This is a genomic window from Flavobacterium sp. PL02 (genome assembly GCF_035013205.1).
GTDB lineage: Bacteria > Bacteroidota > Bacteroidia > Flavobacteriales > Flavobacteriaceae > Flavobacterium.
This window is the reverse complement of record NZ_JAYGJP010000002.1, coordinates 346,030-403,700: the sequence shown is the minus strand read 5'-3', so window position 1 is coordinate 403,700 and position 57,671 is coordinate 346,030. Positions and strand designations below refer to the sequence as shown.

At 33.3% G+C, this 57,671-nt stretch carries 60 protein-coding genes (1 of these 60 running past the window's edge); 45 read left to right on the top strand and 15 right to left on the bottom strand.

Annotated elements, in window-relative coordinates; genetic code table 11:
• Positions 1–1,471 carry the 5' portion of a M3 family metallopeptidase gene (locus tag SHI72_RS09760; protein ID WP_323489841.1) on the bottom strand. Its footprint begins 557 nt before the window's first position, so 1,471 of the gene's 2,028 nt are visible here — the first part of the coding sequence; its start codon is at positions 1,469–1,471; its stop codon lies beyond the left edge, outside the window.
• A 226-nt stretch (positions 1,472–1,697) separates the two neighbouring features.
• Between SHI72_RS09760 and SHI72_RS09755 the strand changes: the two genes are divergently transcribed.
• Positions 1,698–2,366, top strand: coding sequence for a hypothetical protein (locus SHI72_RS09755; protein WP_323489840.1), 669 nt, complete (start codon positions 1,698–1,700; stop codon positions 2,364–2,366).
• Between the two features lie 142 nt (positions 2,367–2,508).
• Here the strand turns inward: SHI72_RS09755 and purE are convergent, their stop codons facing one another.
• The 4 genes from purE to SHI72_RS09735 form a co-directional block, all read right to left on the bottom strand.
• Positions 2,509–2,994 carry a 5-(carboxyamino)imidazole ribonucleotide mutase gene (gene purE, locus SHI72_RS09750; RefSeq protein WP_323489839.1) on the bottom strand — a complete coding sequence of 162 codons (486 nt, stop codon included), beginning with the start codon at positions 2,992–2,994 and terminating at the stop codon, positions 2,509–2,511.
• A gap of 88 nt (positions 2,995–3,082) precedes the next feature.
• Positions 3,083–4,228, bottom strand: a complete 1,146-nt coding sequence (locus tag SHI72_RS09745; RefSeq protein ID WP_086893614.1) for a 5-(carboxyamino)imidazole ribonucleotide synthase — start codon at positions 4,226–4,228, stop codon at positions 3,083–3,085.
• A 54-nt stretch (positions 4,229–4,282) separates the two neighbouring features.
• On the bottom strand, positions 4,283–4,828 hold the full coding sequence (locus tag SHI72_RS09740; protein WP_323489838.1) for a hypothetical protein: 546 nt from the start codon (positions 4,826–4,828) through the stop codon (positions 4,283–4,285).
• A 79-nt stretch (positions 4,829–4,907) separates the two neighbouring features.
• Complete coding sequence (locus SHI72_RS09735; RefSeq protein WP_416348469.1) at positions 4,908–6,143, bottom strand: PQQ-dependent sugar dehydrogenase; 1,236 nt, start codon at positions 6,141–6,143, stop codon at positions 4,908–4,910.
• A 214-nt stretch (positions 6,144–6,357) separates the two neighbouring features.
• Between SHI72_RS09735 and hpt the strand changes: the two genes are divergently transcribed.
• The 4 genes from hpt (at position 6,358) to obgE (ending at position 10,006) form a co-directional block, all read left to right on the top strand.
• Positions 6,358–6,888 (top strand): hypoxanthine phosphoribosyltransferase, encoded by a 531-nt coding sequence (hpt, locus tag SHI72_RS09730; RefSeq protein ID WP_039111759.1) that lies wholly within the window; start codon positions 6,358–6,360, stop codon positions 6,886–6,888.
• A gap of 91 nt (positions 6,889–6,979) precedes the next feature.
• Positions 6,980–7,552, top strand: a complete 573-nt coding sequence (locus tag SHI72_RS09725; RefSeq protein ID WP_039111758.1) for an adenylate kinase — start codon at positions 6,980–6,982, stop codon at positions 7,550–7,552.
• A gap of 99 nt (positions 7,553–7,651) precedes the next feature.
• Entirely contained in the window at positions 7,652–8,926 is a 1,275-nt protein-coding gene (locus SHI72_RS09720; protein WP_082001760.1) for a hemolysin family protein, read from the top strand.
• A 78-nt stretch (positions 8,927–9,004) separates the two neighbouring features.
• Positions 9,005–10,006, top strand: coding sequence for a GTPase ObgE (gene obgE / locus SHI72_RS09715; RefSeq protein ID WP_039111756.1), 1,002 nt, complete (start codon positions 9,005–9,007; stop codon positions 10,004–10,006).
• A gap of 74 nt (positions 10,007–10,080) precedes the next feature.
• Here the strand turns inward: obgE and SHI72_RS09710 are convergent, their stop codons facing one another.
• Complete coding sequence (locus SHI72_RS09710) at positions 10,081–10,611, bottom strand: outer membrane beta-barrel protein (protein ID WP_039111755.1); 531 nt, start codon at positions 10,609–10,611, stop codon at positions 10,081–10,083.
• Positions 10,612–10,871: 260 nt separating this feature from the next.
• Here SHI72_RS09710 and SHI72_RS09705 point away from each other — a divergent pair, with 260 nt between their 5' ends.
• Positions 10,872–13,016 (top strand): S46 family peptidase, encoded by a 2,145-nt coding sequence (locus SHI72_RS09705; protein ID WP_323489837.1) that lies wholly within the window; start codon positions 10,872–10,874, stop codon positions 13,014–13,016.
• A 156-nt stretch (positions 13,017–13,172) separates the two neighbouring features.
• On the opposite strand, the gene SHI72_RS09700 is transcribed toward SHI72_RS09705, so the two are convergent.
• A complete protein-coding gene (locus SHI72_RS09700) occupies positions 13,173–19,472 on the bottom strand; it encodes an alpha-2-macroglobulin family protein (protein ID WP_323489836.1) in 6,300 nt (2,099 codons plus the stop codon).
• Between the two features lie 120 nt (positions 19,473–19,592).
• Between SHI72_RS09700 and SHI72_RS09695 the strand changes: the two genes are divergently transcribed.
• The 5 genes from SHI72_RS09695 to SHI72_RS09675 are packed head-to-tail and all read left to right on the top strand — an operon-like array spanning position 19,593 to position 23,846.
• Positions 19,593–20,291 carry a tetratricopeptide repeat protein gene (locus tag SHI72_RS09695; protein ID WP_323489835.1) on the top strand — a complete coding sequence of 233 codons (699 nt, stop codon included), beginning with the start codon at positions 19,593–19,595 and terminating at the stop codon, positions 20,289–20,291.
• A gap of 40 nt (positions 20,292–20,331) precedes the next feature.
• On the top strand, positions 20,332–21,693 hold the full coding sequence (locus SHI72_RS09690; RefSeq protein WP_323489834.1) for a UDP-N-acetylmuramate--L-alanine ligase: 1,362 nt from the start codon (positions 20,332–20,334) through the stop codon (positions 21,691–21,693).
• 5 nt (positions 21,694–21,698) lie between these two features.
• Positions 21,699–22,394, top strand: a complete 696-nt coding sequence (gene radC, locus SHI72_RS09685; protein WP_039117352.1) for a RadC family protein — start codon at positions 21,699–21,701, stop codon at positions 22,392–22,394.
• A 2-nt stretch (positions 22,395–22,396) separates the two neighbouring features.
• Positions 22,397–23,089 carry a YjjG family noncanonical pyrimidine nucleotidase gene (locus SHI72_RS09680; RefSeq protein ID WP_323489833.1) on the top strand — a complete coding sequence of 231 codons (693 nt, stop codon included), beginning with the start codon at positions 22,397–22,399 and terminating at the stop codon, positions 23,087–23,089.
• Positions 23,090–23,093: 4 nt separating this feature from the next.
• Entirely contained in the window at positions 23,094–23,846 is a 753-nt protein-coding gene (locus tag SHI72_RS09675) for a hypothetical protein (protein WP_323489832.1), read from the top strand.
• 17 nt (positions 23,847–23,863) lie between these two features.
• Here the strand turns inward: SHI72_RS09675 and SHI72_RS09670 are convergent, their stop codons facing one another.
• Positions 23,864–25,141: a replication-associated recombination protein A gene (locus tag SHI72_RS09670; protein WP_323489831.1), complete on the bottom strand. Its 1,278-nt coding sequence runs from the start codon at positions 25,139–25,141 to the stop codon at positions 23,864–23,866.
• 234 nt (positions 25,142–25,375) lie between these two features.
• Between SHI72_RS09670 and SHI72_RS09665 the strand changes: the two genes are divergently transcribed.
• Both SHI72_RS09665 and SHI72_RS09660 read left to right on the top strand, forming a co-directional pair.
• On the top strand, positions 25,376–26,128 hold the full coding sequence (locus SHI72_RS09665) for a rhomboid family intramembrane serine protease (protein WP_323489981.1): 753 nt from the start codon (positions 25,376–25,378) through the stop codon (positions 26,126–26,128).
• A 79-nt stretch (positions 26,129–26,207) separates the two neighbouring features.
• Positions 26,208–26,708 carry a hypothetical protein gene (locus tag SHI72_RS09660; RefSeq protein ID WP_323489830.1) on the top strand — a complete coding sequence of 167 codons (501 nt, stop codon included), beginning with the start codon at positions 26,208–26,210 and terminating at the stop codon, positions 26,706–26,708.
• Positions 26,709–26,802: 94 nt separating this feature from the next.
• On the opposite strand, the gene SHI72_RS09655 is transcribed toward SHI72_RS09660, so the two are convergent.
• The 7 genes from SHI72_RS09655 to SHI72_RS09625 form a co-directional block, all read right to left on the bottom strand.
• Positions 26,803–28,248, bottom strand: coding sequence for a RagB/SusD family nutrient uptake outer membrane protein (locus SHI72_RS09655; protein WP_323489829.1), 1,446 nt, complete (start codon positions 28,246–28,248; stop codon positions 26,803–26,805).
• Between the two features lie 4 nt (positions 28,249–28,252).
• The gene (locus SHI72_RS09650; RefSeq protein ID WP_323489828.1) at positions 28,253–31,441 is read right to left on the bottom strand and encodes a SusC/RagA family TonB-linked outer membrane protein; all 3,189 of its coding nucleotides are present in this window, start codon (positions 31,439–31,441) and stop codon (positions 28,253–28,255) included.
• A gap of 451 nt (positions 31,442–31,892) precedes the next feature.
• On the bottom strand, positions 31,893–32,678 hold the full coding sequence (locus tag SHI72_RS09645) for a DUF2490 domain-containing protein (protein WP_323489827.1): 786 nt from the start codon (positions 32,676–32,678) through the stop codon (positions 31,893–31,895).
• Positions 32,679–32,728: 50 nt separating this feature from the next.
• Positions 32,729–33,463, bottom strand: a complete 735-nt coding sequence (gene rlmB, locus SHI72_RS09640) for a 23S rRNA (guanosine(2251)-2'-O)-methyltransferase RlmB (protein WP_039111744.1) — start codon at positions 33,461–33,463, stop codon at positions 32,729–32,731.
• Positions 33,464–33,549: 86 nt separating this feature from the next.
• Entirely contained in the window at positions 33,550–35,019 is a 1,470-nt protein-coding gene (locus SHI72_RS09635) for a SusD/RagB family nutrient-binding outer membrane lipoprotein (RefSeq protein ID WP_323489826.1), read from the bottom strand.
• An 11-nt stretch (positions 35,020–35,030) separates the two neighbouring features.
• Positions 35,031–38,270 carry a SusC/RagA family TonB-linked outer membrane protein gene (locus tag SHI72_RS09630; protein ID WP_323489825.1) on the bottom strand — a complete coding sequence of 1,080 codons (3,240 nt, stop codon included), beginning with the start codon at positions 38,268–38,270 and terminating at the stop codon, positions 35,031–35,033.
• 202 nt (positions 38,271–38,472) lie between these two features.
• Complete coding sequence (locus SHI72_RS09625) at positions 38,473–40,185, bottom strand: ShlB/FhaC/HecB family hemolysin secretion/activation protein (protein ID WP_323489824.1); 1,713 nt, start codon at positions 40,183–40,185, stop codon at positions 38,473–38,475.
• A 181-nt stretch (positions 40,186–40,366) separates the two neighbouring features.
• On the opposite strand from SHI72_RS09625, the gene rpsL reads away from it, so the two are divergent.
• The 32 genes from rpsL to rplQ all read left to right on the top strand — a co-directional run bounded on the left by rpsL (position 40,367) and on the right by rplQ (position 57,512).
• A complete protein-coding gene (gene rpsL / locus SHI72_RS09620) occupies positions 40,367–40,750 on the top strand; it encodes a 30S ribosomal protein S12 (protein WP_007136570.1) in 384 nt (127 codons plus the stop codon).
• A gap of 22 nt (positions 40,751–40,772) precedes the next feature.
• Positions 40,773–41,249, top strand: coding sequence for a 30S ribosomal protein S7 (rpsG, locus tag SHI72_RS09615; protein ID WP_007803600.1), 477 nt, complete (start codon positions 40,773–40,775; stop codon positions 41,247–41,249).
• A 10-nt stretch (positions 41,250–41,259) separates the two neighbouring features.
• Positions 41,260–43,416: an elongation factor G gene (fusA, locus tag SHI72_RS09610; protein WP_039111741.1), complete on the top strand. Its 2,157-nt coding sequence runs from the start codon at positions 41,260–41,262 to the stop codon at positions 43,414–43,416.
• 11 nt (positions 43,417–43,427) lie between these two features.
• Complete coding sequence (gene rpsJ, locus SHI72_RS09605; RefSeq protein WP_011963470.1) at positions 43,428–43,733, top strand: 30S ribosomal protein S10; 306 nt, start codon at positions 43,428–43,430, stop codon at positions 43,731–43,733.
• A 155-nt stretch (positions 43,734–43,888) separates the two neighbouring features.
• Positions 43,889–44,506 carry a 50S ribosomal protein L3 gene (gene rplC, locus SHI72_RS09600; protein WP_035619642.1) on the top strand — a complete coding sequence of 206 codons (618 nt, stop codon included), beginning with the start codon at positions 43,889–43,891 and terminating at the stop codon, positions 44,504–44,506.
• Positions 44,506–45,135 (top strand): 50S ribosomal protein L4, encoded by a 630-nt coding sequence (rplD, locus tag SHI72_RS09595; protein WP_039111740.1) that lies wholly within the window; start codon positions 44,506–44,508, stop codon positions 45,133–45,135. Before rplC ends, rplD begins: the two co-directional genes overlap by 1 nt.
• Positions 45,136–45,142: 7 nt before the next feature.
• Positions 45,143–45,433, top strand: a complete 291-nt coding sequence (gene rplW, locus SHI72_RS09590) for a 50S ribosomal protein L23 (protein WP_039111739.1) — start codon at positions 45,143–45,145, stop codon at positions 45,431–45,433.
• Between the two features lie 9 nt (positions 45,434–45,442).
• Positions 45,443–46,267 (top strand): 50S ribosomal protein L2, encoded by an 825-nt coding sequence (gene rplB / locus SHI72_RS09585; RefSeq protein WP_035619640.1) that lies wholly within the window; start codon positions 45,443–45,445, stop codon positions 46,265–46,267.
• A gap of 6 nt (positions 46,268–46,273) precedes the next feature.
• Positions 46,274–46,552 carry a 30S ribosomal protein S19 gene (gene rpsS / locus SHI72_RS09580; RefSeq protein WP_008464288.1) on the top strand — a complete coding sequence of 93 codons (279 nt, stop codon included), beginning with the start codon at positions 46,274–46,276 and terminating at the stop codon, positions 46,550–46,552.
• 6 nt (positions 46,553–46,558) lie between these two features.
• Positions 46,559–46,972 (top strand): 50S ribosomal protein L22, encoded by a 414-nt coding sequence (rplV, locus tag SHI72_RS09575; RefSeq protein WP_007803631.1) that lies wholly within the window; start codon positions 46,559–46,561, stop codon positions 46,970–46,972.
• Positions 46,973–46,977: 5 nt separating this feature from the next.
• Entirely contained in the window at positions 46,978–47,730 is a 753-nt protein-coding gene (rpsC, locus tag SHI72_RS09570) for a 30S ribosomal protein S3 (RefSeq protein WP_035619639.1), read from the top strand.
• A 19-nt stretch (positions 47,731–47,749) separates the two neighbouring features.
• Positions 47,750–48,175 carry a 50S ribosomal protein L16 gene (rplP, locus tag SHI72_RS09565; protein ID WP_039111738.1) on the top strand — a complete coding sequence of 142 codons (426 nt, stop codon included), beginning with the start codon at positions 47,750–47,752 and terminating at the stop codon, positions 48,173–48,175.
• Positions 48,176–48,188: 13 nt separating this feature from the next.
• Positions 48,189–48,380, top strand: coding sequence for a 50S ribosomal protein L29 (rpmC, locus tag SHI72_RS09560; protein WP_007803639.1), 192 nt, complete (start codon positions 48,189–48,191; stop codon positions 48,378–48,380).
• 17 nt (positions 48,381–48,397) lie between these two features.
• Positions 48,398–48,658, top strand: a complete 261-nt coding sequence (gene rpsQ, locus SHI72_RS09555) for a 30S ribosomal protein S17 (RefSeq protein WP_035619637.1) — start codon at positions 48,398–48,400, stop codon at positions 48,656–48,658.
• Between the two features lie 2 nt (positions 48,659–48,660).
• Entirely contained in the window at positions 48,661–49,029 is a 369-nt protein-coding gene (rplN, locus tag SHI72_RS09550) for a 50S ribosomal protein L14 (RefSeq protein WP_007803649.1), read from the top strand.
• Between the two features lie 11 nt (positions 49,030–49,040).
• Positions 49,041–49,355 carry a 50S ribosomal protein L24 gene (gene rplX, locus SHI72_RS09545; protein ID WP_035619636.1) on the top strand — a complete coding sequence of 105 codons (315 nt, stop codon included), beginning with the start codon at positions 49,041–49,043 and terminating at the stop codon, positions 49,353–49,355.
• A gap of 2 nt (positions 49,356–49,357) precedes the next feature.
• On the top strand, positions 49,358–49,909 hold the full coding sequence (gene rplE, locus SHI72_RS09540; RefSeq protein WP_035619635.1) for a 50S ribosomal protein L5: 552 nt from the start codon (positions 49,358–49,360) through the stop codon (positions 49,907–49,909).
• 3 nt (positions 49,910–49,912) lie between these two features.
• A complete protein-coding gene (gene rpsN / locus SHI72_RS09535) occupies positions 49,913–50,182 on the top strand; it encodes a 30S ribosomal protein S14 (protein ID WP_007803655.1) in 270 nt (89 codons plus the stop codon).
• Between the two features lie 104 nt (positions 50,183–50,286).
• The gene (gene rpsH / locus SHI72_RS09530; protein ID WP_035619634.1) at positions 50,287–50,685 is read left to right on the top strand and encodes a 30S ribosomal protein S8; all 399 of its coding nucleotides are present in this window, start codon (positions 50,287–50,289) and stop codon (positions 50,683–50,685) included.
• An 18-nt stretch (positions 50,686–50,703) separates the two neighbouring features.
• Positions 50,704–51,246, top strand: coding sequence for a 50S ribosomal protein L6 (gene rplF / locus SHI72_RS09525; RefSeq protein ID WP_039111737.1), 543 nt, complete (start codon positions 50,704–50,706; stop codon positions 51,244–51,246).
• An 11-nt stretch (positions 51,247–51,257) separates the two neighbouring features.
• Positions 51,258–51,608 carry a 50S ribosomal protein L18 gene (rplR, locus tag SHI72_RS09520; protein ID WP_039111736.1) on the top strand — a complete coding sequence of 117 codons (351 nt, stop codon included), beginning with the start codon at positions 51,258–51,260 and terminating at the stop codon, positions 51,606–51,608.
• A 3-nt stretch (positions 51,609–51,611) separates the two neighbouring features.
• Positions 51,612–52,136 (top strand): 30S ribosomal protein S5, encoded by a 525-nt coding sequence (rpsE, locus tag SHI72_RS09515; RefSeq protein ID WP_085950271.1) that lies wholly within the window; start codon positions 51,612–51,614, stop codon positions 52,134–52,136.
• 12 nt (positions 52,137–52,148) lie between these two features.
• Positions 52,149–52,331, top strand: a complete 183-nt coding sequence (gene rpmD / locus SHI72_RS09510; protein WP_017495010.1) for a 50S ribosomal protein L30 — start codon at positions 52,149–52,151, stop codon at positions 52,329–52,331.
• Between the two features lie 11 nt (positions 52,332–52,342).
• Complete coding sequence (gene rplO, locus SHI72_RS09505; protein ID WP_039111735.1) at positions 52,343–52,795, top strand: 50S ribosomal protein L15; 453 nt, start codon at positions 52,343–52,345, stop codon at positions 52,793–52,795.
• Positions 52,796–52,807: 12 nt separating this feature from the next.
• Positions 52,808–54,154, top strand: coding sequence for a preprotein translocase subunit SecY (secY, locus tag SHI72_RS09500; protein WP_035619626.1), 1,347 nt, complete (start codon positions 52,808–52,810; stop codon positions 54,152–54,154).
• 7 nt (positions 54,155–54,161) lie between these two features.
• Complete coding sequence (gene infA / locus SHI72_RS09495) at positions 54,162–54,377, top strand: translation initiation factor IF-1 (protein ID WP_007136545.1); 216 nt, start codon at positions 54,162–54,164, stop codon at positions 54,375–54,377.
• 12 nt (positions 54,378–54,389) lie between these two features.
• Positions 54,390–54,506 (top strand): type B 50S ribosomal protein L36, encoded by a 117-nt coding sequence (gene ykgO, locus SHI72_RS09490; RefSeq protein WP_072945378.1) that lies wholly within the window; start codon positions 54,390–54,392, stop codon positions 54,504–54,506.
• Between the two features lie 2 nt (positions 54,507–54,508).
• Entirely contained in the window at positions 54,509–54,883 is a 375-nt protein-coding gene (gene rpsM / locus SHI72_RS09485) for a 30S ribosomal protein S13 (protein WP_039111734.1), read from the top strand.
• Between the two features lie 8 nt (positions 54,884–54,891).
• Positions 54,892–55,275 carry a 30S ribosomal protein S11 gene (rpsK, locus tag SHI72_RS09480; RefSeq protein ID WP_007803677.1) on the top strand — a complete coding sequence of 128 codons (384 nt, stop codon included), beginning with the start codon at positions 54,892–54,894 and terminating at the stop codon, positions 55,273–55,275.
• A gap of 92 nt (positions 55,276–55,367) precedes the next feature.
• Positions 55,368–55,973: a 30S ribosomal protein S4 gene (gene rpsD, locus SHI72_RS09475; protein ID WP_035619621.1), complete on the top strand. Its 606-nt coding sequence runs from the start codon at positions 55,368–55,370 to the stop codon at positions 55,971–55,973.
• 21 nt (positions 55,974–55,994) lie between these two features.
• Positions 55,995–56,987, top strand: a complete 993-nt coding sequence (locus SHI72_RS09470) for a DNA-directed RNA polymerase subunit alpha (RefSeq protein WP_026109818.1) — start codon at positions 55,995–55,997, stop codon at positions 56,985–56,987.
• A gap of 36 nt (positions 56,988–57,023) precedes the next feature.
• Entirely contained in the window at positions 57,024–57,512 is a 489-nt protein-coding gene (rplQ, locus tag SHI72_RS09465) for a 50S ribosomal protein L17 (protein ID WP_035619618.1), read from the top strand.
• Positions 57,513–57,671: the final 159 nt, after the last annotated feature.

The following is a 57,671-nucleotide window of genomic DNA, read 5'->3' as shown; positions in this document are numbered from 1 at the left end:
ATACCGATGTTCCAGATAAACTAGGGTAAGTTGTATCGGCTAACATTCCGTGTAATCCGTGACCAAATTCATGGAACAAAGTTGTTACTTCATTAAATGTAAGTAGTGAAGGTTTCGTTTCGGTTGGTTTTGTAAAGTTACATACGTTTGAGATATGTGGTCTTTCGTTTATTCCGTCTTTTCTGTATTGCGATTTAAACGAAGTCATCCAGGCACCATTTCGTTTTCCTTTTCTTGGAAAAAAGTCGGCGTAGAAAACAGAAACCAATTCGTTTTTATCATTCGTAACTTCATAAGTCATTACTTCTTCGTGGTATTTATCGATATCAAATACTTCGGTAAAAGTAAGTCCGTATAGTTTTCCTGCAATTGTAAAAGCACCGTTTAGTACTTTCTCTAATTGAAAATAAGGTTTTAGTTTTTCATCATCCAGATTAAAAAGCTGTTGTTTTAATTTCTCTGAATAATAAGCACTATCCCATTTTTCTAATTGCTCGATTCCGTCCAACTCTTTTGCAAAAGCAGTAAGTTGATCAAACTCTTTTTTAGCTGCAGGTTTAGCTTTAGCCAATAAATCATTTGAGAAAGAAAAAACTTTTTCAGGGTTTTCGGCCATACGTTCCTCCAGAACAAAATGAGCGTGGGTTTTATATCCTAATAAATTGGCTCTTTCAAAACGTAGTTTTACGATTTTAAGCACAATTTCCTGATTGTCGAATTCGTTATTTTGGAAAGATCTTGCTCCAAAAGCGATAGCAAGCTTCTTACGCAATTCACGGTTATCAGCATACGTCATGAATGGAATATAACTCGGATGATCTAATGTAAAAATCCAACCTTCTTTTTCTTGGCTTTTAGCCAATGAACGAGCTGCTTCGATAGTTCCTTCTGGTAATCCAGCTAAATGGTTGTAATCGGTAAGATGTAATTCGAAAGCATTCGTTTCGGCCAAAACATTTTCGCCAAATTGCAAACTTAACTTAGATAACTCTTTGTCGATTTCGCGTAATTGGTTTTTGTTTTCTTCAGGTAAATTAGCTCCGTTTCTTGAAAAGCTTTTGTATTGTTTGTCCAAAAGAGTCGTTTGTTCCGGATTAAGATTCAAACTTTCTTTCTGATCGTAAACGGCTTTTACTTTTGCAAATAAAGCAGCATTTAAGCGAACATCATTTCCAAATTCAGATAATAACGGAGAAACATCCTGAGCGATTTTTTGCATTTCGTCACTTGTCTCAGCAGAATTTAAGTTGAAAAAGATACTCGAAACACGATCCAGAATATCTCCTGTATAATCCATTGCTACGATAGTATTCTCGAATGTTGGTGCTTCATTATTATTTACAATTGCATCAATTTCGGCTTTTGCCAAAGAAATCCCTTCCTGAAAAGCAGGAACATAGTCTTCGATTTTAATTTGCGAAAAAGGGGCAGTATTGTGTTTAGTAATAAATGTTGAAAGTAAAATGCTCATTATGATATAATTATTTTATTAATTGAAGTCGATATTTTTGAATCTCAAAGATAGCAATTTATAAAAATCTAATCATCTAAACAGAATCGATTCTCGGCATAAAATCCTCTTAAATTGTGTTATAGATATGTTATTTATTTCTGTGCACGTTTTTAAAAGCGTAAATTGAAAAAAATACGATTAGAATTATAAAATACTAATTAGAAATTGTTAACATAGAAATACGATGAATTATCAAATTGCAATAAAGAGAATAGATACGGTTAATGAAGTAGAAGGATATTGGACTGATGAAGATTTTATTCAGTTATTAGAAAAATTCAACTATCCAGATGGCGCAGCGGCAGAGAAAAGTAGTTTGCCAGAATTATTAGAAATGGCTATCTCCGATTACGAGCCTAATGAAGCGGCCGAAATAGTCTTGCAATATAAATTTAGTGATCGATTAAGCGAAGGGCAAATCGAACAGATATCGCACAATATGTTAATTGACAAGGTTTGTGAGGAATACCCCGAAATAGACATGCAAGGGACTTTGTTTCATATCAATCAATTGCTTTTTAAAGCATACAACGGGAAATTTCCAAATGCAAAAGCTTCTGTTGTTCATTTCTCTATGACACCAACTGATGGTGAAGCACAAAAGTTGACAGCCGAAAACGTACTGAAATTATTGAATAACGGCTTGTCTGATAGAAATCTAATTAAGAGATTGTTTGAAAATCAAATGGCTCAAAATATTCCATTTCCAGAAGCAGCAGCTATTGTTTGGGAATTGACAACAGAAGATAATGTAAATTATAATCTCGTTACTTCAGAAAACTGGATAAATAAAGAAGATATAACTGAATATGAATTTGAAGCTGTTCTGGAGGATATTGAAGACGAAGCATAATTTCAGATTATAAATAAGTTTTTGTTTCACAAAGACTCGCTAAAGAAAAGACGCAGAGATTCACCGAGCTTTTTCACATTTTAGTGAAGAAAAACTTTGTGAATCTCTGCGTCTTTTCTTTGTGTATCTCTGCGGAATAATCTTATTTTTTCAAACCTTCAGCCGCTTTATTAACTGCTGCTTTTAGTTCTTCTTTGTAAGCAATAATTGTATCAAGCACTTTTTTATCATGGCTTCCTATGATTTGTGCTGCAAGAATTCCTGCATTTTTAGCTCCGTTTAAAGCTACAGTTGCAACAGGAACTCCGCCCGGCATTTGAAGAATCGATAATACCGAATCCCAACCATCGATAGAATTGCTTGATTTTACAGGAACTCCAATTACAGGAAGTGGTGACATCGAAGCAACCATTCCAGGTAAATGTGCTGCACCACCAGCTCCGGCAATAATTACCGAGATTCCGCGAGTATGTGCATTTTTACTAAAATCGAATAGTTTCTCTGGCGTTCTGTGTGCAGATACAATATCGACTTCAACTTCGATATCAAATCCTTTTAATATATCGATGGCATCTTGCATAACTGGCATGTCTGAGATGCTTCCCATTATTACGGCTACTTTACTCATTTTATTTTTTGTTTAAAGATTAAATGATTGAAGAATTTAAAGAGGAGTGTGATAATTTTTAAATTCTTCAATCTTTAAATTTTTTAATTTATGAAATCACTTTAATAGTATTCTTAACATCCTCGGCAATTCGTCTTGCTTCGTTCATATCTCCATTTACAATGGTAACGTGACCCATTTTTCTGAAAGGACGCGTTTGCTTTTTACCATAAATATGTGGTGTAACGCCATTCCATCCTAAAATGGTTTCGATGTTTTGATAAACTACATCTCCAGAAAACCCTTCAGCTCCAACTAAGTTTACCATAACTCCTGCTACTTTACTATCAGTATTTCCTAACGGAAGATTCAATATCGCACGTAAGTGGTTTTCAAATTGTGAAGTATAACTTGCTTCGATAGAATAATGTCCAGAATTGTGTGGGCGAGGAGCAACTTCGTTTACTAAGATTTCATCGTCTTGCGTTTGGAACATCTCAACAGCCAAAAGTCCAACGTGGTTAAATTTCTCTGAAACATTAAGCGCAATAGCTCTTGCTTTTTGAGCTACTTTTTCGTCGATTCGTGCAGGACATATTACATATTCAACCTGATTTGCTTCTGGATGAAATTCCATTTCAACAACAGGATATGTTTTTATTTCTCCCGATGGATTGCGACAAACGATAACAGCAAGTTCATTCTTGAACGGAACCATAGTCTCGGCAATACATTCTACATTTGGTAGATTATCTAAATCTGATGTTTGACGAATAACTTTTACACCATTTCCATCATATCCAAACTCAGTACATTTCCATACAAAAGGCAATTTTAAATCTTGAATTTTAGCTTTTAAACTTTCCAGATTTTCAAATCTTTCAAATGGAGCAGTAGGAATATTATTTTTAATGTAAAAATCTTTTTGGATTCCTTTATTCTGAATTCCTTTTAAGGTTTTTGGCGAAGGGTAAACTTTTACGCCTTCATTTTCTAGTTTTTCCAGTGCTTCGAGGTTTACAAGTTCGATTTCGAAAGTCAAGACATCTACTTGTTTTCCAAAATTGTAAACAGTTTCAAAATCCATTAAATCCCCTTGAAAGAATTTATTACAGGCAATTTTGCTAGGAGCTTCATCGCTTGGGTCTAAAACATAGGTTTGTATGTCAAATTTGCGAGTGTCAAAAAGTAGCATTTTGCCTAATTGTCCACCGCCTAAGATTCCTAATTTAAAATCAGAAGAAAAATAATTCATTGTTGTGTGTTTGTGATGCGCAAAGATACTTTATAATGATTGAATAGGAAAATGCTATTTTATTTTCTTAAGAACCTCTCTTGCAACTGCTTTATATGCAGCGGTATGATTTGCATAATCCTTAGTTAAGATAATTTGCAATTCGGGATGAATCCAGTCGTAATACTTTCCTAATATGTGTAAAGTTCGCATAGAGTAGGCTTTTGCTGCTACTTTGGTATCGGTAATTAACCAATCAAAATTTGTTTCGATAATATACTGAAGTTGGGTTTCAGAAAGTGTAATATCTGTTTTTTTATAATGAGAAATAATCAAAAGTTGACAGATTTTGGCAATAGGACGTATGGAACTTTCATCTTTTAATTTTTTCAGATTCGAACAAAAAAAATCAAGATGAGGTTGTAGCCATTCGAGCTTTTCATAAGATACAAATTCTAAAATCCAGCAGGCTTTGTGCGTATTTTTGTCATGAATATCGAAGCAAATCGAAATTAATTCGGGGAAATAATCAGGATTTTCCAAAATAGTTTGCGCCCCTTTAAGTCTGTTTTCTCTGTAAGCATTTACGTAATCAAGATTTTTTTGTAATTCAGAGGACATTGATTTTGTTTTTTATTTGGAATTGAGCATCTAAAAATAGGTAATTTAATTTTTAAGCAACACTGCCTACTATGAAATCTTATTTATTTGCAGTTACTTTCCATATCGTATTTCCGCTATCATCATTTACAAGAAGTGATCCGTCTTTCATGACAGTAACACCCACGGGACGTCCGTAAACTTCTGCTTTGTCTTCGTTGGCTACAAAACCAATTAAAAAATCTTCAGGTTTTCCAGAAGGCTTTCCGTTAACAAAAGGAACAAAAACAACTTTATAACCTGCTATTTTTGCTCGGTTCCAAGAGCCATGTTGACCTACGAAAATTCCGTTTTTGTATTTTGCAGGAAAACTATCTTTATTGTAAAATGCCAATCCCAAAGAAGCGGTGTGTGCACCAACAGAAACATCAGGTACAATTGCTTTTGCTGCTAAATCTTTACCTACGCCTTTCATTCTAGGATCAAGAATGTTGCCATAATAGGAATAAGGCCAGCCATAAAATCCATTTAGTTTGACGCTTGTAATATAGTCAGGAACTAAATCGTCTCCTAAGTCATCACGTTCATTAACAGCAGTCCAAAGTTCATTATTCACGGGATTCCAATCCATTCCTACTGGATTTCTTAGTCCAGCTGCATAAATTTTTTCGCCAGTTCCATCAGGATTAATTTCTAGAATATTTGCTCGGCGTATTTCTTTATCCATCCCGTTTTCTCCATTGTTGCTTCCTGAACCTACAGAAATGTAGATTTTTGTTCCATCGGCATTTGCAATTAAATTTCTTGTCCAGTGGTTGTTGTAACCACCAGCAGGGAGTTCAAGTATTTTTTCTCCTTGAGATTCTAATTTTAAAGGATTGTTTTTATAAGGATAACGGTATAATCCATCTGTATTGGCTACATAAAAAAAGTCTTTATGAGCTAACATCCCAAATGGTTTGTTGAGGTTTTTAAGAAAAACTTCGCGGGTTTCAAATTTCCCGTCTTTATCAGAATCTCTAAAAATTGTAATTTGATTTTTGCTAGTTCTCGTTCCGCTTTCTACTACAAAAATATCATTGTTAGGCGCAATATAGGTCCAACGGGGATTATCGAAACCGTCGGCAAATTTTGTTACCGTAAAACCCTGAGGTGCTATTGGAGTTTTTCCTTCAGGCCATTTGATAACTTTACTACTATTTGTTTTAGATTCGGTGGCGTAAGGAAGAGGTAATGTGATTTCTCCAACTGCCGTTTTTACAATGTTTCCAGATTGATTTGTTGTCGCTTTTTTTTCTTCTTGTTTTGCTTGTCCAATACAAGCTGTCACTAACATTAATAATGATATTGAGAGTATTTGGGAGGTAGTTTTTATTATGGTTTATGGTTAAGATGTTATGGGGTAACAATTTACCGAATTAATGCGTGTTTTTAAAGAATGATTTGTAAATATTTAACATTCAGAAAAAAAATGTATACACTGTATATTTGTTACTTACATTTTGGTTGTAATTCTGTATCTTTGCGCATTATTTTAAATGTAAAAAATAATGATACAACTTCACGATAAACAATTTGTTCCGTTTATTTCGGCTAAAGAAATTGATTTTGCAATTACTAAAATGGTAGCTCAGGTACAAGATGATTTTGGAGATGAAATTCCAATTTTTATTGGTGTGCTAAATGGCTCTTTTATGGTTGTTGCCGATTTTTTGAAAAAATATAAAAAACACTGCGAGGTTACTTTTATAAAAATGGCTTCTTATGAAGGAACAGAAACTACTCATGATGTAAAGCAATTAATAGGTTTAAATCAAGATTTAACAGGGAGAACAGTAATTATCATTGAGGATATTGTTGATACTGGGAATACCTTAGTTGAACTTAAAGAGATGTTTAAAAAACAAAATGTGAAGCATTTAAAAATTGCTACTTTGTTCTTTAAACCAGAAGCCTATAAAAAAGATATTAAGATTGATTATATCGGAATTCGAATTCCAAACAAATTTATTGTTGGTTACGGTTTAGACTACGATGGTTTGGGAAGAAATTTGGGAGAGGTATATAAATTAGCAGAATAAACTAGAACCAAAAACCAAAGAATTATAAATTAACTATTCACTTTAAACTTCTTTAAAAATAAAAAAGGAAGTACGACACAACACACAAACTATGATTAATATTGTTTTATTTGGAAAACCTGGAGCAGGAAAAGGTACTCAGGCAGAATTTTTAAAAGAAAAATATAAATTAACGCATCTTTCAACAGGAGATATTTTTCGCTTTAATTTAAAAAATGATACAGATTTAGGTAAGAAAGCAAGAGTTTTTATGGACAATGGTGAATTAGTTCCTTGCGAAGTTACTACTGCAATGTTAATAGATGAAGTGAATAAACATCCAGATACTGAAGGATTTTTGTTTGACGGTTATCCAAGAACATTAGATCAAGCAAGAGCCTTGGATAAATTTTTGCCAACAATTGGATCTAGTGTAACTGCTACAATCGCTTTAGAAGCTGATGATGAAATTCTGGTAGCGCGTTTATTAGAAAGAGGAAAAACAAGTGGTAGAGCTGATGATCAGGACGAAGAAAAAATTCGTGTAAGATATCAGGAATATAATGAGAAAACTGCTCCATTAATAGGGTATTATAAAGAACAAAATAAATTCCACGCTGTAAACGGTATCGGATCTATTGAAGAAATAACTGAGCGTTTGACAAGTGTAATTGATAATTTGTAATAAAAGAAAATAGTTTAAAGTTTAAGGTTTGAAATTTGCCTAAGTAATATTTATTTGGGCAAATTTTAGGCTTTAAACTTTAAATGTTTAAATATAAAAATGGAGATACTAATAATATTTTTTCTAATAATTTTAAATGGGGTTTTCTCAATGTCGGAGATCGCATTGATTTCGGCAAGGAAGAATAGATTAGAGACAGCTGCCAAAAAAGGAAATAAAAGTGCCAAAATTGCCCTTGATTTAGCTAATTCCCCAAATAAGTTTTTATCTACTGTACAAATCGGAATTACCTTAATAGGGATTTTGACAGGTATTTATAGTGGTGATAAAATTACGATGGATGTTGAGGCTTTTGTTAGCAAATTTGAAGTTTTTCAACCTTATGCGCATTCTGTTGCTGTAGGGATTGTAGTTGTAGTTTTAACTTTCTTTTCTCTTGTTTTGGGTGAGTTGTTGCCTAAAAGAATTGGATTGAATCATCCTGAAGCTATTGCTAAAGCGGTGGCTTTGCCAATGAAGATTATTTCGATTATTACGGCTCCGTTTATTTGGTTGTTGACCAACTCGACAGATTTTTTATTGAATGTTTTGCAAATAAAACCTACTGCCGATGGTAAAGTTACCGAAGAAGAAATAAAAGCTATTATTAAAGAAGGTACAGAGGGTGGTGAAGTACAGGAGATAGAACAAGATATTGTGGAACGTGTTTTTCATATCGGTGATAGAAAAGTTAACTCGTTAATGACGCATAGAAAATCAGTTGTTTTCTTACCATTAAATTCAGATAAACAGCGTGTAAAAGAATTAATTCTAGAAGATTTACACTCCATTTATCCTGTTTATACAGAGAACTATGATGATATTTCGGGAGTTGTTAATTTGAAAACAATTTTTGCCAATATTGAAAAAGAAGATTTCAGTTTAGCTTCTATAATGACCGAAGCTCCTTTTATAATGGAGCAGACGACGGCTTATAAAGCATTAGAGAATTTTAAGAAAACGGGAATACATTATGCTTTCGTTTCTGATGAATATGGAATTTTTCAAGGGATTATAACATTAAATGATATTCTGGAAGCTCTTGTAGGAGACGCTGCCGATTTTTATAAAGACGAATTTCAGTTAATAGAAAGAGAAGATGGAACTTGGTTGGTCGATGGACATTATTCATTGCATGATTTCCTAACTTATTTTGAGTTAGATGAATTAATTAATGATTATGAAGTTACAACAGTAAGTGGTTTAATAATGACTGAATTATCTCGTATTCCTAAAGAAGGAGAGAAATTAATTTGGCAAAAGTTTGAGTTGGAAGTCATCGATATGGATGGCGTAAAGATTGATAAAGTATTAATAAAAGCATTAAAAGGTTAACATTAAAATAGTTTTCAGTTACAGTTTTCAGTCGTAGTTTGCGCTGAAAACTGTAACTGCGACTGAATACTAAGAAATATGACAGAGGGAAATTTTGTAGATTACGTTAAAATATTTGTTTCTTCCGGTAAAGGAGGAAAAGGTTCTACGCATTTACATAGAGAAAAGTTTATTGAAAAAGGTGGTCCAGATGGTGGAGATGGTGGTCGTGGAGGTCATGTTTTTTTAGTTGGGAATAAAGGACTTTGGACTTTGTTTCATTTAAAGTTTGCTCGTCATATTAAAGCTGGACACGGCGGAGACGGTGGAGGTGACAGAAGTACTGGAGCAGATGGTGATGATAAATTTATTGAAGTGCCGTTAGGAACGGTTGTAAAAGATAAAGAAACAGGCGAAACCTTGTTTGAAATTACGGAACACGGAGAAAAACAAATCCTTTCAAGAGGAGGAAAAGGTGGTTTAGGGAACTGGCATTTTAGAAGTTCAACAAACCAAACGCCTAGATATGCACAGCCAGGTTTACCAGGTGTAGAAATGGATGTAATCCTGGAGCTTAAAGTTCTTGCTGATGTAGGATTAGTTGGTTTTCCTAATGCTGGAAAATCTACTTTATTATCAGTATTAACATCTGCAAAACCTAAAATTGCAGATTATCCGTTTACTACATTAAAGCCAAATTTAGGAATTGTAGCTTATAGAGATTTTCAATCTTTTGTAATTGCTGATATTCCTGGAATTATAGAAGGTGCTGCAGAAGGAAAAGGTTTAGGTCATTATTTCCTGCGTCATATAGAACGTAATTCGACTTTATTGTTTCTTGTTCCTGTAGATACGCCAGACATTAAAGCAGAGTACGATATTTTGGTTAATGAATTAACAAAGTATAATCCTGAAATGCTGGATAAAGAGCGTTTGTTAGTAATATCTAAATGCGATATGCTGGATGATGAGCTTAAAGCTGAGCTAAAGGTTGAGCTTGATGTTGCTTTTAAAGATATACCATATATGTTTATATCTTCTGTTGCGCAGCAGGGACTATCAGAATTGAAAGATAAATTGTGGAAAATGTTGAATGATTAATATCTGTAATGGAAATATCATAAAATAAAAAAACCACCAATTGGTGGTTTTTTATTTTATGGGGCAAGGTGTTTTTACAAACTGAAGTTTTTAGAAATACCAATGTTCATTGTTTTTCCGAAATTGAATCCAATACGTTCTTGTCTTGGGTCATTTTTTCCATCAATGTTGTCATAGTTAAGTCCTCCTATAGAGAAATTTAAACCAAAACCTCTTTTCATGTTTATGAATAAAGCTGGAGTAATGTAAGCGTACATTCCTTTTGCATCATTTATAGAGTTTTGTTGGTAACCAGATCCTATGTCAGCAAAAATTGCAAACGTTTCGTTTAATGGTCTAGAGTAACGAACAAATGCTCCAATTTTCTGATTGTCAGAATTGTCAGCAAGGTCATTATGAATACTTCCAATAGTAGCATCTACTCCTGCAGTCCAGTTTTCAGAAAACTGATAACCGAATCTTGGAGAGAATTCAAAAGATTCTTTTTTAGCTTCTCCAACTTTATCAGAAGAATATCCAACATTTCCTCCTACAAGGATTGAACCTTTTTGTGCTGTAGCCATTGCAGAAACAACTAAAGCAATACATAATAGTAATTTTTTCATCTCTAATATAAATTTAATTTATGCAAAAGTATATATTTTTTTATAAGAAATTGATTATGAGTAATTTATTTTTAATAAATTATTTATTACATATTTAATTATGAAATAAAATGAATATATGAAGATAGAATTGTTTTTGATTCTGCGGAATTCATAAATATTAGGTAGGATTTGATTGATATGTTTATTTTAGGGTTTGTGGTTAGATGTTTAATTGTGAAAATGCACTATATTCGCAGAACTAAAAATATTTAATACGTATGAAAAAAATAATTTTATTTTTGACAATGTGCCTTATGGCTTTTCCTGTGAGAGCAGATGAAGGAATGTGGTTCTTGATGTTTATCGAGAGATTAAACCATAGAGATATGCAGAAGATGGGCTTACAACTTACATCCGAAGAAATCTACAGTATCAATAACCATAGTTTGAAAGATGCTATAGTTCAGTTTAACGGAGGATGTACTGCCGAAATCGTTTCTAAAAACGGTTTAGTGTTAACAAACCACCACTGTGGATATGATGCTATTGCAGAACTTTCTACTGAAGAACAGAATTACTTAAAAAATGGTTTTTGGGCAAAAGATAAAAGTGCCGAAATGAAACCAAAATCATTATATGTTCGTTTCTTCGTTCGTATGGATGATGTTTCTAAAAGAATTTTATCTAAAGTAGATGATAAAATGACTGAAGCTGAAAGAAACAAAGTTATTCAACAAGAAATCGCTTTAATCGAGAAAGAAAATAATGAAGGAGGAAAATATACTGTTTCAGTTCGTCCATTCTTTCAAGGAAATGAATACTACTATTTTGTATACCAAGATTACAAAGATGTACGTTTAGTAGGGACACCACCAGAAAGTGTTGGAAAATTTGGAGGAGATACTGATAACTGGGAATGGCCACGTCATACGGGAGATTTCTCTATGTTTAGAGTATATGCTGATAAAGACGGAAATCCTGCAGAATATTCTAAAGACAATGTGCCTTTACAACCAAAACATTACTTACCAGTAAGTTTAAAAGGAGTTAAAGAGAATGATTTTGCTATGATTTTAGGTTATCCAGGAAGAACAAACCGTTGGATGCCAGCTGGTGGAATCGAGCAAAATATTAAGTATGCTTATCCTGCTTGGGTTGAAGGTGCAAAAACTGGAATGGACCAAATGAAAAAGTATATGGACAAAGATGCAACAGTTCGTTTGCAATATGCGTCTAAATATGCTTCGACAGCAAACTACTGGAAAAACCGTCAAGGTATGATTGATGCTTTAACTAAAGCAGGAACAGTAGCTACTAAAACAGAACAAGAAGATAAGTTCTACGAATGGGCTACTAAACCAGAAAATAAAGAAAAATACGAAAATGTAATTCCGACTATTAATGGTTATTATAGAGAAACGAATTTAAAAGCGACTCACGATAATTACTTAACTCAACTTTTGCGTACTTCTAGCTATGCAACGGGACCATCAAATTTAGGAAATGCATTGATTGCTTACTATAAAGAGAATGACGCTAAAAAGGCAGAAATGTTACCTAAGATTAATGCTTTAATCGAAAGTGTTTATGGTGAATTTTATGCGCCACTTGAAAAAGACGTGTTAGCTGCTCAATTAAATTTATACGCTTCTAAAGCAACTGAGTATGGTTTAGCTCCACAAATAGCTAAAATGAAATCTGAGAATAATGGTGATTTTACTGCCGATGTTGCAAAAGCTACTGAAATAAGTTATTTCACATCTAAAGATAAAGTATTAGCATTTATGGCAGATCCAAAACCATTGGCGATTGTACACGATCCATTGTATATCATCTCTAATGATTTGTTAACTAAATACCGTACAAAAACAGACGGACAATTAAAAGCTGATGATAGTTTTGCAATTGCTTACCGTGAATTGGTAGAAGGTTTAAGAGTGTCTAAATTAAACACAATTAAATATCCAGATGCAAACTCTACTTTAAGATTAACTTACGGAAAAGTTCGTGCTTTGCCAGAAGATAAGAGAAATGATGCTAAAGTTAATAATTATACTACAATGGCCGGAATGGTTAAAAAGTATAAAGCAGGAGATCAAGAATTTGACTTACCAGCTAGATTATTAGAATTAAACAAAGCAAAAGACTTTGGTCAATATGCAGATAAAGCTGGATATATGCCAGTAAACTTTTTAACAGATAATGATATTACAGGAGGAAATTCAGGTTCACCAGTTCTTAACGGAAAAGGAGAATTAATCGGAATTGCTTTTGATGGTAATATTGAAGCTATGGCTGGAGATGTTATTTTTGATCCTAAATTACAAAGAACTATCAATGTTGATATTCGTTATGTACTTTGGATTATCGATAAATATGCAGGAGCAAAACACATTGTTGATGAAATGACAATTGTGAAATAGTTTGATTTATTTCTAAAAGTAAACTCGACAAGTTTTTGAAGCTTGTCGGGTTTTTTTATGTTTAAAAATGGGCTTCGATTTCGCTCAGCCTGACAAAAAAACATAGTGTCTTATTTTGGAATTTGGAATTTTCATATTGGAATTTTAAAACTCTTGTTAATTAACCTTTACACGAATTCCTTTGCTATGACTTGAGTATTCTGGTGCATACATACTTTCGATTGTAGAAATTCCATTAGAGAAGTTACCGCCATTGTTTATTCTAATATCATATTCCAATACATAAGTTCCTTTATTTACCCTATCAAAGAAAAAGTGTGTTGCGGCATCTTTTGTACTCATATAATAACCCAATCTATCTTTGTATTTGTATTCTGAAAGAACATTTACAGGTTCAAAACAAGAAGCTCTCATGTCTTTTAAGTGAACGAATTCCATATCTTCTTTGGATGTAATTATTAATCTTACGGTAATTAAATCACCAATTTTTAATGAAGATTTAGTTGTGATTTTCTGTAATTGATCTCCGTCAACTGTTTTTGTTTTGATGTATAATTCTTTAGAAACAGATAAAGCTGTATTCGGGTTTGTTTTAATTTTATCTAAATCTTCAAAATACTGCCAATACACGCCTCCAAAACCAGGAACTTTTGATTTGTTTTCTATTTTTACAGAAGCCATTTCTTTTTTTACTTCATCAGCTTTCCAGTTGAGTTTGATATAGCCAGTTGCAGCTTCTTTTTCGTTTTCGGTTAATTTTTTGGTTAGGATTTTTTCGTCCCCAATTTTAATAACAGTATTATCTTTTACACTTAACCAATCGCTGCCTTGCATTAATAAGGCATAAACTGCTTCGGTAGTAGATTTTGTAGTCGGCCAGTTTTTGGTTTGTTTATTTTTTAGCAGCCAGACTTTCATTGCATCTACAGATTTGGTGTCATTATTTACTTCGGCGAAAGCCTCGATTAATAAAGCCTGGGTTTCTATAGGTGCCTGATACCAATACCATCCCGATTTATTCGCAATCCAGTACATTCCCCAATCGTCATTATTGGAAGCTGTTTCTTTCAGGCTTTCGATGATTTTTTTAGCTGTTTCACTTTCTCCGAAGCGATTTAATGTTAAAGCTGCTAATCCTTTTTCGTAAAGAGAATACTTTAACCAATCTTTTTTAGTTGTTTCTAAGTACAATTTGGTTGCTTTTTTTAACGTGTCAGAAAGCGGATAATTATCTAAATAAAAACTTCTGGTATAGAGATAATGTAAATCAGAATAAGGATTAATCCAGATTAGTTTACTGGTTGCTTTTAAGCTTTTAGTTTGAGTTTTATAGTATTCTAAAAACTTGTTATCTAAAAACGGAATTCCGGTTTTGGTAATAGCATTAATTTTTTCATCATTATCTTTAGTTTTATTTAATTTAGATAAATGACCTAAACCTGCCAAAATGTGTCTTGTAATATACTCGCTTTCGTCACTTCCGTCAAACCATGAAAATCCTCCAGATGTTTTTTGCTTTTGTTTTAGTTTATCAAAAGTAGCTTCTTGAGAAGTTTTCATTTTCTCCAAATCAAATAAAAGCGCTAGATTCTTTTTCTTTTCTTCTTCGCTTTGTGCATCATTTAGCCAAGGAGTTTCTGCCAGAATAATTGATTTTAGTTCTTCGTTTTCTTCTAATTTTGAATTCAGTTTTCCATTCTTTCTCCAATCTTCAAAAACAGTTGCAATTTTCGGATTACTCGAAATAATTTCAGAAGCCAAAGTATTGGCATAAAAACGAGCAAAAGTCTGTTCAGCACATTCGTGTTCATATTCCATTAAATAGGGTAAAGACTGTATGGCAATCCATGCAGGATTTGATGTATATTCTAATGTAAGTTGGTGATTTTTTAAAGTTGTAGAAATATTGTTCTTTAAATTCTCAAGCGTATACTCTTTGGTTGAATTTTCTCGAACCCAAATTGGGATGCTTTCAGTAACCAACATATTATTAGTTAAAACAGGAAGGATGTTTTCTTCTCCATCAGAGAAGTTGCCTGATTTAGCCAGAATTTTATATTGTACGCCTTGTAAACCTTCCGGAATCGAAATTGTCCAACTTGCCGTTGTATTTCCAAATGCACTAACAGTAAAGTTTTTAACGTTTTTTGCATTTAGCATTTTTGCATCTATTGGTTGCATAGTTGTAGCATCATAAAACTGTAGGATTGCAATTCCGGTTTTAGCTTCTGCGGTAACATTTGATATTTTAGTACTGATAACAATAGTATCTTTTTCTCTTAAGAAACGTGGGAAATTCGGTAAAACCATCAGTTCTTTTTGAGTAATAACACTTTTCTCTAAATAACCTGAAACAGCATCTTTGTTATGTGCCAATAATCGAAGTTTCCAAGCAGTTAAAGCTTCGGGAGAAGTAAAATTGAAGCTTACTTTTCCGCTAGCATCAGTTTTTAAATTAGGGTAAAAGAAAGCTGTTTCCGATAGATTTTTTCTTGCTTTTACTTTTGTTAGTTCTTCCAGAGCGTTTTTTGTTGTAATGATTATTGCACCATTTGCTCCTTTGCTTCCGTAAAGAGCAATTGCTTTGTTTGCAGTTAAGAACTCTATGTCTAGAAGGTCGTCTGGATTTATTTTTTTGAAATTATCTTCAGATGATATTTCCCCATCAATTATGTATAACGTGGATGCATTGACTACCATAGAAGTTAGACCACTTATAATTTTTTTCCTTGGAATAAATTTAACTTTATTAGTTTGATAATAGTATTCTTCGTTAACTGATTCTTCTGCTTTTGCACTAATAGGTTTTATAAATTTTACTTTATCGACTCTTGGAATTTCTATGGTTGATATGTTGTTATTGGATTCTTCAGCTAGTACTGCGTCAGGATCTCCTTTGATGTTTTCACTGCCAACCTTTTTATCCTTAATATTTACAAAATACCCGCCAATAGAATCATAATAGCTGCTAGTATTAATGTTAAAACCAAACCAGTTTAATTCCGTTTCTTCATTACGAGAGTTTTCAAAGGGTTGGGATTCATTCAAATCTTCTAATGTAGAATTTGTTTTTTCAAAACCTAAACGAGATTTAAAATTAGATCGGTTATAATAGTACGTGTTTAATTTTAAAGTATTCCAATCTCTTTTCGTAAATTGATCTAATGAACTGTCGTACATAGAAGCCAGTACTTCTGCTTCATTTTTAGTATTAATGGATTTTATTTTAAAAGACCAGTTTTCATTGCTTCCAGGTTCGATTTTGTTTCTAAAACTTTCAACAATCCACTCTAATTTAGATTCATCTTCTTTTAGTGCTACATCTATTTCATCCTTGAAAGTTTCGTTTTCAAAAATACTTTCAGAAAGTAAACGAATAGATTTTCTGAATTCTTTCTTTAATGGAATTCTGATTATTACTTCGTTGTTTTGTAAATGAAAAGTATTTTCAAAATATTTTTGATCTTCATAGTTTCCATTTGTAGTGATATATAAATCAGGAATTACAGAAGTAAATTTGACATCTACAAAACCATCTTTTTTGGGGTCGATATTAATTTGTTCCGCTGTAAATAATTTACTCGGATTGAATCTGTCTTTGCTTTGTTTGACTTCAAAAGTTGAAACAGATTCTATGGGATTATTAAAAGTATCTTTTGCAGAAAAAACAATTTTGTAGTTTCCTGATTTATAATTTGTCATAAAATCAAGTACTACTTCTTTGTCTTTTTGAGTGTCTATTTTTTTTGAGAATACTAAAATTTCATTTGGTTTATCGCTAGTCTTAATTTCGCGGATTTCAAATGGGAATAACTTCTCAAAATCTGATGCTGAAATGGTTTCAATTTCAGGTTCTGGCCATATTGCTTTTTTGAATTTGTTTGAAAAAGGACTTACGAAATACATTTTAATTTCTCCTTTAGCCGCTAAAAATTCCCCGTTTAAGTTTGTACTTGTAAGTGTAATTTTATTTTTGTTTTTTGTTTCAATTTGATTAGCAATAATTGCATTGATAATTAAATCATGATAACCTACTTTTATAGTTGTCTCAGATGTATGTGTTTCGCCATTAATATCTGTAACATTAGCAGTTATTTCGTAATTAAAAACAGGGAGTTGTTCTTTTATTGCGTTTTTAGAAGGCTGTGCAATAAATTCAATTATAAAATTTCCTGAAGCATCAGTTTTGGTTTCTCCGCTAGTAATAGTTTCATTCTGTTCTTGTCCGTAATAATTTCTAAAATAACTCGTGAATCTATTAACAGTATAACTCACTTTAGCATCAGAAATGTTACTTCCAGCAAATGCTTTGGCGCTTCCGTTAATTTTTATGGATTGATTAACTTGGAAGCTTCCTTTTTTAGGCTCGAAATCTACTTTGAATTTTGGACGTTTGTATTCTTCAACACTAAAAGTGGCTCTTGAATTTTCAATTTTCACATTGTCCCAAAAAGAAGCATTCGGTTTGTTGTTAAAATAAATATCTCCTTTGGTATAATCTTCAGGCTTATCTGCATAAATGTTAAAATTACCAGTCAATCCATTTTTGGGTACAGTAAATTCCCCTGAAAATGAACCAAACTCATTTGTAGTTATTTGAAACTCTTTAAAAGTTTGATAATTGGGATCTTTAATAGTGATATTGAAGGAAGTATTAGCTACGATACTTGTTTTGTTATCTTGTTTCTTAATCGCAATTCCTTTATAGTAAACGGTTTGTCCTGGACGATAAATAGCTCTGTCTAAGTAAAACTCAACTTTACCTTTAAGGCTATTATCTTTGTTATCAGAGTATTGCTGTATGAGTTGTATGTATTCTTTCTCAGTTACAAGAGTATCATTATCTAAAGAAAATTCAATGCTCTCATCGTAATTGTAGCTACTTGTTCTGGTATAAGAAGCTGCTCCGTTAGAGTTTGTTTTAATAGTATAGTGAGAAGATTTTATAGTTACATTCTCTAAAGGTTTACCTGTTTTTCGGTCAAAAACTTGAAAGTTCTCTTTATCGTCTTCTTGGTTTGCTAGAATACTAAGGTTTGAAATAGTTATGGTTTCAAACGCAAATGCTTTTTTATCTTTTAAATTAGAGTCACTTTCAAAATAGACTAAATATTTCCCTGTTTCTAATTTAGGTAAAAGTACTTCGGTTGTGTATTCAAAATAATCGTGTTTGTTTTGAAGTTGATAATTTCTGGTTGCAATTTTATTTTGTTTTTTTATGAAAGCGTTGGCCAAACTATCTCGCTGAAAATATGAATTCGTAAGTTCTTTTGTCTTTTGTTGGTCTATTTTATAAAAAGACACATTTAAATTGTCAATATTCTTGTAAGTAATAAAAGCTCTGGTATTTTCATCTTTATAACTGTATTTTAGGAGTTCAACAGTTAATGATTTTGAAGAAACACTTTGTTTTAGATATAAAGCTTCTTTTGCTGTATTAGTTTGATCATTATTTTTTATTATCTCGTCAAATATTTTTATTGCTTGAATGTTATTATCTGGATGTAGTTCTTTTGAAGCTTGGTTAATTAGAATTTCCCCTTTTTTTAATGAAATTTTTTGAGTAAGAATTATGTCGTTTGAATGTTGCAGAAGCTCATTTAATGACTTTGCTAGATCATCGTTAGATTCTGGCAGAAATTTACTGCAGTATATAATGCGATCAAATTGATTTTCTGGGGATGGGTTATTTAATTCTAGTTTCTGATATAAAGAGAGCACTTTTCTGAGTTCTTCATCTTTTATAGTAGCTAAATCAAGTTTTAAAAAAGCTATTGAATTTCCTAAAAGTTCGTTTTTGTATTTACTAATTTCATTCTCTTCAATTGCCCATAGTTCTATTTGTTGCGCATAAAATGCAATGTTTTCTTTAAGTAGATAATTATATAAGTTCTCGGTTTCTAGTTTTTCTGAGGTTAAAAAATTAAAAATAGCCTGATAATTTTTTAAAGGAGTTGCTTTTAGAATTGCTTCGTTTTCTAACGTTTTTTCATAAAGAGCATCGATTTCTTTTTCAGAAGATAGAATGACATTAGAATCAATCGATTCTGGTATATCGATTACCGCTATGGTGTCTACAGCGGTAACTGTAGAGGTATCATCTGCTACAGTACGTACAACTTCATAATCATTAAGACATTTGGCGTAAACTAAATTCAGAATTGCTTTTGATGGGATTGAAGCTCGATTAATTTCATATTTTAAGTTATCAAAAATTTTTGATTTAGCATTTTCATCAACAACTTGAAGGTATTTTGAATTATAAAAAAAGCATTTTATAATTTGTACTTCGTCTTTATTTGCAACTGCCTTTTTGTAAATTTTTGAAACAATTTGATTGGCGGTTTTTATTTTGCCGAGTTTTTCATTTTCAATTACTTTATTCCAGTTTTTTTCATATTGTTGCCCAAATAGTGAGGTAGAAATTAGCAATAAGACAAAATAGATATTCTTCATAAAAACTGGTTTAGTATTATTTTAAAAGATTGAAGTAGTATTGAAAATAAATCTCGTACAAATTACTAATTTATACTTAAAAAGAAATGATACGTTTTATATTTCCACTATTTTTGAAGAATGAAACAAATAATGATTGTCTTTCTTTTACTTCCGACCCTAATATGGTCGCAATCTAATTTTGAGAAAGCGCAAAAGTTATTTGAAGCACAGAAATTTGATAAAGCTGAAACACTTTTTGAATCAGTTTTAAAAGAAAAACCGTCAGATTTAAAAACAATTGAATATTTAGGAGATATAGCTACTCAGAATAAAGAATGGGATCAAGCTGTTGGGTATTATAAAAAATTAAAGCAACTAAAACCATCTGGAGCTAACTATTTCTATAAATATGGAGCGGCTTTAGGGATGAAAGCTCTTGGAGTAAGTAAGTTTAAGGCTTTTGGAATGATAGATGAAGTAAGAGGTTCGTTTGAACAAGCAATCGTGCTTAACCCGAAACATATAGAAGCACGTTGGGCACTTATAGAATTAAATTTGCAATTGCCAGGAATTGCTGGTGGTAGCCAGAGTAAAGCTATAAAATATTCAGATGAATTGTTAAAACTGTCACCGATAGATGGTTATTTGTCAAGAGGACACATCGATGAATATTTTAAAAGATATTCGGATGCAGAACGGCAATATAAACATGCCATTATTGTAAGTAAATCAAAAGCCAGTTACCAAATGCTTGCTAATTTGTATCAGAAAAAAATGAATCAGCCTGAAAAGGCCAAAACAACTTTGGAAGAATATAAAAGAACCAGCATTAATTAACTGATCAATAATAAATAAACGAATAACCGAACAAACTAAAATGAGAACACATTTTATCGCCATAGGTGGGAGTGCAATGCACAATCTGGCATTAGCATTACACAATAAAGGATATCAAGTTACAGGAAGTGATGATGCAATTTTTGAGCCTTCGAAATCACGCTTGGAGAAAAAAGGGATTTTACCTCTAGAAATGGGATGGTTTCCTGAAAAAATTACTTCAGATATCGAGGCAGTAATTTTAGGAATGCACGCTAAGGCTGATAATCCAGAATTGCTAAAAGCTCAAGAATTAGGATTGAAAATTTATTCTTATCCGGAGTTTTTATATGAACAATCAAAGAATAAAACACGTGTTGTTATTGGTGGTTCTCACGGAAAGACTACAATAACTTCGATGATTTTGCACGTAATGCATTATCATAATATCGAGGTCGATTATATGGTTGGAGCACAATTAGAAGGATTTGATACTATGGTGCATCTTACTGAAGAGAATGATTTTATGGTTTTGGAAGGAGATGAGTACTTATCCTCACCAATAGATAGAAGACCTAAGTTTCATTTATACCAACCAAACATTGCTTTGATTTCTGGAATTGCTTGGGATCATATCAATGTTTTTCCTACTTATGAGAACTATGTAGAACAGTTTGAAATTTTTATTGAAAAAATTACAAACGGTGGGATATTGGTTTATAACGAAGATGATTCTGAAGTGAAACGTGTGGCAGAAGCTGCAACGAACCCAATTAGAAAATTACCATATCATACGCCAAATTATACAGTAAGCGACGGAGTAACACTTCTTGAAACGCCTGAAGGTAATATGCCAATAGAAGTTTTTGGAGCTCACAACTTAAATAATTTAGCTGGTGCAAAATGGATTTGCCAAAATATGGGTGTAGATGAAGCTGATTTTTATGAAGCAATTGCTAGTTTTAAAGGTGCCTCTAAACGATTAGAAAAAATAGCAGAAGCAAAGAATAGAGTAGCTTATAAAGATTTTGCACATTCGCCAAGCAAAGTTGCAGCAACAACAAAAGCAGTAAAAGAGCAATACCCAAATCGTAAATTAGTAGCTTGTTTAGAATTACATACGTATAGTAGTTTAAATGCTGACTTCTTAAAAGAATATGAAGGGGCTTTAGAATATGCAGATGTTGCTGTTGTTTTTTATTCGCCAGATGCAGTAAAAATAAAGCAATTAGAAGAGGTTACTTACGAACAAATTGCTACAGCCTTTAATCGTAAAGACTTGATTATTTACACGAATCCAAAGGATTTTAAAGATTATTTATTCAATTTAGATTTAGAAAATTCGGCATTGTTATTAATGAGTTCTGGGAATTATGGAGGATTGAACTTTGATGATGTAAAAGGATTAATTACAATATTATAATGTTAATGGAAGAAAGTTCTTTTATATCTATATCCAATTGGTCTGAAGACGATAAACCACGTGAAAAATTGATGCTAAAAGGCAAAGATGTTTTAAGTGATGCCGAACTAATCGCTATTTTGATTGGTTCAGGAAGCAAAAATGAATCGGCTGTTGATTTGAGTAAAAGAATTCTTTCTAGTGTAGATAATAATCTAAATGCTTTAGGTAAATTATCTATTACACAATTAATAGGCTTTAAAGGAATAGGTGAGGCTAAGGCTATTTCGATTATAGCCGCAACAGAATTAGGACGACGCAGAAGGGCAGAGGATGTTGTAGATTTAATCAAGATTACATCGAGTAAAGTAGTTTTTGAAATCATGCAACCTATCATTGGAGAATTACCACATGAAGAGTTTTGGGTTGTGTTTTTAAATAATTCAAATAAAGTTATTTCAAAATCGCAATTGAGTAAAGGGGGTATTACTGGAACTCTTGTAGATGTTAGGTTGGTTTTTAAAATGGCACTTGAAACAGGAGCAACTTCATTGATTTTATGTCATAATCACCCTTCTGGATCATTAATTCCTAGTGAACAAGATAAAGAAATTACAAAAAAGCTTAAATTGGCAGGCGAAAGCTTAGATATTAAAGTGTTAGATCATATTATAATTATTGAAACTGGATATTACAGTTTTTTAGATGAAGGAATTTTTTAAGAATGAAAAATAATACCATAATTACAGATGTTTTTTTTGATTTAGATCATACGCTTTGGGATTTTGATAAAAATTCTGAATTAGCATTTGAAAGTATTTTGAAAAAAAATCACCCAACAATTGAAATCAATGCTTTTATAGAAAAGTATATTCCAATAAATCAGGCTTGTTGGAAATTGTATCAAAATGATGAAATTTCGCATATAGAACTACGTTATAATAGACTAAAGCATACTTTTGATGCTTTAGATTACGTTGTTTCAGATAGTTTAATTGATGAAATGGCCGAAGAGTATATTCAGTTATTACCATTAAATAATTATCTTTTTGATGGAGCAATTGAAATTTTAGAATACTTAAAAGATAAATACAGATTGCATATCATTACAAACGGATTTGCAGATGTTCAGTATAAGAAAATAACAAATTCAAATATTGAAACCTACTTTCAGACAATAACAAATTCTGAAAATGCAGGGGTAAAGAAACCTAATCCTATCATTTTTGAATATGCCTTGAATTCTGCTAATTCTAAAAAAGAAAACAGCATCATGATTGGAGATTGTTTGGATGCCGATGTTCAAGGAGCTTTAAATGCCGGACTTGATGTGATCTTCTTCAATGATAAAAAAGTAGAAGCACAACATAATATTAAACAAATTAATCATTTATTAGAACTTAAAAATTACTTATAAAATTATGAAAACAAAAATCTTATTATTACTTATATTTATTTCTAGCTATGGCTTTTCTCAGTCAGTTAATGATTACAAAGCAGTAATTATTCCGTTGAAATATGATTTTATGAAAACTGATAATCAATATAGATTAGCTACGCTTACCAAGTTTAATTTAAATAATGCAGGTTTCGAAGCATTTTATGCTAATGACGCAATTCCGCAAGACTATAACAGATGTGATTTGTTAAATGTAGATGTTATTAGAGATAATGGTTTTTTGGTAACAAAATTGTATGTAGTATTTAAAGATTGTTACGGAAAAATTGTTTTTACATCAGATATAGGAAAGAGTAAAACCAAAGATTTTGATGGAGCATATTCTGAAGCCTTAAATCAAGCTTTTTTATCAATTAATGCATTGCATTATAAATACAATGGAACAAAAGCTACGACAACTAATAATCAAACTTCAGTGAATAATCAGGTTGCAGTTGCTCCTGTTGCTGTAACAACCAATGCTGCTGTTGTTAATACTGTTGTAAACAATAATGATCCTAATTTATTGTATGCACAACCTACAGATACAGGTTATCAATTAATCGATAAAACGCCAAAAGTAGTTATGAAATTAATGAAGACATCTCGTCCAGATTCTTTCATCGCTATAAAAGGAGATATTCAAGGTTCTCTAAATGCTAAAGACAACGAATGGTATTTTGAATACTATAAAAATGATAAATTAGTTTCAGAAAAAGTTATCGTAAAATTCTAAACTAATTTTATACGGAGTTAATAACCGTATTTATCTTTCCAACGATTCCTCAAAAATTCCCGGTTGCTATTCTCTCTAGAATTGTTGCCGGGATTATATATTGCAGTCTCAGATAATGCATCTGGCAAAAACTCTTGCTCAGCAAAATTATTTGCATAATCATGCGAATATTTATAATCATCACCATAACCTAACTCCTTCATTAATTTTGTTGGAGCATTACGTAAATGAATTGGGACAGGTAAATCTCCAGTTTGTTTTACTAACTGTTGAGCGTTACCAATTGCCATGTAGGATGCATTGCTTTTAGGCGAAGTTGCCAAATAAATCGCACACTGACTTAGTATTATCCTGCTTTCAGGATAACCAATCGTAGCAACCGCCTGGAAAGTATTGTTTGCCATTATAAATGCGGTAGGATTTGCATTTCCTATATCTTCACTCGATAGAATAAGCATTCTTCTCGCAATAAATTTTACATCTTCACCACCTTCAATCATTCTGGCTAACCAGTAAACAGCACCGTTAGGATCGCTTCCGCGTATCGATTTTATAAATGCCGAAACGATATCATAATGTTGTTCGCCACTTTTGTCATACAAAACAGTGTTTTGTTGTACGAGTTCAAATACGCGCTCGTTAGTTATTGTTATATTGTCATCTGGCGATGCATTTACGACCAATTCAAAAATATTTAGTAGCTTTCTTCCATCACCACCAGAAAGTCTCAATAAAGCTTCGGTTTCTTTTAAGTTTATTTTTTTTAAAGCCAAGACAACATCCGTTTTCATGGCGCGATGCAATAATAATTCCAAATCACTTTTTGTAAAAGCATTCAAAATATACACTTGGCATCGGGAAAGTAAAGCGGGAATTACTTCAAAACTTGGGTTTTCGGTTGTTGCGCCAATAAGTGTAATCCAGCCTTTTTCAACAGCGGCCAAAAGTGAATCTTGTTGTGACTTACTAAAACGATGAATCTCATCAATAAATAAAATCGGATTTTTGGCTGTAAATAAACCACCGCTTTGTTTCGCTTTTTCTATAACATCACGAATATCTTTTACCCCCGAATTTATAGCGCTTAATATATAAAAAGGACGTTTAGATTCTTGTGCTATGATTTGTGCCAAAGTTGTTTTTCCAGTTCCAGGTGGTCCCCAAAACAGCAATGAAGGAATAATTCCTTTTGCGATTTGTTGAGTTAGTGAACCATTCGGTCCAACCAAATGACTCTGACTAACGTAGTCTTCTAATTTCTGAGGTCGTATACGTTCTGCTAATGGTGCTTCCATTTTGTAAAATTACTATTTTCAATTTTAATTTGTTGCCACAATTAGTTTTTTTAGGAGCTTTTCCAGCTCTTCACTCTATCTTTATTATTACTAAAGAAGTAATAATAAAGGATGCCGTTGCGATCTGGGCTAAAAAGGTGTTTAATTGCAGCATTGGTATCTGACAAAATAGCATTAAATTTATTTTGGATAAATTTTTGACTTGAATTTAGTTGTTAATCATAATCATATACAATAGTGGAAAAAGATTTCAAATTTACCAATTCGGTTATTGCACTACCATTGTTTTCTGTGCTGCTTTTATGGATTGTATATTGGTTGCAAATTCGTTATGATTTTGATTTTTACGAATACGGTATTTATCCAAGAACATTCACAGGTTTACAAGGTGTAATATTTAGCCCTTTTATCCACGCCGATATTAGTCATTTATATAATAATTCCATCCCATTACTGGTTTTACTAGCTGCGCTTCAGTTTTTTTATCCAAAGCAAACTATTCAGGTAATTGTTTACGGAATATTATTTTCAGGATTAATTACTTGGGTTATTGCAAGACCTAATTATCATATAGGAGCAAGCGGATTAATTTATGTTTTGGTAAGTTTTATCTTTTTCAAAGGGATTCAAACAAAATATTACCGATTGGTTGCTTTGTCGTTATCTGTAATTATGTTTTATGGAGGAATGATTTGGTATGTTTTTCCCGAAGTTGACAATTCTATCTCTTGGGAGGGGCATTTGGCTGGTTTTATAACAGGATTTGTAATGTCGATACAATTTAAAACTCCCGAATATCAAAAGCCTCTTTTGTATGATTGGCAGCAACCAGATTATAATCCAGAAGAGGATGATTTTATGAAACATTTTGATGAAAATGGAAATTTCGTCAATACCGAAATTCTTGAAGAAGCGCCATATTTTTATTCGGATACTTTAGTAGAGTATACCGTTGTAAATCGTGATGAATCAGATGATAATCTCTAATTATTAGTTCATTGCTAAAACTTATTTTTTTAATGAGTATTTTTGTTAGAATAATTTAATTCTTTCAAAAACTCTGGATATGAAAAAGATAAGTTTATTAGTAGGATGTTTATTGTCGATGCCAATGGTTTTTGCGCAATGCGAAATCCATAATCGAATCCAGGCAGATGGTTCTATGTTTTATTATATTAAACCAACACCATTTTATACTACAGAATCAAAATCTTTAAAAATAAATATTGTAACCGATAAAGAGAATTATTTTATTGCTTTGCAGCCAACTCCATTTCCTCCAAAAGAAGTGGGGAAAAATATAAAAGATGATTTAACGTTGGAATTATCAAACAAGATAAAATATAAATTAAAGCATTACGATACCCAATACTTAAAACAAGATTCTATTTTGCAAGTGTTGTATATAATCGATAAGAACGATTTAAAGGCATTTTCAACCTTCGAAGCTGTTACAGCAAGTATTAACATGCAAGGTACAGAGTTTGTCAGGGATTACGATTTTAAGCTACATAAAAGAGCAATTATAGAGCAATTAAATTGCTTTCTTAAAGAAGATGAGAAATAGCTAATAGTAAGTCATTAGTTGTTTTTTGAATAGCTTGTATAAAAAAACCATCCCAAATTTGGGATGGTTTTTATGTTTTAAAGAACACCAAGAATTATAGTGGACTTTGTACAATTAATGTATTTGCATCTATTTCTGCTTGTGGAACCTGGAAGGTAAATTTATTATCACCAGCAGGGATATTGAATTTTCCAAAAGTTGCATGATTAGATTCAGCATAATCTCTTACTAATGGAATACCTAAACGTTTCATGTCAAACCAAGCAAATCCTTCACCCCAAAGTTCAATTCTTTTTTGAAGAATGATTTCATTGATTAAGGCTGCACCTGTATTTGTAGATTTTACGTAAGAAGGATCTCTAGTTACTGTAATATCGTATAAAGTTTGAATTGCTTGCGCTTCGTTCCCTGATTTTGCATAAGCTTCAGCTTCGATGTAGTACATTGCAGCAGCTCTTAAGTAAATGTAGTCACCACCATTAACTGTAGGGTCTCTAAATTTTATGTTAGCATATGCTGGTAATTTAGGATAAGTAGCATTTCCTGTTGGAGCAACAAATCCTTTTTTTCTGTAATCAGTATCAGGTATAGCGTCATATAGTCTTTTGTCTATATTTTTATAAATCTCTCCACCACCTGCATAAGCAGATTTGTTAGTATTATCAAAATGTCCAAAGAAACTAGCTACAAAAGAACTTTGTGCAGATGTTAATGCTATTCCCCACATAGTATCTTTGTTACTCACATCATAAAAACCGGTATTCCATTCACCTTCAGTTAACAAAGGGTATCCTTGTCTAGAAGCATGTGCAAGAGTTGCAGCTTCGGCATATTTACCCATTTCAAGATAAATATCTGCTAAAAATGCCTGAGCAACAGATTGATTAACCGCTGATGTATTTCTACGTTTATAGGTTTCTAATAAAGGAAGAGATTCTTTTAAATCTTTTTCTATTAAAGTATAAACTTCATTAACAGTTGCTCTTGCATGTGGGTCTAATGATACTGTAGTGTAAATTGGTACACATAAGTCTGTTTGATGACCTACATAAGTTGGACCATACATACGTGCTAACATAAAGTAAAGGTAACCTCTTAAAGCTAATGCTTCTCCTCTAATGTTTTTCAATTTTTCAGTTGTTGCAGCTTCTGCTGGAACTGCATTAAGAACGATATTTATAGTCTTAATTTGTGGGTAGTATGTACTCCACGCAAGTTTAGATCTAATACTTGTTTGTTGTCTTCCTATATAGTTGTAGAAAGACCCGTACCAGCTTGATTTTGTTTGCACAACATCATTTGACATTATATCTGTTGCTGCAAGAATAGATTTGTGTCCATAATCTTCGTGGTTGGCTCCGATAGATAATCCGTATGATCTTAATGCAGAATGGACTCCGTTTATAATTGCTGCATATCCTTCTTCAGATGTTGCAAGCTGTTCGTCATTAATTGTTGATTCAGGTGTTGTGTTTAGAAAATCTTTATCACAACTTGTTAACATCAACAATGATAATGTTATAGTTAATATTTTTTTCATATTCTTAAAAATTTACTGTTAAACCAAATGAGATAGTTTTCATTACTCCATAAACATTCAATGATTGACCATTGTTTGATCTTGATCCCAAGTTGCTTAATCTTGGATCCATCCCTTTTCTATCTGACCATAATGCTAAATTAGTTCCCATTAAGCTGAATTTAGTAGATGAAATCCCAAGATCTTGTAATTTGCTGTTTTTAAAATCATAAGAAATAGAAACATCTTGTAAGCTGATGTAATCTGATTTTGCTAAGAAATAATCTGAAGATGCCATTTGATATTGTGAAATGTGGTCAATTCTTGGCATATCTGAATTCGGATTATCAACAGACCATGATTTTGCTATGTCTTTATGGTAGTTTTGACCTACGTTATCATCTCCTGAACTTAACGCACTTTGGTAAACACCATCATACATATATCCTCCAACTTGGTATGCAAAACTTGCTTGGAATGTGATGTTTTTAAATCTGAACATAGTTCCGAAACCTCCATATACATCTGGATTTGCATCTTTATCACTTAAGTATTGAGTCGCATTTCCGTAAACATTTGTTGTTGTTTTAGTTATGTTTCCTGACGCATCTTTTTCGTCCATATACCATAAAGCGTCTCCATTAGTTTTGTCAACACCTGCAAATTCTCTTAAGTAGTAAGCATAAGCCGGAGCTCCAACTTCAAATCTAAAAATACCACTTGTAAAAGGACTTGGTAATGCAGTTACTTTGTTTTTGTAATGTGTTGCATTTGCCCAAACGTTAAAGTCGATATCTTGTGTCTTAATTATGTCAACACCTAAGTTTACTTCGATTCCTTTGTTAGACATGTCACCAATGTTTTCAGTAACAAACGGAATTCCAGTAGCTGGTGCATAAGGACGGTTGTATATTAAATCACTTACATTTCTTTCGAAATATTCAGCTTCAAGATTTACTCTATTGAATAATTCAATTTCGAATCCAATATTTAAGTTTTTAGATTTTTCCCATTTGATGTTTTTGTTTCCTTCATATACGGTAACTACACTTGCGTTTCCATCTGCATCAGGTAAAATCTCATACTGTGTTTGGTATGCGTAGTAGTTTCTCTCACTTCCAAAATAGCTACGGCTATTAATTCTTGTAGACGATGGGTAATAGATATTATCATTTCCTTGTTCTCCGTAACTTCCTTTGATTCTTAAATCAGTAATCCATTTTGTTTGAGGGAAGAAAGATTCCTTCATCACAGACCATGCTCCTCCAAATCCGTAGAAGTTACCCCATCTGTTTTCTGGTGCAAATACTGATGATCCATCTCTTCTGAAACTAGCGTTTACAAAATATTTGTTTTTGTAGTTATAATTTAATCTAGAGAAAAATCCTTCTACTTTGTATAGATCATTGTAGCCATCTAAATAAGAAAATCTAGTAGCGTTACTAACTACTGGTAAACCTGGGATTACGACACCAGTTTTTTGTCCAGTTAACATTTTTGATTTGAAATCAGAAGACTCATGTCCAACAAGAATGTCAAGTGAATGTTCCCCAAAAGATTTTTTCCAAGATAACAATTGTTGGTTTGTAATAGTATAGTCATCTTTTGATGCTGCTCCTATACTACCATTTACTCCCATGTCATCTCCACCGATTCCGGTTGTACTATTTGAATAATACCCAGACATTAAGTCATAACCAAGATTGTATCTGAAGTTGAAATCTTTTAAGAAGTCGATAGATACATACCCTCTTGCTCCAAATTTGTTTTCTTGGTTTAAATTTGTATTTAATAATGTAGTTCCGTATGGATTTAAGTTGAAACCATATGGACGATCTCCAGACTGGTTAAAGTCATATACTTTTTCTCCTAATTTGTTAGTTGCAACGTTTCCACCAGCATCTCTAAGATAAATTGGATAAATTGGAGCTATATTTCTTGCCCAGCTAAATAAATTACTATATGTACTAGAAGTTACTTGCGAGATTGGTGCATTTTGATTAGAGTTTGCATAGTTAATGTTAGCTCCTACTTTAATTTTATCATTAATCGTATAGTCTACATTTGATCTTAGAGTGATACGTTTAAAGTTAGAATTAATTGTGTATCCATTATCAGATAGGTAACCTACAGATAAATAAGAATTAAGTTTTTCTGAACTACCAGATAAGCTTAAAAAGTGTTCAATTCTTGTATTATCGTTAAATAATGCTTTTTCCCAATTATCATGATATAATAATTTTGCATTAGGATTTAGTTTTCCTGTAGCAGGATCTATTACTTGATTATTCGGTACGTTATAATTATTATACCCTAGTGAGTAAGATGGGTTTCCGCTTATTAAATTTTGTGATGCAGTTGCTGATGCTATTGCAGGTGTTTTTCCTTGATAAATTAGACCATTTCGGATTCTTCCATAGGCAGCTTCGTAGTATTGCCCTGGATCAGTAATCATGTCGTATTCCGGAACAGCTCTAGAGTTAACTCCTATTTTTCCTTCGTAAGTAACTTTTAGTTGACCTTTTTTACCTTTTTTAGTTGTAACAATGATTACACCATTTGCTCCTCTACTTCCGTATAATGCATTAGATGATGCATCTTTCAAGAAACTGATAGATTCGATATCTTGAGTTGCTATAGCATTTATATCTCCATTATATGGAAAACCATCTACAACATACAAAGGTGCATTAGAAGATGAGATAGATCCAATACCTCTAAAACGTACTTGAGGCGCATCTCCAGGTTGTCCTGAATTTGCTTGGATTTGTACACCTGCAACTTTACCTGTTAAAGATTGAATTGCGTTAGATGCTTGTGTGTTTTCTAATGCTTTTGCATCAATTTTTGCAACAGCTCCTGTTATAGCTTCTTTCTTCTGTGTTCCAAAAGCTACAACCACCACGCCTTCAAGTTCCATTGCATCTCCCACTAACTTTGTGTTAACAACAGAAGATGTAGCTGGCTGTTCTTTACTTTTCATCCCAATGTAAGTGAAAAGAATAATTTGATTAGGCGACGCTTTAATTGAGTATTTTCCGTCGAAATCAGTTTGTGTTGCATTTTTTGTTCCCTTTACAGTTACCGTTACACCAGGTATAGGCATTCCAGTATCATCAGAAACAATTCCTGAAACAACTCTTTCTTGCGCAAAATTTAATTGCGCAACCAGTACCAATAGCAGTACTAAGAATCCATTGAATTTTAGTTTCATTTTTAAATATTTTGAATTAGTTTGACAAAAATCTTAATAATTTGTTAATCTTCCTAATGGATTTGTCTGCTTTTATCCGAAATACGCAAATAAACAAAATATTTCTTGTTAAAAAATGAATTTTTCTATGGTTTTGAATCTATTTATTAGAGGTGAAATCGTTAAAATTATAAAAATATTTAAATTTTTTGATAGCTTTTTTTTCGTTTTTCGTTTTTTTTGACCATAATAAAAGAAAAAAATAAAAGTAATTTTTGTGGTTAAATTTTGAGAGAATAAATGTATTTTTTTCTTTAAATATTCGAAAAACACATAGATAATGGGGGATGAGGACACTTTTAGATGTAGTTTTTTTGTCTTAAAATCGTAAAATTAAGGCTAGATTACTTTAGTTTTTGTATTCTATAAAAGCTAATGTTACAAGATTGTTTTGTTTGTAATGATAGTGTTATTAATTTGTTTTTTGAAGTGCTTTTTTACTATTATTTTTGAAAATATTATTAAAAGTTAGTGTTACTGAAGCGGCATTTATTATTTGCGAATCTGTATCTCTTGGAAGATACTCATTAGCATAGGTCAATTCTATTTGTATGTCATCTGTAAATAAATATCCTGCTCCAAGGTTTAATCTATTGCGGTCAAAAAAGCTTAGCCCAGTAATTTTTGCATCTGATTTAAAGAATAATTCATCAGAAACTATAGCGTAAACTACACCTTCACGGAGTACTTTACTGTTTATTGGTTTTAAGTATTTGATTTGTTGACGATACCTATATATATCTTGATACCTACCGTTTTCATCTCTTATGTATCGGAGTTCTATTCTCATTCTTGTACTGAGAGTATATCCTATTTTATGGAAAAAATATGTGCCTTGTAACGCAAATCTCCACTCAGGAGATTTAAATTGTCCTATTTCTGGAACATCTTTATTATCATAATAGGCTAAGAAGCTAGATAGTTTCCACCGAGGACTTAAGTAGTAGTGTCCCCAAGTTCTAAAAGCTTTCTGGGTGTTTGTGTGGAAAATTTGTGAAGAAGATTCTGTGCTACTATAAGTATTGTCAAGATTTAGTTCAAGAGACCATCTTTCATTTATAGTTCTGTTGAATTGAATTTCGCTCCAGAATTGATTGTACGTAGAAGTTTGTCCATGACTTATACTTGTAATTAGAAACATTACAAGTATAAATAAGACTTTTTTTATTGGAACATTACGAATAGAATTGGAATGCATAAAAAATTATTTATAATCATTTATTTACCCTCTAATCTTATGTGTTGGTTTTATTTTCTTTGGCGGACAGCCTCATATAAAAAAGCTCCACATGCAACAGAAACGTTTAGAGATCCTATTGTTCCAAACATTGGAAGTTTTGCTTTTTCATCAACTATTTTTAATACCGATGGATTGATACCTCGATCCTCAGATCCCATTATTATAGCGACAGCTTCATTTAATGAAACATCATAAATGTTTTGGTCTGTTTTTTCAGTTGCAGCTACAGTTTTTATGCCTGAACCTTGTAGATAAAAAATAGCGTCTTTTATGTGTTCTACTTTGCAAATAGGTACATTAAATACCGCTCCAGCTGATGTTTTAACAGTATCTCCGTTAACTGGGGCTGAGCCTGATTTCTGAACGATGATCCCGTTTACGCCAGTACACTCTGCTGTTCTGATAATGGCACCAAAATTACGGGCGTCAGATATTTGATCTAAAATTAAAAATAGGGGAGTACTTCCTGAAGCAACAGTTGAATCTACCAAATGTTCTAATTCAATAAAACCAATTGGTGATATTGTTGCGACTGCACCTTGGTGATTATTTGGGGTTAATCTGTTTAGTTTTTCAACTGGAACATAAGAAAAATTTATGTTGGCGCGTTTCATCACTTTCATTAAATCTTTCATCAGTTCACCTGATATTTCTTTTTGTATGAAGACCTTGTCTACTTCTTTTCCTGATTGTATTGCCTCTATGATGGCTCTAATTCCGAATATTTGATGTTCTTTTTCCATACGGCAAATATAGTTATAATGTTCATATAAAAAAAAGCCACTCTGAACGAACAGAGTGGCTTAATTATGATTACTAAGATAAAAAATTAGAATTTATCCCAGAATAGTTTTGTTGTTAATAAATCTCCACCGATAGCATCAGAAGCTGCTTTCCAGTTTGAATTATTTACTTGTTGTTCAAGAACTGGATATGTCATTCTTACTGGAACTTTACCACCAGCATTAGTAATAGCAGTAGGAGGTGCAACTAAAACAGGGAAATCTAATCTTCTCCAGAAATTCCATGAAGTTATACCTTGGTTAAACATTGCTACCCAAGCTTGTTCCCCAATTGATTTTTTCCAATTAGCTGGGTCGTATGGTTTTGCTGCAAGATAAGTAGTAGCATCTGCGGCTGTACCGCCCCATTCTACTATTGAAGCTGTAACTGCAGTAGTGTAAGATGTTGCAGCTGCTGCTGTATTCCATCTAGCATTTGCTTCAGCTACATAAAAAGCAACCTCAGTATAGTTTAATATAATACCAGGAGTAGTACGAGTGTATGCAAATGCACCGATGCTAGAAAAATCACTATATTTTCCGCTTTTTCCAACTTCTTGACCTACAAAAATATCATCTGAAGGATCATCTGGAGTCTCATCTACTTTTGGTTCGTAATAATGACTTATTCTTGGGTCATTAGATGCATTCATGTAATCAACTAATGGTTTAGCAGCGAAGAAATCATCTCTACCACTTGCAGCCAAGTTTTCAAACAAAGGGTTGAAATTTGGAGATGGAGATAAGTATTGAAATTGACAATTATTAGCAGGAGAAGTCATAACGCCTGCAGCTATAGCAGAAAGTGCTGTAGTCTGAGCTAAAGTTGGATTTGCATCGGCAATTCCGATTGCTAGTTTTAATTTTAAAGAGTTAGCAAGTACAATCCATTTTGCAATAGCTCCATTGTAATATTTGTCACCATCACTAAAAGTCTTAAAGCCAGTTGCTGTAATGTCTAAATTAGTTATATCTGTATTTATTCTTACGATTAAATCTTCATAAATTTTAGATGCATCATCATATGCAGGTAATGGGTAAGCAGTAAGATTTGCAGCTTGAGTATAAGGTATATTTCCGAAAGTATCTACAAGCATTTGAAATGTGTAAACTTGCATGATATCAATAATAGCCAATTGGTTTTTTTTGTTTTTTGGCCATGCTGGAGCTTCAGCAATAGTTGGTACATACGCATTAACCAGTTCTTTTGCTTTACCTAAGTTGTTCAATACATTTACATAATTATCAGTGTAAATGTTGTTAGAAACATTTCTGTTAACAAAGTCATAATTACTTTCGTTTACATAGATTGCTTCTTGCCAGTACTGCATCGTTAATCTGAAGTTGTTTTCGTTAACACTAGGAGTGTTTACGTAATCACTTAATTCCTTTTGAGCATAATTTATAAGGGATCCAGGAACGGTAGTATAGGCGCTATTTGGGTCTGTGTTTATATCTTCACTAACACAAGCTGTCATCGACAGACCAATTGTTAGTATTGCTATGATTTTTTTCATTTCCATTTTTTTTAAAAATTAAGTTTGACGTTAAAAGAAATATTTCTTGTTGACGGCATAGGACCTGATTGGTATCCTTGTGTATTACCAGAAGATAATCCTGCTTCTGGATCAGAATAAGGAACGCTTTTGTCTATTATCCATAGATTATTTCCGATTATGCTAAATGAAGCTCCTTTTACAGAATTCCCTAATAAACTTGTTGGGAAATTGTATGTAAACGCTACCTCTCTTAATTTTACAAAACCAGCATCGTAAACAAAATGTGCAGTAGGAGGATCTGTACTTAAAACTTGACTTGATTGAGATCTATCTAATCTCGTTGTGTTTGTTACATATTGTGGTTGTCCATTTCCAGGCACATAAGCAGGGTTTGCCATAACACCTTGTAAAAGTTCACCACCACCATTAGCAAGTGTGTTTCTTATAGGATTTCCTAAGTCGTTGTTTCCAACTGAATTTTCATAAATACCTGTTCCGTATCCGTAGTATTGATCAAGAGAGAAAAGACTTCCTCCTTTTTTTACATCAATTAAGAAGCTGAAAGAAACGTTTTTGTAAGTGAATCTGTTGTTTAAACCACCAGTCCAGTCTGCTTGGTATGTTCCTAATTCGTTGTCAGTAGTAGTAGATACTAAATAAGCACCATTATCTCCAATAACTTTATTACCAGCATTATCTAATACGTATGTTGTTCCCCAGATTGTACCATAATCTCTGTTAAGAGGGGCATTGATGCTGATTCCACCTTGTAAAGAGTTGATCTGAATGTTTTCAATACCTGGTGCTAACTCAGTAACTTTAGTGTTAGGGTTAGCCCAGTTAACATTAACATCCCAAGAAAAGTTTGCAGTTTTAACAGGAGTAACATTAAGGGATACCTCGAATCCTTTTGTTGTTAAGGTACCAGCATTCATATTATTAAACGGTGATCCAGTAGCTGTTGATACAGGTAAAGGTAGAATTTGGTTGTAAGCTTTGTTTTGGAACCAAGCAACGTCAAATCCAAATCTATTATCTGCAAATTGCATGTTTAAACCTAATTCGACATTGTCTAATTGTTGTGGTTTTAAATTAGGGTTTTTTGCAGTAGTATTGTAAGAATAAGCAGGTGTGCCGAAAGGATTTCTGGCAGTATAGCTGTTTATAAGTAGGTTAGGATCAGTGTCGGAACCTACTTGAGCATAAGCAGCTCTAAATTTACCAAAGTTGATAAATTCAATATCTTTTAACCAATTTGAAAATACTACACTTCCAGATATTGCTGAATACCAATAGGTATTATTGTCAGTAGGTAAGGCAGATGATTCATCTCTTCTCACAGACCCTTCAAGATAGTATGTTCCTTTATAACCTAAAGTTGCTTGTGCGAACATACCTAGAACTTCTTTTCTTGTTTTGATTGTTCTTGGTAGTGTTATAGCAGATACTGAGTTTGAGATTGTGTATATTCCAGGAATGTACAATCCTCCAGATGTTGATTGTTCTTCAGAAAATTTGCTTTGAACGTTAAAGTTTGTACCTAATATAAAATTAAGGTTTAAATCTTCTGCTAAGTCTTTTTTGTAAGTAGCTAAGAAATCATAATTTTGCTCGCTATAATCAAACAAATTTAAAGCGTAACCAGATGGTTGGTTCACTGTATTTAGTCCTAATGCATTTGCATATGAACCTACAGCAATTCTGTCTTCTGTTTTCAAGTTAAATCCATCAGTACCCATTCTACCCATTAAGTTGATGCTTTTAGATACATCATAACTTATGCTTGCGTTTGCTGCAAATCTTCTTCTGCTATCATTGTTGTAATTTTGATCTCTTTGGAAATATGGATTGTCCCAAAAAGCAGGAGCTAGAGGAGTTAAATTATTTGGGCCTTTTATATTCCAAGTATAATTTTGATTACTCATTCCGTAAAGCTCTTTTTGTTCTTTGATGTCAACATTAGTTGGCCACCATTGTCTAAATCCAGCTATTGCGTTTCCGCCGTATCCAGTAGAGTTTCTGTTTCTTGTGTTTTGAGATACATAAGTTGCATTGAATGTTGAGCTTAACTTATCGCTAAATTTATAAGTTCCTGCGAAATTGAAGTTGTTCTTACTTAATAAAGAATTTGGTAATACATCAGAACTATTTGTATTGGCGTAAGTTAATCTATAAGTGGCTTTGTCTGAACCTCCACTTAAAGCGATATTATTTACAGTTGTAGTACCAGTTTCAAAGAATTCAATTGGTCCATTTTTGGCAGCAACCCATGGTGTTTTTTTGCCAAAAGAAGCAGATCCAGGAGTGAAGGCACCATATTGCCAAACATCCTCACCAGTATATTTAGGTCCGTAAGAAGCGTCATCACCTGTTGAAACAAGTTTAGATCCTTGGTAACTACCCCAGCTATCTTCCCCGTTGTAACCTTGACCATATTCAGTTTGGTATTTAGGGAAAGTTTTTTTGTCTACAGTAGACATAATGTAAGAAGAAGAAAATTCTACTGATAGATCATTTCTTGCTTTTCCTTTTTTAGTTGTAATGATGATTGCACCATTTTGAGCTCTTGATCCGTAAAGAGCTGTCGCTGCAGCACCTTTTAATACGTTAATCTCTGCGATATTATTTGGGTTGATATCTGATGCAGCATTTCCGTAATCTACACCACCTCTACCGCTTTTTTGGTCTAAGCTATTTACGTTGTTGTTTAGAATAGGTACACCATCTACTACGAATAAAGCTTGATTGTCTCCTAGCATAGATTTGAACCCTCTAAGAACTACGTTTGTAGATCCTCCAAAGTTTGTTCCTTGTGTTACGCTAAGACCTGCAACTTTTCCTGATAAGTTGTTTACAAAGTTTCCAGTAGGTACTGTGCTTACCTGCTCTGCTGTTACTGTTTGTGCAGAATAACCAAGAGATTTTTTCTCTCTTTTGATTCCTAATGCAGTAACTACTACTCCTTCAAGTTCTACTGATGAACTTGATAGCTTTGCACTCACTGATGTGGAACTTGCAGCTATTTCTTGGGTTTTCATCCCAATATAGCTAAATACTAATACTTGGGTTGGTGATGCTTTGATGGAGTATTTACCGTCAAAATCAGTTTGTGTTCCGCTTTTTGTTCCTTTAACTAATACACTAACACCTGGTAAGGGCATGCCTGTATTATCCGAAACAATACCTGAAACAACTCTCTCTTGCGCAAAAGTTAGTTGCGCCATTAGTACTAATAGTAGTACTAAGAATCCATTGAACTTTAGTTTCATTTTAAAATATTTTGAATTAGTCTGCCAAAAATCTTAATAATTTGTTAACTTTCCTAATAAATAAAACTTTTTTTTTGGTTTCAGTTAAAATTTAACATTATTGTATATTTCATTAAAAATGTTATAATACTGAGATATGTGTAATTTTATTGATGTTATTACGGGCTGGTTTTCGTTATTTGCAATTAATGCGGGGTTATTTTCAGAATTTAACATTATATTGGATGTTAAGTATGCTATTGTAAAATTTTATTCGATCTTCACTAGTGCTTCCGTTTGCAAGAGTTATTTGTAGCAGTCCATTTCTTGTTAAAATACCTAAACCTATTCCGATGCCGATTAAGTTATTTAATTTTTTTTTGTTCTCGGGTGTAGTTTTGTCTTGGTAAAGACCGTAGTCTGCAATGGTGTGTAGGTACAAGTTTGGTGTTGGTTGGTAGCGATATTCGGTTATTAGTAAATTGGTATTATTGGCTTGTAGGCTGTTTTCGGCAAAACCTCTTATGGAGTTAATTCCACCAAATCGATATAGTTCATTTGTTAGGTATGTGTTGCTCCAGAGGTAGTAATTTTTACTTCTTATGTAAAAACTATTTTTAATATTTATATAAAAAATGTTAATTAAGTCAATATTGGCATAATGTTGTTTGTTCTCTTCTGAATCTTCAGTTGTGTTGTTTGTGTTTGTTCTTTTTCCGAGACCTGCAGTTATGTTAATATTGGTTTTGGTTGGGAAGATGAAATTTTCGGGAGTTGTTTTTTTGTATTCAAATGTAGTCGTTGTAAAGTGGTTTTTGTAGTCTTGAATTAGAGCGCTGTTTGTATTTTGAATGTCGCTCGATTCGGTTGATTGGTATCCTATATATAGGTGGGAATTGTATTTTATGTAGTATCCTAAAGCGATAGCGGTTTTTGTGTTCTGAAAAATACTGTCTTGTTTGAAAATCTCTAATTCAGCTTTTAAGCTTGTTGGTGTTTTGAATAGGTAAGGTATCTCGATTTTGCTTTTGAAAGTTGTTTGTTTGTTTCCATCGCTTTTCCAGTATAGAGAAAATTGTTCTCCACTATGTAGGGTGTTTTCAAGGTTTATGTCAAGATATCCATTAAGAGTTATTTTTTTGTTTTCGTTATTAGAAAAACCTATGTAGCCATCAAAAGTGTTGGATTTTCTTTTTTCGATATATATATAGATTTTGGTTGAGTCGTTTGAGAATAAAATTTCAGGAAATTTGCTTTGTTTTACAAAAGTGAATTTTTCAAAATCATTGTAGATTTCTGTAGTAGTTTCTTGATTGAATGTTTTTCCAGTATATTTTTTTTTAATCTGTTTTAGGTGTCCTTTTGGAAAAATGTTTGATTGGTTGCTTTGTGTGTAGTTTAATACAATCGAGTTTATTTCTCTCTTCTTTTCATTCTTAATAGAAATGTCTGCGTAAAGGGTGTTTTTCTTTCGTTGAATATTTGTGAGTTTTAGTTTTGTAAATGCGTACCCTAAATGTTCAAGTTGATTTATTTTTTTGTTTAAAAGAGATTCAATCTCTTCGTACCGGATGGTTATTATGTTGTTTATGGTGTTTGGAAATATATTGTTAAGAATGGGGTTTTCTTTGTCTATATATATATGTATGGAGTTTGTTTTTTCTTTTAGGTCAAATTTTACTATAAAGGTGCTGTCGTTTATGCGGTTGTTTGTGATTGTTTGATTATCGATAAAGCCTTTTGATGTTAGTTTTTTTGAGAATAATTCTATTTCATCAGTTAATGACTTTGTTGTTTTGTGCTTTTTTAGATAGGGGATGGAGTCGATAGTTTTGTTTTCAAAATTGTTGGCTCCGTTTATTTTTAATTCAAAATGCTGTGCATAGCATTGTAAACTTAGAGAGGTTATTAGTAATAAAGACAAGAGTGTTTTCAATTTTAAAAGTGTTTTATTAAAAGTAATGCAAATATCTAATCTTTGGGATAAAAATCATAAGGTTAAATAATGTTATTGAAAATTAATGCATTAACGTTTGTATAGTGAAAAATATTTTATACATTTGCAACCCCGTAAAAAGCGGGAATTTAATATACATAATAAATTTTTAGTATTAATTATGCCAACAATTCAACAATTAGTAAGAACAGGAAGAACTCAGATAACTAAGAAGAGTAAATCGGTTGCTTTAGATTCTTGTCCTCAAAGAAGAGGGGTTTGTACGCGTGTTTACACTACTACACCAAAAAAACCAAACTCTGCAATGCGTAAAGTTGCGCGTGTACGTTTGACAAATGGTAATGAAGTAAATGCTTACATCCCTGGAGAAGGACACAATTTACAAGAGCACTCGATAGTATTAGTTAGAGGCGGAAGGGTAAAAGATTTACCAGGTGTTAGATATCATATCGTTCGTGGAGCGCTTGACACGTCAGGGGTTGCAGGAAGAACGCAAAGAAGATCTAAGTACGGTGCTAAACGCCCAAAAGAAGCAAAAAAGTAATTTAAACTTTTAAAAAAAAGACATGAGAAAAAGAGCGGCAAAGAAAAGACCACTTTTACCAGATCCGAGGTTTAATGACCAATTGGTAACGCGTTTTGTGAATAACTTAATGTGGGACGGTAAGAAATCTACAGCTTTTAAAGTATTTTATGATGCAATTGACATCATCGAATCTAAAAAGCAAGATTCAGAAAAATCATCATTAGAAATCTGGAAAGATGCTTTAACTAATGTTATGCCTCACGTAGAAGTACGTAGTCGTAGAGTTGGTGGAGCTACATTCCAAATTCCAATGCAAATCAGACCAGATCGTAAGATTTCTATGGCAATGAAGTGGTTAATACTTTATTCTAGAAGAAGAAATGAAAAATCTATGGCTCAAAGGTTAGCTTCAGAATGTTTAGCTGCGGCTAAAGAAGAAGGTGCTGCTGTTAAAAAGAGAATGGATACTCATAAAATGGCTGAAGCAAATAAAGCATTCTCTCACTTTAGATTTTAATTCATAAGAAATGGCTAGAGATTTAAAATATACAAGAAATATAGGGATTGCTGCTCATATTGATGCTGGTAAAACAACAACAACAGAGCGTATTCTTTTTTATACTGGTAAAACACATAAAATTGGTGAGGTGCATAATGGTGCTTCTACAATGGACTGGATGGAGCAAGAAGCAGAAAGAGGTATCACAATTACTTCTGCTGCTACTACTTGCGAGTGGAATTTTCCAACTCAACAAGGGAAGGTTTTGCCTGAAACATTGCCTTACCACTTTAATATTATTGATACTCCGGGACACGTTGATTTTACTGTAGAGGTAAATCGTTCTTTGCGTGTGCTTGATGGGTTGGTTTTCTTGTTTAGTGCTGTTGATGGTGTTGAGCCTCAATCAGAAACTAACTGGAGACTTGCTGATCAATATAGAGTTCCTCGTATGGGATTCGTTAATAAAATGGATAGACAAGGTTCTAACTTTTTGAATGTATGTCAGCAAGTTAGAGATATGTTAAAATCTAATGCGGTTGCGATTACTTTGCCAATTGGTGAAGAGAATGATTTCAAAGGTGTAGTTGATTTAGTGAAAAATCAGGCTATTATATGGCATGATGAAACTCTTGGAGCTACTTTTGATATTGTGCCTATCCCTGAGGATATGCTTGCAGAAGTAAAAGAATTTAGATCTATACTTATTGAAGCTGTTGCTGACTACGATGAGAACTTGTTGGAGAAGTTTATGGAAGATGAAGACTCAATTACTGAGGAAGAAATCAACAAAGCTTTAAGAGCGGCTACTATAGATATGGCAATCATTCCTATGCTTGCTGGTTCTTCTTTTAAAAATAAAGGAGTTCAGTTTATGTTAGATGCTGTATGTAAGTACTTGCCATCTCCAATGGATAAAGAAGGTATCGAAGGGATTCATCCTGATGATGTTGATTTATTAGAGGAGGATCAAACAAAAATTCTTCGTCGTCCAGATGTAAAAGAGCCATTCGCTGCTTTGGCATTTAAAATTGCTACAGATCCATTCGTGGGACGTTTAGCTTTCTTCCGTGCTTATTCAGGTCGTTTGGATGCGGGTTCATATATTTTGAATACGCGTTCTGGGAACAAAGAAAGAATTTCTCGTATCTATCAAATGCATGCTAATAAGCAAAATCCTATCGAATATATCGAAGCTGGGGATATTGGGGCGGCAGTTGGATTTAAAGATATTAAGACTGGGGATACTATGTGTGATGAAAAACACCCAATTATTCTTGAGTCAATGAAATTCCCTGCGCCGGTAATTGGTATTGCTATTGAGCCTAAAACTAAGGCTGACGTAGATAAAATGGGTATGGCTTTGGCGAAATTAGCTGAAGAGGATCCGACATTTACGGTTAGAACAGATGAGGCTTCAGGGCAAACTATTATATCTGGTATGGGTGAGCTTCACTTAGATATCTTGGTAGATCGTATGAAACGTGAATTTAAAGTTGAAGTGAACCAAGGTGAGCCTCAAGTTGAGTATAAAGAAGCGTTTACAAGAAGTGCAACACATAGAGAGACTTACAAAAAACAATCAGGAGGTCGTGGTAAATTCGGTGATATCGTATTTACACTTGAGCCAGCTGACGAAGTTGATGGTAAAGTTCCTGTAGGATTGCAATTTATTAATGCTGTAAAAGGTGGTAACGTTCCTAAGGAATATATTCCATCTGTAGAAAAGGGTTTCCGTGAAGCTATGAAAACTGGCCCTTTAGCAGGATACCAAGTAGATAGTTTAAAAGTGACTTTAACTGACGGATCTTTCCACCCTGTCGATTCAGATGCGCTTTCTTTTGAGTTAGCAGCTAGAATGGGGTATAGAGAAGTGGCTAAAGCTGCTGGGGCAATCATTCTTGAGCCAATCATGAAAATGGAAGTTATTACACCAGAAGAAAACATGGGGGATATCGTAGGTGATATCAACCGTCGTAGAGGTCAGGTTAATGACATGGGTGATAGAAATGGTGCTAAAACTATCAAGGCTGATGTGCCTTTATCAGAGATGTTTGGTTATGTAACAACATTGAGAACACTTTCATCTGGTAGAGCAACATCTACAATGGAATTTTCACACTACGCTGAAACACCTTCTAATATTTCAGAAGCAGTTATCAAAAAAGCAAAAGGAAACGCTTAATCTTTAAGAAAATGAGTCAAAAAATCAGAATAAAACTAAAATCTTACGATCACATGTTGGTAGATAAATCTGCTGAAAAGATTGTAAAAACAGTTAAGAGTACCGGTGCTGTTGTAACAGGTCCAATTCCGTTGCCAACACATAAAAAACTTTTTACTGTACTACGTTCTCCGCACGTTAACAAAAAAGCAAGAGAGCAATTCGAAGTAATGTCATATAAGAGATTAATTGACATTTATTCATCTTCATCTAAAACTATTGATGCTCTAATGAAACTTGAATTGCCAAGTGGAGTAGAGGTTGAGATCAAAGTTTAAGTAGTTCAAGAGTAAAAAAGGACGCTGCTTTTAGGCGAAAAATATTTTTTTTGGTTTGTGTGTAAATAAGTTATACTTTTGCACCTCTTAAAAAATAGGATTCGGTTTAAAAGCTGCGTTCTATATTTATATTTAATAATTAATAATTAATATTTATGTCTGGGTTAATTGGTAGAAAAATCGGCATGACAAGTATTTTTGATGAAAACGGGAAAAATATTCCTTGTACAGTAATCGAAGCTGGTCCATGTGTTGTTACCCAAGTCAGAACCAAAGGTGTTGACGGGTATGAAGCGTTGCAACTAGGTTTCGATGACAAAAACGAGAAACATTCCACAAAAGCGGCTTTAGGTCACTTTAAGAAAGCTGGAACTGTAGCTAAGAAAAAAGTCGTTGAATTCCAAGATTTCGCAACAGAGCAAAAATTAGGAGATCTTATTGATGTTTCTATTTTTTCTGAAGGAGAATTTGTAGATGTACAAGGTGTGTCTAAAGGTAAAGGTTTTCAAGGGGTTGTAAAACGTCACGGTTTTGGTGGTGTTGGTCAAGCAACTCACGGTCAACACAACCGTTTAAGAGCGCCAGGTTCTGTGGGAGCTTCTTCTTATCCATCTAGAGTATTCAAAGGAATGCGTATGGCTGGAAGAATGGGAGGAGACAATGTAAAAGTTCAAAACCTTAGAGTTTTAAAAGTAGTTGCTGAAAAGAACTTACTAGTTATTAAAGGATGTGTTCCTGGTCATAACAACTCTTATGTAATCATTCAGAAGTAATGGAAGTAAAAGTATTAGATTTCAACGGAAAAGATACTGGTAGAAAAGTTCAACTTTCTGATTCAGTATTCGCAATTGAACCAAATAATCACGCTGTATATCTTGATGTTAAGCAATATTTAGCTAATCAAAGACAAGGTACTCATAAAGCTAAAGAAAGAGCTGAAGTAGCGGGAAGTACACGTAAGATTAAAAAACAAAAAGGAACTGGTACTGCTCGTGCGGGTAGTATTAAAAACCCTTTGTTTAAAGGTGGTGGAACAGTTTTCGGACCAAGACCAAGAAGTTATTCATTCAAATTGAATAAAAACTTAAAGAGATTGGCAAGAAAATCTGCTTTCTCAATTAAAGCAAAAGAAGCAAGTATTGTTGTTTTAGAAGACTTTAATTTTGAAACACCAAACACTAAAAATTTCATTAATGTTTTGAAAGCTTTAGGGTTAGAAAATAAAAAATCTTTATTTGTGTTGGGAGAGTCGAATAAAAATGTATATTTGTCGTCACGCAATTTAAAGGCTTCTAGTGTTGTAAGTAGCTATGAATTAAGTACTTACGCTATTTTGAACGCTAATAATTTAGTGCTTTTAGAGAGCTCTTTAGAGGTAATTGAAGAAAATTTAAGCAAATAATAGGAATATGAGTATCATAATTAGACCTATAGTAACTGAAAAAGTAACCAAGGAAAGTGAAGTTTTGAATCGCTTCGGTTTTGTTGTTGACAAAAAAGCAAATAAAGTTCAGATTAAGAAAGCTGTTGAAGCTGCTTATGGGGTAACTATTTTGAGTGTTAACACAATGAATGTAAGACCGGATAGAACTACAAAATACACAAAAAGTGGTTTGATCAGCGGAAAGACAAATGCAATCAAAAAAGCAATTGTTCAAGTACAAGAAGGAGAAACAATTGATTTTTACAACAATATCTAAGATAGAAAAATGTCAGTAAGAAAATTAAAACCTATTACCCCAGGTCAGCGATTTAGAGTTGTGAATGGTTATGACGCCATTACAACTGATAAGCCGGAACGCTCTTTGATAGCGCCGATAAAAAACTCTGGAGGTAGAAATAGTCAAGGAAAGATGACCATGCGTTATACGGGTGGTGGTCACAAGCAGAGATATCGTATTATTGATTTCAAACGTACAAAAGAAGGAATTCCAGCTACAGTGAAATCAATCGAATATGATCCAAATCGTACTGCATTTATCGCTTTATTAGCTTATGCTGATGGAGAGAAAACTTATGTTATCGCTCAAAATGGATTGAAAGTTGGTCAGAAATTAGTTTCTGGACCGGAATCTCAACCAGAAATTGGTAACACATTGCCTTTAAGCAGAATTCCTTTAGGAACTGTTATTTCTTGTATCGAATTGAGACCAGGACAAGGAGCTGTAATCGCTCGTTCTGCTGGAACATTTGCTCAATTAATGGCAAGAGATGGAAAATATGCTACAATTAAAATGCCATCAGGTGAAACAAGATTAATTTTGTTAACTTGCGCGGCTACAATTGGAGCAGTTTCTAATTCAGACCACCAATTAGTTGTATCTGGTAAAGCAGGTAGAACAAGATGGTTAGGAAGAAGACCTAGAACAAGACCTGTTGCAATGAACCCTGTTGATCACCCAATGGGTGGTGGAGAAGGACGTTCTTCTGGTGGACATCCACGTTCAAGAAATGGAATACCAGCTAAAGGTTATAGAACTCGTTCTAAGAAAAACCCGAGTAACAAGTATATCGTAGAACGTAGAAAGAAATAATAAGATATGGCACGTTCATTAAAAAAAGGACCTTTCGTTCATTATAAGTTAGACAAGAAAGTTCAGGAAAACGTAGAAAGTGGTAAAAATGCAGTTGTAAAGACTTGGTCTAGAGCTTCAATGATTACTCCAGATTTCGTTGGACAAACTATCGCAGTTCATAACGGTCGTCAATTTGTACCAGTTTACGTAACAGAAAACATGGTAGGTCACAAATTAGGAGAATTTTCACCAACTAGATCTTTTAGAGGTCATGCTGGAGCAAAAAATAAAGGTAAAAAATAAGAAGCAATGGGAGTTCGTAAAAGAGAAACAGCAGATGCGAGAAAAGAGGCTAATAAGTCTATTGCTTTCGCAAAATTGAATAACTGCCCTACTTCACCTAGAAAAATGCGCTTAGTAGCGGACTTGGTAAGAGGTCAGAAGGTAGAAAGAGCACTTAACATCTTAAGATTTAGTTCTAAAGAAGCTTCAAGAAAATTAGAAAAACTATTATTATCTGCAATCAATAACTGGGAGCAAAAAAATAGTGAAGGTAATTTAGAAGAAGCTGGATTATTTGTTAAAGAGATCAGAGTAGATGGTGGAATGATGTTGAAAAGACTTCGTCCAGCACCTCAAGGTCGTGCACACAGAATAAGAAAACGTTCTAACCACGTAACAATCGTGCTTGGAGCTATCAATAACACACAAAGCAATTCTTAAACAGCATGGGACAAAAGACAAATCCAATTGGAAATAGACTTGGTATCATCAGAGGGTGGGACTCAAACTGGTATGGTGGAAATGATTACGGCGATAAACTTGCCGAAGATCACAAAATCAGAAAGTATATCCACGCTCGTTTATCAAAAGCTAGTGTATCAAAAGTAATCATCGAGAGAACTTTGAAACTTGTAACCGTTACTATCACTACTGCAAGACCTGGTATTATTATTGGGAAAGGTGGACAAGAGGTAGACAAGTTAAAAGAAGAACTTAAGAAAATTACAGACAAAGAGGTTCAAATTAACATCTTTGAAATCAAAAGACCTGAATTAGATGCTTATCTTGTGGCGACAAGCATCGCTCGTCAAATAGAAAGTCGTATTTCTTACAGACGTGCAATCAAAATGGCTATTGCTGCTTCTATGCGTATGAACGCTGAAGGTATCAAAGTTTTGATTTCTGGTCGTTTGAATGGTGCTGAAATGGCGCGTTCAGAAGGTTTCAAAGAAGGTAGAATTCCTCTATCAACTTTCAGAGCTGATATTGATTATGCACTTGCAGAAGCTCATACTACTTACGGTAGAATGGGAATCAAAGTGTGGATCATGAAAGGTGAAGTTTATGGAAAGAGAGATCTTTCTCCGCTTGCTGGAATGGATAAAAAACAAGCTGGTGGTGGTAAAGGTGGAGATGCTCCTCGTGGCAAATCTAACTTTAATAAAGGTTCAAAACCAGACGCTCGTAAAAGAAAGTAAATTTTTAAACTAAAGAAAAATGTTACAGCCTAAAAGAACAAAATACCGTAAGGTACAAAAAGGTAAAATGAAAGGGAATTCTCAAAGAGGATTTGAACTTTCTAATGGAATGTTTGGTATTAAATCTGTACATGAAGATGGAATGTTCTTAACTTCTCGTCAAATCGAAGCTGCGCGTATTGCTGCAACTCGTTTCATGAAGAGAGAAGGACAATTATGGATCAAAATATTTCCAGACAAACCAATTACTAAGAAGCCTCTTGAGGTACGTATGGGTAAAGGTAAAGGTGCCGTTGAATATTGGGCTGCCGTTGTTAAACCCGGAAGAATTATGTTTGAAGTTGGAGGAGTTCCTTTATCAGTTGCAAAAGAGGCGTTACGTCTTGCAGCTCAAAAGCTTCCAGTAAAAACTAAATTCGTCGTTGCTAGAGATTTCGAAGCATAATTTATATTATATTATGAAACAATCAGAAATAAAAGATCTTTCTGCAGCGGAGTTGCAAGAAAAACTTAGTCAAACTAAGAAGATATATGCTGACCTAAAAATGGCCCACGCTATTTCTCCAATTGAGAACCCACTTCAAATTAGAAGTGTAAGAAGAACAGTTGCAAGATTGGCTACAGAGCTAACTAAAAGAGAGTTACAATAATTGTATTCTGCTGAAAGATGGAAGAAAAAAGAAATTTAAGAAAAGAAAGAATTGGTGTTGTTACTTCTAACAAAATGGAGAAATCTATCGTTGTTGCTGAAGTAAGAAAAGTAAAACACCCATTATACGGTAAGTTCGTGTTGAAAACAAAGAAATACGTTGCACACGACGAAACAAACGACTGTAACATTGGAGATACTGTAAGAATTAGCGAAACGCGTCCTTTAAGTAAATCAAAATGTTGGAGATTAGTTGAAATCATTGAAAGAGCTAAATAATTATGGTACAACAAGAATCAAGACTAAAAGTAGCAGATAACACAGGAGCTAAAGAAGTTTTAACTATCCGTGTTTTAGGAGGTACCAAAAGAAGGTATGCCTCTGTTGGTGACAAGATTGTAGTTTCTATCAAAGATGCAACTCCAAACGGAAACGTGAAAAAAGGAGCTGTTTCAACTGCAGTTGTTGTGCGTACCAAAAAAGAAGTGAGAAGAGCTGATGGTTCTTATATCCGTTTCGATGACAATGCATGTGTTCTTTTGAACGCTGCAGGGGAAATGAGAGGAACTCGTGTTTTTGGTCCGGTAGCAAGAGAACTTCGTGAAAAACAATTCATGAAAATTGTATCATTAGCACCAGAAGTGCTTTAATTCGTTTTAAGATGATAAAGCTAAAAATAAAATCAGGAGACATCGTAAGAGTAATTGCTGGTGACCATAAAGGATCAGAAGGTAAAGTTTTACGAGTATACCGTGAAAAAAATAAAGCGATAGTTGAAGGTGTAAACATGGTTTCGAAACATACAAAACCAAGTGCTAAAAACCCTCAAGGTGGTATCGTTAAGAAAGAAGCTTCTATACAAATATCTAACATTTCTCTTATTGATCCTAAAACTAAGGAAGCAACTAGAGTTGGTATTAGAGTAGAAGGAGATAAGAAAGTAAGATTTTCAAAAAAATCTAATCAAGTACTATAGTAATGGCATATACACCTAGACTAAAAGAAGAATATAAGAGTAGAGTAATCTCTGCTCTTAAAGAAGAATTCGGATATACAAACGTAATGCAAGTTCCTAAACTTGAAAAAATCGTTTTGAGCCGTGGAGTTGGTGCAGCTGTATCTGATAAAAAACTTATTGACTATGCAGTTGATGAGTTAACAAAGATCACTGGACAAAAAGCAGTATCTACAATTTCAAAGAAAGACGTTGCGTCTTTTAAATTGAGAAAAGGGATGCCTATTGGAGCAAAAGTTACTTTACGTGGTGAGAGAATGTATGAGTTTTTAGATAGACTTATTACTTCTGCTTTACCGCGCGTTAGAGATTTTAGTGGTATCAAAGCTACAGGTTTCGACGGAAGAGGTAATTACAATCTTGGAGTTTTAGAGCAAATCATTTTCCCTGAAATTGATATTGATAAAGTAAACAAAATTTCAGGAATGGATATTACATTTGTTACTACTGCTCAAACAGACAAGGAAGCAAAGTCATTATTGGCTGAATTAGGATTACCTTTTAAAAAGAATTAAGACATGGCTAAAGAATCAATGAAAGCCCGTGAGGTGAAAAGAGAGAAAACGGTAGCTAAGTATGCTGAGAAAAGAAAAGCTTTGAAAGAAGCTGGAGATTTTGAAGGTTTACAAAAATTACCTAAAAATGCTTCACCAGTTCGTTTGCACAATCGTTGTAAATTAACAGGTAGACCAAGAGGTTATATTCGTCAATTTGGTATTTCACGTGTAACTTTCCGTGAGATGGCTAATAATGGATTAATTCCTGGAGTTAAAAAGGCGTCTTGGTAATCTCGCAATAAGTTATTACTTTTGCAAACCAAAAAATAATTTTAATTGATTAAAGGTTCGGGAGGCGAGTGCCTCCCGAAAACCATAATCGCAATCAAATACATATGTATACAGATCCTATTGCAGATTATTTGACTAGAGTTCGTAACGCTGTGGCTGCAAACCACAAAGTTGTTGAAATTCCAGCATCTAATCTAAAAAAAGAAATAACTAAGATCTTATTCGATCAAGGTTATATCTTGAGTTACAAATTTGAGGACAACGCTGTTCAGGGTTCAATCAAAATCGCTTTGAAGTATGATAAAGATACTAAAGAGTCAGTAATTAAAGATATCCAAAGAATTAGTAAACCAGGTTTACGTAAATATGCAGGTGCTTCTAATTTACCTAGAATCCTTAACGGATTAGGAATTGCTATTGTTTCTACGTCAAAAGGTTTGATGACAGGAAAACAAGCTAAGCAATTAAATGTAGGTGGTGAAGTAATTTGTTACGTATACTAATTATAAAGACTATATAAGATGTCAAGAATAGGTAAAAATCCAATTGTAATCCCTGCTGGTACAACTGTAGAAGTTAAAGACGGTATTATTACAGTAAAAGGAAAAAATGGTCAACTTACACAGGAGTTTTCGGATGTAACTGTAACGGTTGAAGGCGATCAAGTTCAAGTAGATAGATCGTCTGATCACAAAGATCACAGAGCAAAACACGGACTTTACAGATCATTAATCAATAATATGATTATTGGAGTAAATGAAGGGTTTACTAAATCTTTAGAATTAGTTGGAGTTGGTTATAGAGCTTCAAACCAAGGACAAAAGTTAGATTTAGCTCTTGGATATTCTCACAATATTGTTTTAGAAGTTGCTCCTGAAGTAGTTTTAGAAACAATATCTGAAAAAGGTAAGAACCCTATCGTAAAATTAACATCAATTGATAAACAACTTTTAGGTCAGGTTGCTGCGAAAATCAGAGGTTTCCGTAAGCCAGAGCCATATAAAGGAAAAGGTGTTAAATTTGTAGGTGAAGTATTAAGAAGAAAAGCAGGTAAATCAGCTTAAAAAATAAGATTATGTCATTAACAAAATCTGATAGAAGACAGAGAATTAGATTCAGAATTAGAAAATCGATTAGTGGTACTGCTACTAACCCAAGACTATCTGTATTTAGAAGTAACAAAGAAATTTACGCTCAAATTATTGATGATGTAAATGGAGTTACTTTATTAGCTGCCTCTTCAAGAGAAAAAGAAATAGGAAAAGGTACTAACGTTGAAATCGCTGCTGCTGTTGGAAAACTAGTTGCAGAGAAAGCGTTAAAAGCTGGGATTGATACCATCACTTTTGATAGAGGTGGATATTTGTATCACGGTCGTATTAAATCATTAGCAGAAGGCGCAAGAGCGGCTGGACTTAAATTCTAATATATTATGTCTAAATACAAAAATGTAGAATTGGTAAAACCAAGTGGTCTTGAACTTAAAGATCGTCTGGTAAGTGTTAATCGTGTTACTAAAGTTACAAAAGGTGGTAGAGCTTTCGGTTTTTCTGCTATTGTAGTTGTAGGTGATGAAAATGGAGTAGTTGGTCATGGATTAGGAAAATCTAAAGACGTTTCTGAAGCAATTGCGAAAGCAGTAGAAGATGCTAAGAAAAATTTAGTAAAAATTCCTTTGAACGGACAATCAGTTCCTCACGAACAAAAAGGTAAATTTGGTGGTGCACGTGTATTCTTAATTCCTGCGTCTCATGGTACAGGAGTTATTGCTGGTGGAGCTGTTCGTTCAGTTCTTGAATCAGTAGGTATTCACGATGTATTATCTAAATCTCAAGGATCATCAAATCCTCATAACGTAGTGAAAGCAACTTTTGATGCTTTATTACAAATGAGAAGCGCTTATACTGTTGCAAAACAAAGAGGTGTTTCTTTAGAAAAAGTTTTTAAAGGTTAATTCAAGGAAATTATGGCTAAATTATTAGTAAAACAAGTAAGAAGCAAAATCAACTGTCCTCTTTCTCAAAAGAGAGGTTTGGAAGCTTTAGGTCTACGTAAAATGGGACAAGTTGTAGAGCATGATTCAAATCCTGCTATCCTTGGGATGATAAACAAAGTTAAACACTTAGTTTCTGTTGAAGAAGCTAAATAACAAATACTGTTATGAATTTAAGTAACTTACAACCAGCTGAAGGGTCAACACACAATCAAAATAAAAGATTAGGTAGAGGAGAAGGTTCAGGAAAAGGTGGTACTTCTGCAAGAGGTCACAAAGGAGCAAAATCTCGTTCTGGTTATTCTAAAAAGATTGGTTTTGAAGGAGGGCAAATGCCACTTCAAAGACGTGTACCTAAGTTCGGTTTCACAAACATCAACCGTAAAGAATACGAAGGTGTAAATTTGGATACGCTTCAATTATTAGTAGACAATGGTATTATTACAGATTCTGTTGATATGACAGTTTATGTAGCTAATCGTCTAGCTACCAAAAATGAGATCGTTAAGATTTTAGGTAGAGGAGAATTGAAAGCAAAATTAAAAGTAACTGCTCACAAATTTACTGCTACTGCAAAAGCTGCTATTGAAGCTGCTGGTGGAGAAGCTGTAACAATATAATTTTTCTATTGTATGAAGAAATTTATTGAATCAATAAGTAATGTTTGGAAAATCGAAGAACTAAAAAATAGAATCTTAATTACTTTAGGACTTCTTTTAGTATATCGTTTTGGAGCACACGTTACGCTTCCTGGAATTGATGCAACGCAATTGACTGGTTTAGCGGGACAAACAAAAAATGGTTTAGGATCTATTCTAGACATGTTCACCGGAGGTGCATTCTCTAAAGCTTCAGTTTTTGCTTTAGGTATTATGCCTTATATTTCTGCGTCTATTGTTGTACAGTTAATGGGAATTGCGATTCCGTATTTACAAAAACTTCAAAATGATGGAGAGAGCGGTAGAAAAAAAATTAATCAGATAACACGTTGGTTAACTATTGTTATTACACTAGTTCAAGGACCAACTTACATCTATAATTTATATAGAACATTACCTAGTAGTGCATTCTTACTAGGTTTTAATTCTTTTGAGTTTTTATTTTCTTCTGTGATAATCTTAGTTACAGGTACAATTTTTGCCATGTGGTTAGGAGAAAAAATTACAGATAAGGGTATTGGAAATGGAATTTCATTGTTGATTATGGTTGGTATATTAGCTCGTTTTCCACAAGCTTTTATTCAAGAATTTACAACCAGAGTTACCAATAACAATGGAGGACCAATGTTATTAGTTATCGAAATTATTATTTGGTTATTAGTTATTATTTCTTGTGTATTGTTGATTATGGCAGTACGTAAAATCCCAGTTCAATACGCTCGTCGTACAACTTCAGGAGATTATGAGCAAGACTTGATGGGCGGAAATAGACAATGGATTCCACTTAAGCTTAATGCTTCTGGGGTTATGCCAATCATTTTTGCGCAAGCAATTATGTTTATTCCTGCTGCTGTAGCTGGATTATCAAAATCAGATACATCACAATCAATTGTTGGTGCTTTTAGTAATATGTTTGGATTCTGGTATAACTTTGTATTCGCAACTTTAATAGTTGTATTTACTTTCTTTTATACTGCAATTACAGTTCCTACTAACAAGATGTCTGATGATTTAAAGAGAAGTGGTGGTTTTATTCCGGGTGTTAGACCAGGAGTTGAAACTTCTGATTATCTTGATAAAGTGATGTCTTTAATAACTTTCCCAGGATCTTTATTCCTTGCTTTGATTGCTGTGTTCCCAGCCATTGTTGTAAGTTTTATGGATGTACAACAATCTTGGGCAATGTTTTTTGGAGGTACCTCGTTAATAATTATGGTTGGAGTTGCGATAGATACTATTCAACAAATTAACTCATATTTATTAAACAAACATTATGATGGTTTAATGAAGACTGGTAAAAATAGAAAAGCAGTAGCTTAATTTTTATATGGCAAAACAATCAGCAATAGAACAAGACGGATCAATCATTGAAGCATTATCAAATGCGATGTTCCGTGTAGAATTAGAAAATGGACATATTGTAATTGCTCATATTTCTGGTAAAATGCGTATGCATTACATCAAATTATTACCTGGTGATAAAGTGAAACTAGAAATGAGCCCTTACGACTTGTCAAAAGCAAGAATTACTTATAGATATTAAAGGATATTCACTATGAAAGTTAGAGCATCAGTAAAAAAGAGAAGTCCCGAGTGCATCATTGTGCGTAGAAAAGGGAGATTGTACGTAATAAACAAAAAGAATCCTAGATTTAAACAAAGACAAGGATAATTATGGCAAGAATAGCAGGGGTAGATATCCCAAAAAATAAGAGAGGTGTTATAGCACTTACCTATATCTTTGGATTAGGAAGAAGTAGAGCTATTGAGATTTTAGAGAAAGCTCAAGTAAGCCAAGATAAAAAAGTTCAAGATTGGAATGATGATGAGATCGGAGCAATTCGTGAGGCAGTATCAGCTTTCAAAATTGAAGGAGAATTACGTTCTGAAGTTTCTTTGAACATCAAACGTTTAATGGATATTGGTTGTTACAGAGGTATCCGTCATAGAACTGGTCTTCCATTAAGAGGGCAAAGAACTAAAAACAACTCTAGAACAAGAAAAGGTAAAAGAAAAACTGTTGCTAACAAGAAAAAAGCAACTAAATAATAAGTAATATGGCTAAAGCAACTGCAAAAAAACGTAAAGTTATCGTTGAATCAACGGGTGAAGCTCATATTTCTGCCACTTTCAACAACATTATCATTTCTTTGACTAATAAGAAAGGTGAAGTTATTTCTTGGTCTTCAGCTGGTAAGATGGGTTTCAGAGGTTCTAAAAAGAACACTCCGTACGCAGCTCAAATGGCAGCAGAAGATTGTAGTAAAGTAGCTCTTGAGGCAGGACTTAAAAAAGTTAAGGTTTATGTAAAAGGACCAGGAAACGGACGTGAGTCTGCTATCCGTTCTATTCATAACGGTGGAATTGAAGTTACTGAGATTATCGATGTTACTCCAATGCCTCACAACGGATGTCGTCCTCCTAAAAGACGTAGAGTTTAATACTCAAAAACAAATATAGTATAACCTAGATTGAATATAGATTATCGAAGGATAAGACCTGAATTCATAATCTCAATCTTAAACAATTTAAAATGGCAAGATATACTGGTCCTAGTACAAGAATCGCTCGTAAATTTGGCGAAGCAATCTTCGGAGATGATAAGTCTTTCGAAAAAAGAAATTACCCACCTGGACAACACGGGATGGCTAAAAAAAGAGGAAAAAAATCTGAGTATGCTGTTCAGTTAATGGAAAAGCAAAAAGCTAAATATTCTTACGGAATTTTAGAAAAACAATTCAGAAATTTATTCGAAAAAGCATCAGCTACTAAAGGAGTTACTGGTGAAGTTTTATTACAATTATGTGAAGCAAGATTAGATAATGTTGTTTTTAGAATGGGTATTGCTCCTTCTAGAAGAGGTGCACGTCAGATTGTATCTCACAGACACGTTACTGTAAATGGTGAAGTTGTTAATATTCCTTCTTACCACCTTAAGCCTGGTGATAAAGTTGCTGTTCGTGAAAAATCTAAATCTTTAGAAGCTATCGAACGTTCTTTATCAAATTCAAGTCATGTTTATGAATGGATTACTTGGAACAATGATCTTAAAGAAGGAACTTTCGTTTCTGTACCTGCGAGACTTCAAATTCCAGAAAACATTAAAGAACAATTAATCGTAGAGTTGTACAACAAATAATAATTGACTTAGTCGAAATTTATGGCAATATTTAATTTTCAAAAGCCCGATAAAGTTATCATGATCGATTCAACCGATTTTGAAGGTAAATTCGAATTTAGACCTTTAGAACCTGGTTATGGATTGACTGTTGGTAATGCACTTAGAAGAGTTTTGCTTTCAGCATTAGAAGGTTATGCAATTACATCTGTTCGCATTGAAGGTGTAGATCATGAGTTTTCTACTATCTCAGGTGTTGTTGAAGATGTTACCGAAATTATCCTTAATCTTAAACAAGTTCGTTTCAAACGTCAAATTGAAGATATCGATAATGAAGCAGTTACTATTTCTGTTTCTGGTAAAGATCAATTAACAGCAGGTGATTTTCAAAAATTTATTTCAGGTTTTCAAGTACTGAATCCAGACCTTGTTATCTGTAATTTAGATAGTAAAATTAAACTGAATTTCGATTTAACTATCGAAAAAGGTAGAGGATATGTTCCTGCTGAGGAGAACAAAAAACAGAACGCTGCAATTGGAACTATTTTTACAGACTCAATTTTTACTCCGGTAAAAAATGTAAAATATGCAATTGAAAACTTCCGTGTTGAGCAAAAGACCGATTATGAGAAATTAGTTTTTGAAATTAAAACTGATGGATCTATTAATCCTAAAGATGCTCTTACTGAAGCTGCTAAAGTTTTAATTCACCACTTCATGTTATTCTCTGACGAAAGGATTACACTCGAGGCTGACGAAATTGCACAAACAGAATCGTATGATGAAGAGTCATTACATATGAGACAATTGCTTAAAACTAAGCTTGTTGATATGGATTTATCTGTGAGAGCATTAAATTGCTTGAAAGCGGCTGAAGTTGATACACTTGGTGATTTAGTATCGTTCAATAAAAATGACCTAATGAAATTCCGTAATTTTGGTAAAAAATCTTTAACTGAACTTGATGAACTTGTTGCAGTTAAGAATTTAACTTTCGGAATGGATTTAGCTAAATACAAACTAGATAAAGAATAATCTAATTCGCCTTGGCGAGTTAAATTTAACATAGCAATGAGACACGGAAAAAAATTCAATCACTTAAGCAGACAGACTGGACATAGAAAAGCTATGTTAGCTAATATGGCTTGTTCTCTTATTGAGCACAAACGTATTAACACTACTGTTGCTAAAGCTAAAGCGCTTAAACAATTCGTTGAGCCTTTAATCACAAAATCAAAAGAAGATACGACTCACAACCGTCGTATTGTTTTTGCATACTTACGTAGCAAATATGCTGTAACTGACTTGTTCAGAGATGTAGCTGCTAAAGTAGGAGACCGTCCAGGTGGATACACTCGTATCATTAAAGTTGGAAATCGTTTGGGAGATAACGCTGATATGGCGATGATCGAACTTGTAGATTTCAATGAACTTTACAATGGAGGTAAAAAAGAAGTTAAAAAAGCTAAAAGCCGTCGTGGTGGAAAAGCAAAGAAAGCTGAAGAGACTTCTGAAGCTCCTGCTGCTGATACAGAAACGACAACTGAAGCTTCTGAATAATTATGAAAATAATCATTCAATAAGAATTAAGGATAAACTAGTTACTAGTTTATCCTTTTTTTTTGTTTTTTCTAATCTAAAAATGCAAGAATCTAACACTTTAGCTTCTTGAGGTTTTATTTTTAGAGATGAATTTTTTAAAAAACCTTGCACTCGCTC

Excerpts from the sequence above, each read along its gene's own strand:
- SHI72_RS09725 (WP_039111758.1), top strand. The coding sequence starts at position 6,980 with ATGATTAATATTGTTTTATTTGGAAAACCTGGAGCAGGAAAAGGTACT.
- infA (WP_007136545.1), top strand. The coding sequence starts at position 54,162 with ATGGCAAAACAATCAGCAATAGAACAAGACGGATCAATCATTGAAGCA.
- SHI72_RS09670 (WP_323489831.1), bottom strand. The coding sequence starts at position 25,141 with ATGGAAGCACCATTAGCAGAACGTATACGACCTCAGAAATTAGAAGAC.
- rplE (WP_035619635.1), top strand. The coding sequence starts at position 49,358 with ATGGCATATACACCTAGACTAAAAGAAGAATATAAGAGTAGAGTAATC.
- SHI72_RS09680 (WP_323489833.1), top strand. The coding sequence starts at position 22,397 with ATGAAAAATAATACCATAATTACAGATGTTTTTTTTGATTTAGATCAT.
- rplQ (WP_035619618.1), top strand. The coding sequence starts at position 57,024 with ATGAGACACGGAAAAAAATTCAATCACTTAAGCAGACAGACTGGACAT.
- obgE (WP_039111756.1), top strand. The coding sequence starts at position 9,005 with ATGACAGAGGGAAATTTTGTAGATTACGTTAAAATATTTGTTTCTTCC.
- rpsQ (WP_035619637.1), top strand. The coding sequence starts at position 48,398 with ATGGAAGAAAAAAGAAATTTAAGAAAAGAAAGAATTGGTGTTGTTACT.
- SHI72_RS09695 (WP_323489835.1), top strand. The coding sequence starts at position 19,593 with ATGAAACAAATAATGATTGTCTTTCTTTTACTTCCGACCCTAATATGG.
- rpsL (WP_007136570.1), top strand. The coding sequence starts at position 40,367 with ATGCCAACAATTCAACAATTAGTAAGAACAGGAAGAACTCAGATAACT.
- rplC (WP_035619642.1), top strand. The coding sequence starts at position 43,889 with ATGTCTGGGTTAATTGGTAGAAAAATCGGCATGACAAGTATTTTTGAT.
- hpt (WP_039111759.1), top strand. The coding sequence starts at position 6,358 with ATGATACAACTTCACGATAAACAATTTGTTCCGTTTATTTCGGCTAAA.
- rpsS (WP_008464288.1), top strand. The coding sequence starts at position 46,274 with ATGGCACGTTCATTAAAAAAAGGACCTTTCGTTCATTATAAGTTAGAC.
- rplB (WP_035619640.1), top strand. The coding sequence starts at position 45,443 with ATGTCAGTAAGAAAATTAAAACCTATTACCCCAGGTCAGCGATTTAGA.
- rplP (WP_039111738.1), top strand. The coding sequence starts at position 47,750 with ATGTTACAGCCTAAAAGAACAAAATACCGTAAGGTACAAAAAGGTAAA.
- SHI72_RS09710 (WP_039111755.1), bottom strand. The coding sequence starts at position 10,611 with ATGAAAAAATTACTATTATGTATTGCTTTAGTTGTTTCTGCAATGGCT.
- SHI72_RS09675 (WP_323489832.1), top strand. The coding sequence starts at position 23,094 with ATGAAAACAAAAATCTTATTATTACTTATATTTATTTCTAGCTATGGC.
- SHI72_RS09630 (WP_323489825.1), bottom strand. The coding sequence starts at position 38,270 with ATGAAACTAAAGTTCAATGGATTCTTAGTACTACTATTAGTACTAATG.
- radC (WP_039117352.1), top strand. The coding sequence starts at position 21,699 with ATGGAAGAAAGTTCTTTTATATCTATATCCAATTGGTCTGAAGACGAT.
- SHI72_RS09470 (WP_026109818.1), top strand. The coding sequence starts at position 55,995 with ATGGCAATATTTAATTTTCAAAAGCCCGATAAAGTTATCATGATCGAT.
- rpsM (WP_039111734.1), top strand. The coding sequence starts at position 54,509 with ATGGCAAGAATAGCAGGGGTAGATATCCCAAAAAATAAGAGAGGTGTT.
- rpmD (WP_017495010.1), top strand. The coding sequence starts at position 52,149 with ATGGCTAAATTATTAGTAAAACAAGTAAGAAGCAAAATCAACTGTCCT.
- purE (WP_323489839.1), bottom strand. The coding sequence starts at position 2,994 with ATGAGTAAAGTAGCCGTAATAATGGGAAGCATCTCAGACATGCCAGTT.
- SHI72_RS09635 (WP_323489826.1), bottom strand. The coding sequence starts at position 35,019 with ATGAAAAAAATCATAGCAATACTAACAATTGGTCTGTCGATGACAGCT.
- fusA (WP_039111741.1), top strand. The coding sequence starts at position 41,260 with ATGGCTAGAGATTTAAAATATACAAGAAATATAGGGATTGCTGCTCAT.
- rplV (WP_007803631.1), top strand. The coding sequence starts at position 46,559 with ATGGGAGTTCGTAAAAGAGAAACAGCAGATGCGAGAAAAGAGGCTAAT.
- rpsK (WP_007803677.1), top strand. The coding sequence starts at position 54,892 with ATGGCTAAAGCAACTGCAAAAAAACGTAAAGTTATCGTTGAATCAACG.
- rpmC (WP_007803639.1), top strand. The coding sequence starts at position 48,189 with ATGAAACAATCAGAAATAAAAGATCTTTCTGCAGCGGAGTTGCAAGAA.
- rpsG (WP_007803600.1), top strand. The coding sequence starts at position 40,773 with ATGAGAAAAAGAGCGGCAAAGAAAAGACCACTTTTACCAGATCCGAGG.
- secY (WP_035619626.1), top strand. The coding sequence starts at position 52,808 with ATGAAGAAATTTATTGAATCAATAAGTAATGTTTGGAAAATCGAAGAA.
- rpsD (WP_035619621.1), top strand. The coding sequence starts at position 55,368 with ATGGCAAGATATACTGGTCCTAGTACAAGAATCGCTCGTAAATTTGGC.
- SHI72_RS09735 (WP_416348469.1), bottom strand. The coding sequence starts at position 6,143 with ATGTTAGTGACAGCTTGTATTGGACAAGCAAAACAAGAAGAAAAAAAA.
- SHI72_RS09720 (WP_082001760.1), top strand. The coding sequence starts at position 7,652 with ATGGAGATACTAATAATATTTTTTCTAATAATTTTAAATGGGGTTTTC.
- rplX (WP_035619636.1), top strand. The coding sequence starts at position 49,041 with ATGATAAAGCTAAAAATAAAATCAGGAGACATCGTAAGAGTAATTGCT.
- rpsH (WP_035619634.1), top strand. The coding sequence starts at position 50,287 with ATGTATACAGATCCTATTGCAGATTATTTGACTAGAGTTCGTAACGCT.
- rplO (WP_039111735.1), top strand. The coding sequence starts at position 52,343 with ATGAATTTAAGTAACTTACAACCAGCTGAAGGGTCAACACACAATCAA.
- rpsN (WP_007803655.1), top strand. The coding sequence starts at position 49,913 with ATGGCTAAAGAATCAATGAAAGCCCGTGAGGTGAAAAGAGAGAAAACG.
- rlmB (WP_039111744.1), bottom strand. The coding sequence starts at position 33,463 with ATGGAAAAAGAACATCAAATATTCGGAATTAGAGCCATCATAGAGGCA.
- rplW (WP_039111739.1), top strand. The coding sequence starts at position 45,143 with ATGAGTATCATAATTAGACCTATAGTAACTGAAAAAGTAACCAAGGAA.
- rplR (WP_039111736.1), top strand. The coding sequence starts at position 51,258 with ATGTCATTAACAAAATCTGATAGAAGACAGAGAATTAGATTCAGAATT.
- ykgO (WP_072945378.1), top strand. The coding sequence starts at position 54,390 with ATGAAAGTTAGAGCATCAGTAAAAAAGAGAAGTCCCGAGTGCATCATT.
- rplN (WP_007803649.1), top strand. The coding sequence starts at position 48,661 with ATGGTACAACAAGAATCAAGACTAAAAGTAGCAGATAACACAGGAGCT.
- rpsJ (WP_011963470.1), top strand. The coding sequence starts at position 43,428 with ATGAGTCAAAAAATCAGAATAAAACTAAAATCTTACGATCACATGTTG.
- SHI72_RS09745 (WP_086893614.1), bottom strand. The coding sequence starts at position 4,228 with ATGAATTATTTTTCTTCTGATTTTAAATTAGGAATCTTAGGCGGTGGA.
- SHI72_RS09645 (WP_323489827.1), bottom strand. The coding sequence starts at position 32,678 with ATGCATTCCAATTCTATTCGTAATGTTCCAATAAAAAAAGTCTTATTT.
- SHI72_RS09755 (WP_323489840.1), top strand. The coding sequence starts at position 1,698 with ATGAATTATCAAATTGCAATAAAGAGAATAGATACGGTTAATGAAGTA.
- SHI72_RS09655 (WP_323489829.1), bottom strand. The coding sequence starts at position 28,248 with ATGAAAAAAATATTAACTATAACATTATCATTGTTGATGTTAACAAGT.
- SHI72_RS09700 (WP_323489836.1), bottom strand. The coding sequence starts at position 19,472 with ATGAAGAATATCTATTTTGTCTTATTGCTAATTTCTACCTCACTATTT.
- SHI72_RS09740 (WP_323489838.1), bottom strand. The coding sequence starts at position 4,828 with ATGTCCTCTGAATTACAAAAAAATCTTGATTACGTAAATGCTTACAGA.
- SHI72_RS09650 (WP_323489828.1), bottom strand. The coding sequence starts at position 31,441 with ATGAAACTAAAATTCAATGGATTCTTAGTACTGCTATTGGTACTGGTT.
- rplF (WP_039111737.1), top strand. The coding sequence starts at position 50,704 with ATGTCAAGAATAGGTAAAAATCCAATTGTAATCCCTGCTGGTACAACT.
- rplD (WP_039111740.1), top strand. The coding sequence starts at position 44,506 with ATGGAAGTAAAAGTATTAGATTTCAACGGAAAAGATACTGGTAGAAAA.
- SHI72_RS09705 (WP_323489837.1), top strand. The coding sequence starts at position 10,872 with ATGAAAAAAATAATTTTATTTTTGACAATGTGCCTTATGGCTTTTCCT.
- SHI72_RS09660 (WP_323489830.1), top strand. The coding sequence starts at position 26,208 with ATGAAAAAGATAAGTTTATTAGTAGGATGTTTATTGTCGATGCCAATG.
- rpsC (WP_035619639.1), top strand. The coding sequence starts at position 46,978 with ATGGGACAAAAGACAAATCCAATTGGAAATAGACTTGGTATCATCAGA.
- SHI72_RS09690 (WP_323489834.1), top strand. The coding sequence starts at position 20,332 with ATGAGAACACATTTTATCGCCATAGGTGGGAGTGCAATGCACAATCTG.